The sequence below is a fragment of the Streptomyces sp. NPDC020983 genome (assembly GCF_044333485.1).
Taxonomy (GTDB): Bacteria; Actinomycetota; Actinomycetes; order Streptomycetales; family Streptomycetaceae; genus Actinacidiphila.
The window spans coordinates 1-57,649 of the sequence record NZ_JBIRRA010000014.1; the positions used below are offsets into that span (position 1 = coordinate 1).

A 57,649-nucleotide genomic window follows, 5' to 3' on the forward strand; every position below is an offset into this window, starting at 1 on the left:
TGAAGTCGGAGCTGCGCGGGCCCGGGCGGGTGGCGCTGCCGCTGGCCTTCGTCCGCGGGCGGGACGGCGGCTGGCACGCGAAGTGGCTGCACCTCTACCTGCGGGGCATGCCGGGCGGCAACCGGGTCGAGGCGCACTCGCTGACCGTCGCGGGGCTGCTGCGCAGTGTGGTGGAACGCGAGTACCTGACGGTGCGCCGGCTCGGCGAACAGATGGCCGGGCAGGGCACGGCCGTCACGCTGTGGGACGGCACGAACCTGCCGGACGGTCCCGTCACGTACATCGGCATGGAGCGGCCCGAGGGCCTGCACCCGGACTCGGTGGTCGTCACGCCGCAGAATCTGCGCGCGCTCATCCCCGGGTGAGTGCTAGCGTGCCCTGACGGCGAGGCCATGATCGGGCTTCCTTCTCCTTCACTCTCTGACGCTAGTCCCTTCGCTCTCCTCGCCGTCACGAGTGTTCTGCACGGCTCCCCGCGGCCGCGGGTGCCCGCGCGCGATGCCCCGCAGGGCGGCGCCAGGGCCGCGGGGAACCCTGCGGCCGGCGGGTCACGCGGGGCCGGGCAGCGCTCAGAACATGCTGAGGAGCTCGTCGACCGTCGGCGTCGCCGCGGGCGCCCCCCTGCCCGGAAGGGCCAGTTCGAACCAGACCGTCTTGCCGCGGTGGGTGCGGCGGGAGCCCCAGCTCTCGCTGAGCATCGTGACGAGCTGGAGGCCGCGGCCTCCCTCGTCGGTGTCGCGGGCCCGGCGCCGCCGGGGCTGGACGAGGGCGCTGTCCCAGACCTCGCACACGAGGGTCCGGTCGAGCAGCAGCCGCAGGCGGATGTCGCCGTAGCCGTGCCGGAGCGCGTTGGTGACGAGTTCGCTCACGAGGAGTTCGGTGGTGTCGACGAGGTCGCCGAGGTCCCAGGCGAGGAGCTGGTCGCGGGAGAGCTCGCGGGCGCGGGCCACGGACGTGGGCTGGGGTTTGAGGGACCAGTCGCCGACCTGCTCGGCGGGCAGGCCGCGGATGCGGGCCATGAGCAGGGCGATGTCGTCCTCGCCGTGGGCGGTGTCGAGGGTGGCCAGGACGTGGTCGCAGATGTCCTCCAGGGGCCGCTCGGGCCCGTCGAGGGAGTTGCGGAAGGCGTCGAGGCCGTCGTCCAGGGGGAGGTTGCGGGATTCGACGAGGCCGTCGGTGTAGAGGGCGAGGAGTGTGCCCTCGGCGAGTTCGACCTCGCTCTCCTCGAAGGGTTCGCCGCCGACGCCGAGCGGGACCCCGCGGGGCAGTTCGAGGAGCATGGGCTGCTCGCCGGGTTCGACGACGGCGGGCGGGAGGTGGCCGGCGTTGGCGATGGTGCAGCGCCGGGTGACCGCGTCGTAGACGACGTAGACGCAGGTGGCGAGGTAGACCTCGGCGAGGTCGGAGTCGCCGCGCTCCTTGGCGGCGGCCCGCCGGGTGCGGCCGGGGGTGGGCGCGCCGAGGCCGCGAACGACCTCGTCGAGCGCGCTGAGCACCTCGCCGGGTTCGAGGTCGAGCATGGCCAGGGTGCGTACGGCGGTGCGCAGTTCGCCCATGGCGACGGCGGCGCGCAGGCCGCGGCCCATGACGTCGCCGACGACGAGGGCGGTGCGGTGGCCGGGCAGCTCGATGACGTCGAACCAGTCGCCGCCGACCTCGGTCTCCATGCTGCCGGGCAGGTAGCGGCAGGCGATGTCGAGGCCGGCGGCCTCGGGGTCGTCGGGCGGCAGCAGGCTGCGCTGGAGGATGAGCGCACGCTCGTGCTCGCGCCGGTAGAGGCGGGCGTTGTCGATGAAGATGGCGGCGCGAGCGGCCAGTTCCTCGGCGAGCATGCGGTCGCGTTCGGCAAAGGGCTCACTGCCCTTGGCACGGGAGAACTGGACGAGCCCGAGCACGGTGTCGCGGGCGACCATCGGGACGACGAGGGTGGACTGGACGAGGGTGCCGCCCAGGTCCTGCCCGCCGTCGCCGTCGAGGACCTGCGGCTGGGCGGTGCGCAGCGCGCGGGCGCTGGGGGAGCTGAAGCGGTAGCGGTGGACGGCTCCGACGGAGACGGGCCCGTTCTCGGCGGACCCGTCGGCGGCGGTGACGTCGTCGCCGGCCATGGCGACGGGCGCGTCGGACACGGAGCTGGCGAAGGCGACCCGGCGCAGCTCGCCGCTGCCGTCCGTGGCGCCGCCCAAGTCCTCCGCGCCGGCCAGCAGTGCCTGGTAGAGGTCGACGGAGGCGATGTCGCAGAAGTGCGGCACGGCCACGCCGAGCAGCTCGCGGGCCGTGGTCTCCAGGTCGAGGGACGTTCCTATACGGGAGCCGGCCTCGTTGAGCAGTGCCAGGTTGCGCCGGGCGTGGGCGGCTTCGCGCTCGGCCCGCTGGCGCCCGGTGACGTCCATGGCGAGGCCCGCGACGCCGATCGCGCGGCCGCTGGCGCTGTGCAGCCGGTAGAGCGACATGGACCAGCGGCGGCGTCCCGGGTCGCCGGGCACGGTGCCGACGAGCGGCATGTCGAGGACGGGCTCGCCGGTCTCCACCACCTGGCGCAGCGCGGCGGTGAGCCGGTCGGCCTCGACGCGGGAGAGGAAGTCGTGCGGGCCGCGGCCGCGGTGCTCCTCGGCGGGGCGGCCGAAGACGGTCGCGAAGCGGTCGTTGACGCGGATCAGCCGCAGCCGGGTGTCGAAGAGCACGAAGCCCATCGGGGACTGCCCGAAGACGGCCTGCGAGGCGGCCAGGTCGGTCTCGATCTGCCGCAGTGTCGCGACGTCCACCGCGATGCACAGCGCGCCGCGGTCGGCGGGCATGACGTAGACCTCGGCGAGGCCCTCGGCACCGGAGCCGTCGGTGAAGGGCACCAGGCCCGTCCACTCGCGGCCGTTGAGGATCTCGCCGAGCCGCTCGTGGCCGGCCTGCTGGACGTGCGGCGGGGCGAAGGCGGCGATCGGGTCACGGCCGATCGCCTCGTCGGCGGAGACGCCGAAGAACTCGGCGGCGCGGTCGCTCCACTGCTCGATCCTGCCGTCCGGTCCGAGCGAGAACGACGCGACGCGTATGTAGTCGTAGAGGGAACCGGGCGGACTCGACTGCCAGACCGCGGTCGTCGCCGCGTCCGCGTCGTCCGCCCGGGGCGGAACCGCCCCTGCTGGCATGTCGCTCACTCGCCCGACCCCTCCAGCTCAGCACACATGGACCGGTTGGAGCTGAGTATTCAGCATGCGGACCGTCCAGCACACGGTCTTGTCGATCACAGCATCATCTCGGCTCCCGGGGTACGGGGGCCCTCCCCTGACCACCGCGGCCACGCCTTTCGCTCTCGTCTCTTCGGAATACCCGGCACGCGCCGGGTGAACCCTTCCGGTGATCGCGGACGGGTGGGCGCACGGCGCACGCCGGGAGCGTTCCCGCGCCTCCCGCACGCCCATGACCTGCGGCGGCCGCGGGCGCGGTCCCCGCTGACCGCCCCACCCGTCACGGTAGTGCAAGTTCGAACCATACGGTCTTGCCCAGCGGCCCGTGCCGGGTGCCCCACCGGCGCGACGCCCCTGCCACCAGCTGCAGACCCCGCCCGCCCTCGTCCTCCGCGGTGGCGACCCGCTCGCGCGGCGGGTCCGGCAGCGGGTCGGAGACCTCGACCAGCAGCGAGCCGCCGCGCACCATCCGCACCCCGATGGGCCCGTGCGCGTACCGCAGCGAGTTGGTGACCAGCTCGCTGACCAGCAGCACGGTCACGTCCACGAGTTCCGGAAGGTCCCACTCGGCGAGCGTGTCGCGCACCCGGCGGCGGGCCAGCCGTACGGCGCTGGCCTCGGCGGGGAAGGACCACGCGACGGTGGAGCCGCCGGGGAGGGTGCCGAGGCGGGCCATCAGCAGCGCCACGTCGTCCGGCTCGCGGCCGGGCTCCATGGTGGCCAGCAGGTCGTCGCAGGCGTCCTCCAGCGACTCCAGCGGGCGGCTCAGGGTGGCACGCAGCCGCTCCAGACCGGTGCTGATGTCGTGCCGGCGCGACTCGATGAGGCCGTCGGTGTAGAGCACCAGCACCGTGCCGTCGGGGACGTCCAGCTCGGTCGTCTCGAAGCCTCCCCCGCCGATGCCCAGCGGCAGCCCGGGCGGCAGGTCCAACAACCGCGCCGTGCGCGCGCCGCCGTCACCGGGCTCGATGACGACCGGCGGCGGATGACCGGCCTGGGCTATGGCGCAGCGCCGGGTGGAGGGGTCGTAGACCGCGTAGACGGCCGTGGCCATCCAGCCCTCGGCGGGGCTCTGCGCCAGGTCCTCGCCCAGCTCGCCGACCCGGCGCAGCAGCTCGTCCGGCTTCATGTCCAGCGCCGCCAGGGTGCGTACGGCGGTGCGCAGCCGGCCCATGGTGGCGGCGGCGCTCAGACCGTGGCCCATGACGTCGCCGACGACGAAGGCGACCCGCCCGCCGGCCAGCGGCAGCACGTCGAACCAGTCGCCGCCGACCTCGGCGACGCTGCTGCCCGGCACGTAGCGGTAGGCCACGTCGACGCCCGGCGCGGCGGGCGTGGAGCGCGGCAGCAGAGAGCGCTGGAGCATCAGCGCGCCCTCGCGCTCGCGCACATACAGCCGCGCGTTGTCCAGCGCCGCGCCCGCCCGGTCGGCCAGCTCCATGCCGAGCGCGACGTCCTCCTGGTCGAAGCCCTCCCGGCCCTCCGCACGGCTGACGATCAGCAGCCCCAGCACGACGCCGTGCGCGCGCAGCGGCAGCACCAGCAGCGAACGGATGCCCACGGCGAAGACGGCCCGCACCTTCGGGTCGTCGGGGAAGGTCATGTTGGCCAGCTCGTCGCTGGACGACAGCAGCTTGGGCCGGCCGGTCGCGAGCACCTGCCCGAAGGGCGACTTGCGGTCGAAGGACATCGCCTGGCCGGGCCGGATCATCCGCACCACGTCCGCGTTCCAGCTGACCGCCCCGACCCCGGTCTGCCGCATCGGGGTGTTGTCCGCGTACGTCGCCGAGGGCAGTTCGCCGCCCTCGGCGAGCTGCGAGTGCAGCACCACACCGGAGTAGTCGCAGAAGTCCGGTACGAGCGCGGCGGCCAGCTCCTCGGCGTTGCGCCGCACGTCCAGCTGCCCGGCGATCCGCGACCCGACGTCGTTGAGCAGCGTCAGCCGCCGTCGTGCGCGCTCCGCCCTGGCGGCGGCCTCAACCCGCTCGGTGACGTCGATGACGGTCGCGCTGATCCCCAGCACCCGCCCGGCCCGGTCCACCAGCCGGTGGTACGACACCGAGCGGTGGCCCGTCCCGACCGGCGCGGGCGACACCAGGTCGATCACCGGACGTCCGGTGACCAGCACGTCGCGCTGCAGCGCGGTCAGGGACTCGGCCGTGGGCTTGTCCGGCATCACCTCGGCGACCGTACGCCCGATGTGCGCGGCGGCCGGCACGCCGTTCATCCCGGCCAGCGCGTCGTTGACGCGGACGTAGCGCAGCTCCCTGTCGAAGATCGCCACGCCCAGCGGGGACGAGTCGAAGAGCGAGTCCAGCGCCGCCAGGTCGTGCTCCAGCGTGCTCAGCCGGCTCGTCTCCACCAGCGAGGCCAGCACGAACGGCCGCCCGTCCCCGTCCACCAGCAGCGAGGCCCGCGCCTCCACCTGCACGGTGTGCCCGTCACGGTGCCGCAGCGCGAGGATGCCCTCCCAGCGCCCCTCCCGCAGCAGCTCCCCGAGCAGCCGCTCGGCCTCCGCCGCGGTCTGCACCCGCGGAGTGACCGGCTCACCCTCCGGCGTGTGCCCGCCCGGCCCGAACAGACCGCCGACCCGCCGCCCCACAATGTGCTCGCCGGCCCAGCCCAGCACCTCCTCGGCCAGCGGGCTCCACAGCAGCACCCGGCCGGTGGTGTCGAGCATGACGACGGCCACCCGCAGCGTGTCCAGCAGCGTGCCCCTCCCGGGCATGCCGCCCGCGCCGGGCGGGGGCGCGTGCGCGCGGTCCGGCGGGGCGGGAGTGTCACCGCCGCTGCTCATGGCTTCATTCCGCCACACACTCGCGCCCCGCGCTCCCTGGCGGGGGCCTTACGGGCGCGGCCCACCCACCTCCTTCTCGAACCAGTGGTGCGCGTACGGCTCGTCGTTGAAGGCCGGCACCTCGCGGAAACCGCTCGCGTGGTAAAGGCCGATCGCCGCCTCCAGCACCCTGTTCGTGTCCAGCCGCAGCGTGCCGTACCCCGCCCGGACCGCCCGCTCCTCCAGCTCCGCGAGGAACCGCCGCCCCAGCCCCAGCCGGCGCGCCCGCGGCGCCACCCACATCCGCTTGACCTCTGCGGGAGCCCCCGCAGGCAGCTTCAGCCCCGCGCACCCCACCGGCTCCCCGTACAGCCGCGCCACCAGGAACACCCCCGCGGGCGGCCGCAACCCGCCCGCGTCGGGCAGCAGACTCAGCCCGGGGTCGAACCCCGTCTCGAAACTGGCCCCCAGCTCCCCGAAATACTCCGTCAGGCACGCGCGCGCATCCGGATGCTCCGGATCCACCTCGTCCAGCGTCACCAGCCCCGCCGTCAGCAGCCGGTCCACCTCGGCCATCGCCGCCACCAGCCGCTCCCGCTGCCCCGCGTTCAGCGGCGCCAGCAGACTCCCGGCCAGCTCGTCGCTGCGCCCGTCCAGCGACGCCCGCTCCGCGACCCCCGCCGCCGTGAGCCGCACCGTCCGCGCCCTCCGGTCACCCGGCCGCGGCTCCACCGCCACCAGCCCGGCCGCCTCCAGGCTGCGCAGCAGCCGGCTCAAATACCCCGAATCCAGCCCCAGCCGCTCCCGCAGCCCCCGCACGTCCCGGCCCTCCGGGCCGATCTCCCACAGCACCCGCGACTCCCCGAAGGGCCGATCCCGCCCCAGATAGCGCTCATTGAGCACCCCCACCCGTGCGGTGACCGTCCGGCTGAACCGCCGCACCTGACGTATCTGCTCGCTCTCCATTCTCTGACCTTAGTCAGACACCCCCCACCTCTGCGAGCCCACCCCGCGCATTACCCGCTTGCGGCGGGGCTTGCCGCTCCCCCTCCGCGGGGTGCCCGCGCCTGCCGGCGCCACCCCGGGCGGTGCCCGTTTACGGGGGGCTTGCGGCTGCCCCGCCGGGGGGCCCGCGCCTGGCGGCGCCGCGCTCGGACGGTGCCCACTCACGGTGGTGCTTGCGGCTGCCCGCCGCGGTGGTGCCCGCGCCTGGCGGCGCGCCGCTCCGGGCGGTGGCCGCCCGGGGTGCGTGGGCGGCTGACCGGCCGCCGGGGGTGCCCGCGCCTGGCGGCGCCGCGCTCGGGCGGTGCCCGGTTGCCGTGCGTTGGCGGCTTGCCCGCCGCCGGGGTTTCCCGCGCCTGGCGGCGCGGGGTGTTCCCACCCCCACCACCCGTGCAGATACGACGTCGGCTGACGGTCCACCTGTGGGGCGCATTCGCCGTCGGGGGCGAACCGCAGTCCCCGAACCACATTCACCCCCACCGGCAGGCAGCCGCCACACCGGCCCGGGAGGGGGACGATCCGGGGGTGCCCCCGCAGGAATGCGCACCCACTCCCTCACCGGACAAGGGAGAGGTCAGACGCGCATTCCGAGGAGGTACCCCCGGAGTGGCACCCGACCCCACCCCCGCACAGACAGCGCGATGCCCCGCCGGATGACCCCAGGGGCGCGAGGAACTGCGCGACCAGCCCCCACCGGCAGAAGATCGCGCGGCACACCGCAACAGGCACCCCGCAGCGCAAATGCGGCGCGGGGAACGGCGCGCTCAGCCCCCGCCGGGCGAACGGCGAACCGCCCGCCGCAAGGGGCACCCCCTCAGGGGCGCGGGGAACGGCGCGAGCAACCCCCCACCCACCGCGAGGCGAACCGCACACCGCAGCGGCACCCCCGAAACCCCCTGGCCGCGCCCTCAGACCTGGGCCACCCGCGGAGCGATCCGCTCGACCACATAGCGCCGCCGCCTGTCACCGGCACCGTGCTCGCGGCCGCAGCCGTCCAGGAGGTCGCCGATGCGCTCCGCCTCGGCCCGCGTGGCGTAACGGCCCACGCGGTAGCGGTTCGTCCCGTCGTCCTGGCGTATGAGCGCCCATACGAGGTCGGACGTCATATCCCTCAGACTCCCTTTTCCCTTGTCCCGATCCACTCCACCGGCCCGGCCGGTCCGCCCCCGGCCTCCCGGGCCTCCCGGGCCTCCCGGGCCTCCCGGGCCGACCCGGCCTCCCGCACCGGCCCGGCGGCTCCGGCGGCCCCGGCCTCCCGCACCGGCCCGGCGGCTCCGGCGGCCCCGGACACCCCACCGGCCCCGCCGGACACGACGGCCCCCGCCGTCTCCATCGCACCGACGTGCGCGATATTCGCCCGGTCCGCCTCGTCCCGCTCCGCCGCCGCGGCCACCGCGTCCGCCGCGAACCACGCGTCGAGGATCTCGACGAGCAGCCCCCCGGACAGCGTGCGCAGGCCCAGCGCCAGCGCATTCGCGTCGCCCCACACGCGTGCGCCGTGCGCGGCGTACGCGTCGGCGCACAGGGCGGCGCGTACGCCGGGGACCTTGTTGGCCGCGATGGACGCGCCCGCGCCCGTCCAGCAGCAGACGACCGCTTGCTCGGCGGCGCCGCGTGCGACGGCGCGCGCCGCCGCCTCGGCGCTCCAGGCCCAGTCGGCGCGGTCGCCTTCGCGCAGGGCACCGTGGAGTTCGACGTCGTGCCCGCGGCGGCGCAGTTCGTCGACGAGCAGCCGGGCGGGCGGCTCATCCATGTCCGAGGAAACGGCGATGCGCATATGCCCGACCCTACGCCCGAGGTTCACAGCGCGGGTACGGAATGACACGAAGAGGTACCGATCCGGCCAGCCGTTCGAGAAGCGGCGGACGGCGAACGCGCCCGCCCCCCGGCGCCCGGCCGCAGGTGGCGGCCGGTGCCGGGGGCGGGCGCGGGGTGCGGGTCAGCGCACGGGCAGGTGGTAGACCGCCCGGTATTTTTCGGCGGGGATGACGACGTCGGCGGTCTCGACGGGCCGCCCGGAGGCGAAGTACGTCCGCCGGATCTCGATCACCACGTGACCCGGCACCCCGCCGAGGGCGGCGGTCTCCGCGGCGAGGCCGGGCCGGGCGCCGACCTCCTCGGCCATGTGGTCGACGACGAGGTCGATGGCCGCCATGCGGGCCACCACGCCCTGCCCGCCGAGCGGGCCCTCCTCCGGGAGGAGCACCGGCGTGCGCCCGGTGAGGGCGAGCGGCTCCCAGGAGGTGGACAGCAGGGTGGGCTCACCCTCGGTACGGAAGACGTACTGCGTGCGCATGACGCGCTCGCCGGGCTCGATGCGCAGCCGTTCGGCGACGTCCAGGCTCGCGCCCTCCTGCACGCTGCGTGACTCCCAGCTGCCCTTGCAGCCCTCGTCCGCCTGCTCCTGCCGGTAGGACGTGGACGGCCCGGCCGGGCGGTAGCCGCTGCGGATGATGCGCCGCGGCCGGGGGCGCTCGCGGACGTAGGTGCCGGATCCGGAGCGGCCCTCGACGAAGCCCTCGGCCATCAGCACCTTGCGCGCTTCGAGCGCGACGGTGTCGGAGACCCCGTATTCGGTGCGGATTCTGGCCTGCGAGGGGAGCCGGGCATGCGGCGGAAGCGTGCCGTCGAGGATCTTGCGGCGCAGGTCGTCGGCGACGCGCAGGTATGCGGGCTGCTCACCGAATGCCACGGCTGCCCCTCCCAGGGGGTTGACTGTCCGCGACAGCTTGGCAACCCTCGGTACCCGTCCGCAACCTCTAGCCCGAGCTTCACTCTCCGCGCATCGGTCACGCTCCGCAAACGAGCCGGGCGCGCGCCCCGCGCACACCCGGCTCGCCGGAGGAACACACCGAAACCGGTCAGACGCCCACGCCGCTGCGGTCGTCGCCGCTGTCCTGGTCGTCGTCACCGGAGGTGCCGCCGCCGCTGAGCTGCTTCACCGTGCCCGCCTGCCTGCCGTTCGGGAAGCCGAAGAAGCAGATCACCTGGCGCTTGTTCTGCGCCCAGCTCGAAGCCGGCGGGATGTAGTAGAAGATGCCCGTCCCGGCCTTGGGCCGCCGGCCGTCGAGGTAGGTGCGGGCGTACTTCAGGCACGTCGTCTGCGCGTCCGCGCTCACCTTGGCGACGCCCGGGTACGGGTCGTCCTCGGCGGACTGGATCTGGTAGACGTTGTACGCCTCGGCGTCGTGCTCCTCCGCGCAGTCGACGACGTCGACGCCCGTGGTGACCTTGCTGTCGTCCGGGGTCTTGCCGAACTCCGACAGCTTCTCGTTGACGGTGTTGAAGCACTGCCCGGACTTGAGGTCCATGACCTGCGTGTTGCCGTCGTCGAACTTGCCCATCGCGCCCAGCGTGATGAGCACGGCGAACAGCGCCGCCCACGCGCCACCGATCACGATGCCCGAGATCGCCATGCCCCGGCCGCGCTCGGCCCGCTGCTTGACCTGCTTCAGGCCGACCAGGCCGAAGATGACGCCGAGGAAGAAGGTGCAGGGGATGATGCCGGTGACCAGGGCGGCGATGGAGATGCCGTTGCTGCGCCGCTCCTGGCCGTACCAGCCGGGCTGGCCGGGGTAGGGCGGCGGCATCGCGGGCCCGGGGTAGCCGTAGCCGGACGGCGACTGGGGGCCGGGGTAGCCGTACGACGGCTGGCCGGCGGAGGTCGCGTACGGGTTGCCGCCCGGGACACCCGGCGCCGCGTACGGGTCGGCGGGGGCGGCGTACGGGTCGGCGGGGGCCGCGTAGGAGTAGTCGGCGGGCGCCGCGTACGGGTTCTGCGGCGGCTGGCCGGAGCCGGGCGGCTGCTGGAACTGCTGACCGGGCATCGCGGCCTGCGTGGGCTGCTGGGCCTGTCCGGCGTAGGGGTTGTGCGGCGGCGGCTGGCCCGGGGCACCCGGGTACGGCGGCGGGCCGGGCGGCTGCGCGTCGTCGGGCGACGGCGGAGGCGGAGGCGGCGGGGGTATGTCCACGCGGGGAGTTTACGGGCCGCGTCCGCCGCGGGTGCGGGTACCACCGGGAGGCATGCGTTCCGTTCGCGGGGGCCCGGCGTCCGCGGAGCTTCCGCGGCGGAGAGCGCTCCACCCCTTGACGCTAATGGTCCAGACCAATAACTTCGCGCCATGCGTCGACGAACTCTCGGCCGGATGGCCGCCACGGCCGCCACCCTCTCACTGGTCGCCGTCCTGCCCGCCGTCACCGGCGGCAGCACCGCGCAGGCCCACCCCGGGCACCCCTCCCCCAACCCGACCTACAAAAGCGTCGGTTACTTCACCCAGTGGGGCATCTACGGACGCAACTACCAGGTGAAGAACGTCCAGACCTCCGGCGCCGCCGCCCAGCTCACGCACCTCAACTACGCGTTCGCCAACATCGGTGCCGACGGCAGGTGCTTCGAGGCCAACATCGCGGGCGAGGGCGACGCCTGGGCCGACTACCAGCACCCGGTCGACGCCGCGACCTCCGTCGACGGCACCGCCGACACCGCCGACCAGCCGCTGGCCGGCAACTTCAACCAGCTGCGCGAGCTCAAGGCCAGGAACCCGAAGTTGAAGGTGCTGATCTCGATCGGGGGCTGGAGCTGGTCGACGCACTTCTCGGACGCGGCCCGTACCGCCGCTTCCCGCAAGGCACTTGTCGCCTCCTGCCTGGACATCTTCATCAAGGGCAACCTCCCGCTGCTCGACGGCAGGGGCGGCCCCGGCTCGGCGGCCGGGCTCTTCGACGGCGTCGACATCGACTGGGAGTGGCCGGGCTCCTCCGGTGACACCGGCACCGTCTACCGGCCCGAGGACAGGAAGGACTTCACCGCTCTCGCCGCCGAGTTCCGCCGGCAGCTCGACGCCTACGGCCGCACCACGCACCGGCACTACGACCTGAGCGCCTTCCTGCCGGCCGCGCCCGCGAAGATCGACGCCGGCTTCGAGGCGGGGAAGATCTTCCAGTACCTCGACTTCGGCACCGTCCAGGGCTACGACTTCCACGGCCCCTACGAGGCCACCACCAACCAGCAGTCCGCGCTGCGTGCCCCGCTCGACTCGCCCGTGCCGAACGACTTCAGCGACACCCAGGCGGTCGGCGACTGGCTCAGGCGCGGCGCCCCCGCACGGCAGCTGGTGCTCGGGGTGCCCTTCTACGGCCAGGGCTGGACCGGCGTCCCCGACGGCGGCACCGCGGGCCTCTTCCAGCCCTCCACGGGACCCGCGCCCGCCACGTGGCAGGCCGGCAACGAGGACTACCACGCCCTCAAGGCCCTTGCCGGCTCCGGGACCTACACCGTCCACCGGGACACCCGCAACGGCTTCGCCTGGCTCTACGACGGCACCAACTTCTGGACCTACGACGACCCGCAGGTGATCGCCGCCAAGACGGCGTACATCCGCGGGGCGCACCTGGGCGGCGCCATGATGTGGTCGCTCGACGGTGACACCTCCACCGGTGAGCTGGTCTCCGCGGTCCACCGCGGGCTCACCCGCCGCTGAGCCCCGCGGCCGGGGCCCCGCCTCCACGGGGGGAGGCGGGGCCCCGGCGCCGCGGTCACGGGCGCGCCGGGGCCGCCCGGTCCTCGAAGGCGGTGGCGCGGGCGCGCTCCTCCCAGGCCTCGATGTCGCCGCGGACCTGGTCGAGGTGGCCGAGCACCGCGTCGACGCCGTCCTCGCCGAGCGGCAGCCGCAGCGGGGTGACGTCGGCGTCGAGGGCGGCCAGGATGAGCGCGGCGGCCCTGGCCGGGTCGCCGGGCTGGATCCCGTCGCTGGCCGCGGCGCCGGCACGGGTCCCGCCCACGGTGGGCTCGTAGTCGGCGATGGCGGGGCTCGCCGTGAGGTTGGCCATGAGCGAGGTGCGGAAGGCGCCGGGCTCGACGATGAGGGTCCTGATGCCCAGCGGGTTCACCTCGGCCGCGAGCGCCTCGGTCATGCCCTCCAGGGCGAACTTGGTGCCGCTGTAGGCGGAGAAGCCCGCGAAGGACATCTGCCCGCCCATGCTGCTCATCTGCACGATCGCCCCCGAGCGCCGCTCGCGCATCGACGGCAGCACCGCCCGTACCAGCGCGGCCGGTCCGAAGACGTGCACCTCGAACAGCTCGCGCAGCTCGGCGTCGCCGGTCTCCTCGAAGGCGCCCACGTGCCCGCGGCCCGCGTTGTTGACCAGCACGTCGATCCTGCCGTGCCGGGCGAGGACGTCCGCGACGGCCGCGTCCGCCGCGGCCAGGTCCGTGACGTCCAGCGCCAGCGGCTCCACCTGGTCGGGGTGGGCCGCCACCAGGTCCTCCAGCGTGCCGGTCCGCCGGGCCGCCGCCACCACGACGTCCCCCGCGGCCACCGCGGCCTCGGTGATCGCCCGGCCGAAGCCGCTGTTCGCACCCGTGACCAGCCAGACCTTGTTCATCGCCGACTCCCTGCCGTGTCCGTCGCGGTGGCGTTCGCCCCGCTGCGAACAAGACTGGCGGCGGCGCCCCTTGCCCGTCCAAGACCCCTCGTGATAGCCGATGGTTATGGACGTTCACGGGCGCGACCTGCGGTATTTCGCCGCGGTCGCCGAGGAGTTGCATTTCACGCGGGCCGCCGAGCGGCTGTTCGTCTCGCAGCCCGCCCTCAGCAAGCAGATACGCGCCCTGGAACGGCAGTTGGGCGCGCAGCTGTTCACCCGCGACCGGCAGGGCGTCGCCCTCACGCCGGTCGGCACCGCTCTGCTGCCGCACGCGCGCCGGGTGCTGGCGGAGTGGGACGCCGCCAGGACGGCCGTGGACGCCGCCAAGGCCGCGCAGCGGGCGACGCTCGTGGTCGGCATGAGCACCAGTCCCGGCCGCGGCGGGCTGCTGCCGGCCGTCCGCTCGCGCTTCACCGCGGCCCACCCCGAGGCCGAGCTGCGGCTGCGCCAGGTCGGCTGGCAGGACCCCACCGCCGGGCTCGCCGACGGCGGCAGCGACATGGCGTACGTCTGGCTGCCGCTGCCCGACCAGCACCGCTACGACGTACTCGTGGTCGCCGAGGAGCCGCGCCTGGTGGCCTTCCCCGACGGCCACCGGCTCGCGGCGGGCAGCGGCCCCGTCGACTTCGCCGACCTGCTGGACGAGCCCTTCCTCGCCCTCCCGGAAGCCGCGGGCCCGCTGCGCGACTACTGGCTCGCCGCCGACGAGCGCGGCGGCCGGAGCCTGCGGATCGGCGCGGAGGTCGCGAGCACCGAGGAGACGTACGAGGCCCTGGTCGCCGGCCTCGGCGTGGTCCTGGTCGCCTCCGGCAACGCCCCGCTCGTCTCCCTCGGCGGCGTCACCACCCGCCCCATCCGCGGCCTCTCCCCCAGCCGCTTCGCCCTCGCCTGGCCGCGCACCTCCGCGGCCCCGCTGACCCTGGCCTACGCGGCGGCCTGCCGGGCGGCCCGCCCGGCGTAGCGCACGGCCGGGGCCGCGCCGTGCCGTGGCCTCCCGTCCGCCCGGCGGGGAATCCGCGCCGCCCTCGCCCGCGTCCCCCGGGCACGGTGGGTGCGCGGCGCGGGCGGGGCGGCGGGGGCCCCGGGTCAGGGGCGGGCGGTGGCTGCGGAGAGGGTGACGACCCGGTCGAAACGGGTGTCGAGGTCGTCGTCGCCGTGGTGGACGACGAGCAGGCCGCGGCCGGCGGTGCGGGCCTCGATCGCGGCGAGGACGAGGTCGCGGCCCTCCCTGTCGAGGTTGGAGAAGGGCTCGTCGACGAGGTAGACGTCGGCGTCCTCGGTGAGCAGCGCGGCCACGCCCGCCCGCTGCCGCTGGCCGGAGGACAGGTCGGTGGGGAGCTGGTCGGCGAGGCCGGTCAGGTGGAGGGCGGCGCGCAGCTCCTCGTCGGGGACCAGCTCGCGTACCGGCAGCGGCGGGAGGTTGACCGGCGCGGTGAGGCCGGCGACGCGCGGGGGCAGGGTGACCACACCGGCGTCGGGGGCGAGGGTGCCGGAGATGATGTGCAGCAGGGTCGTCTTGCCGCAGCCGTTGGGGCCGCGCAGCAGCACGTGTTCGCCGGGACGCAGCTCGAAGTCCTCGATCGCGACGGTGGTGCCCGCCTGCCGGGCGGCCTCGCCGTCCTCGCCCGGGCCCTCGTCCGTGCCGTAGCGGACGCGGGCGCCGTGCACGACGACCATGGGGCCCTCGTCGTGGTAGGGCGCGGGGCTGGAGGCGCGCAGCGCGTCGATGCGTTTGAGGACGGCGGTGTTGCGCCGCACCTGCGGGATCATGTTGATGAGGTCGAAGATGCCGGTGACCGCGCGCCACAGGGAGTTGACGAAGGCGAGGAAGCTGCCGAAGGTCATCCGCCCGGCGAAGACGAAGTACGCGCCGACGACCATGGAGGCGGTGTCGGAGAGGTTCATCACCAGGTCGCTGAGGGTGTTCTGCTTCTGCGTGAGCCGGTAGTTGACGAAGGTGACGTCCAGGTAGCCGTCGAGCGCGCGGCGGTTGGCGGCGCGGGTGCCCGGGCGCAGGGTGCGCATCCCGCGCAGGGCGTGGAAGGCCTCCAGGGTGCGGGTGAGGGTGTTGATGTAGCGGGCCTCGCCCTCCCGTTCGGGGTCGGTGTTGTCCTCGATGCGCTTGGCGATGCGGTTGCTGGCGAGCACCAGCGGCGGCACGATCACCAGCAGGATGAGGCTGGCCTGCCAGGACAGGTAGAGCAGCACGCCGACGAACACCAGGGAGGCGAGGGTCTGCTTGGCGATCCGCACGCACACGTCGATGGCGGGCAGCACGCCGTCCTTGACGTCGCTGTGCACCCGGCTGACGAAGGAGGCGTTGCCGGCCTCCGACAGCCGCCGCCCGTCCTGGTCGAGGGTGCGGTCCAGCAGCTCCATCTCCAGCTGGAGCACGAAGGTGTTCTCGCAGCGCTTGCGCCAGCGGGCGATCCAGTAGCCGCCGATGTTCAGCGTCAGGCCCAGCAGCAGGTAGAACAGGCCGAGCGTGATGAACTTCGCGAAGTGCCCGGCGAGGATGGCCTGGTCGAACAGCGCCTTGAGCAGCAGCGGGTGGACGAGGGCCTCGACACCGCTGGCGAGGGCTTCCAGGGCCAGGATCGTCGCGAAGCGGGCGCGGTGGCCGATCAGCGTGCGCCACAGCTCCGTCACGGTGCCACCTCGCCTGCCGCCCGGGGCGCCGTCCCGCCGGCCGCGTCGCGCGGGGGGTCCAGCTCGTCGAGCAGGAAGTCGACGGGGCCGCCGTGGGTGAAGCGGTGCAGGACGCGCAGGACGCCGGCCGCGCCGGTGAGGTAGTCGCACGAGCAGCGCAGCAGTCCCTCGCCCGCGACCGCGAGCAGCGTCTCGCCCTCCCGGCGGGGCAGCCCGAATTTTTCGGCGGGCTCGAAGACGAAGACCTGCCGCACGAAGTCAATCTGCCTCAGGGCGAGTTGGCGGTACGCCGGGTCGCCGGTGCGCTCGGCCGCGTCGAGCATGGCGTCGGCCACACCGGTCAGGCCGAACGCGTAGCCGGGCAGGACGGACTGGCAGCCGTCGATGGCGCGGGCGATCTCACGGGCCTCGTCGGTCCAGCCGTAGCGCAGCAGCACCTGGAGCACCCCGGCGGAGCCGACCTCGACGTACGGCTCCATCGTGCCCTCGTGGCGGAACATCACGAGCCCGTCCTCCAGCGGCTCGGTGTGCGCCATCTCCCAGGCCAGTGCGCGCCGCCCGAGCTCGGCGTACTGCGGGTCGCCCGTGGCCTGGGTCACGCGGAGCAGGAAGAGCGCGACACCCGCCTGCCCGAAGCCGAGGCCGGTGAAGGGCTTGCCGGGAGAGAAGTCGTTGAGCCAGTAGGCGTGTTCGCCCTCGTGGTGGGCGAGTGCGGCGAGCCGCCGGGCGCAGGCGAGGGCGGCCTCCAGGTCGCGCTCGTCGCCGTGCGCCAGGTGGAAGCGCAGGTTGGTCATGCCCAGGCCGGCGAGGCCGTAGTAGAAGGTGTGGTCGGGGACGCCGAGGCCGCGTTCGTTGGCGGTCGCCAGCAGCCGGCGGGCCCGGTCGTGCAGGCCCAGCTCGTCGGCGGCCCAGGCGATGCCCGCCAGGCCGTTCATGAGGCCGTCGGCGTATTCGGTGACGTCGATCGCGTCGATCCGGCTGCCCAACCAGTCAATCCACTCCGGGCGGAGGGCGACGCCGGAGGACTTCAGCGCCCGCAGGACACCGGCTGCGCCGACGCCGAGGCCGAGCGGGTTGGTGATGTGGGCGAACGGGTCGACGGGGAAGAGCGTGTCGCGCTCCGGGTCGGCGACGGCGGTGACGAAGGCCGCGACGCCCGCCTCCGTCGCGGCGAGGCCGAGGGTGCCCTCGTCCAGCACCGGCGGCGGGGCGTCGACGACGGAGGCGACCAGCTCCTCCTCGCCGTCGAGGAACTCCAGCACCTCGTCGAGTGTCACGCGCCCGTCGGCGATGTCCATGAGGAGTGTGTGGACGCTCGCGGGCCAGCCGAGCCGCTCGGTGAAGATCCGGAAGAGGCCGAGCACGTCCTCGCGCAGGTAGGACATGGCCGCGATGGGGAAGATGAAGTACGCCATGGTCGTCGCGAGGCCGTAGAGGTCGTCGGCGTACTGCGAGGCGTTGAAGCGCCGCCGCGAGTGGCTGAAGCCGGGGGTGAACAGCTCGACGGGCTCGGCGAGATGGGCCTCGGCCTCCGCCGCCTCGGCCAGCCGGCAGGACTCCATGTCGATCACGGTGACGGTGAAGGTGTCGGTGTCGACCAGCAGGTTGGCGGCGCTGAGGTCGCCCAGGATCACCTGGCGGCTGTGCGCGTCGCGCACCGCCCGGGTCAGCCCGCGGAAGACCGAGAGGTAGATCCGCAGGAAGTCGCGTGCGCGCTCGGTCGAACGCCCGGGCCGGGCCAGCGGGTTGCGCTCCAGCAGCACCGAGCGGATGTCCTTGCCGTCGATGAACTCCTCGGCGATGAAGTGGTGTTCCCAGTGCTGGAAGGTGGTGATCGGCGTCGGGAAGGAGTCCAGGTCGCCGAGCCGTGTCAGGAACGTCCACTCGCGCGCGCTGATGTCCAGGGCGTCGTGGTCCAGGCGCGGGTTGATGTTGGTGTGCGGCCGGGCCTCCTTGACCACCACGATCCTGTTGCCGCGCGCGGTGTCCTCGGCCTTGTAGACCCCGCCGGTGTTGGAGAACTGGATGGCCTCGGTCACCCGGAAGCGGCCGCCGAGCAGTCCGCCGTCCTCCTCGTCGCCCCCGTAGTCCCCCGGCTTCCAGTCGGTGAACGGCCATGGCTGCCACGGCGGTTGGGCGTAGCCGATCTGCCGCTCGTCGGGCACCGGCCCGTCCGGGCCGACGATGTGCGGGACGGGCCGCCCCATCACGTCGACGGTGTGCGTGGAGAGGAACTGCCCGTAGCGGAAGTAGAGCGCCTTGCTGTCCTTGTAGCGCATGTCGGACAGGATGTACGCGCCCTCGACGCCCTCCAGCAGCACCGCGAGCTCGGCCAGGCAGGAGCGGAAGACGTCCTCGTCGGCCGGGTAGACGGTGATCAGCTTGCCCGCGCTGCCGCGCGACATGGCCTTGGAGTTGAGCATCTCGAAGATGTTCATGTCCAGGGCGACCTTGAAGTCGATGCCGCGCGCGGTGAGATGGCCGATCACGTCCTTCGCCACCCGGCGCACCGTCCGCAGGCTCGCCGACACGTGGATCTTCCAGCCCTGCGCCGGCAGCTGCTCGTCGTGGCGGTACATCCACCAGATGCCGCTGCGGCGGAAACCGGCCCGCACCCCGGGCTCGACCGACGCGATGAAGTTGTCCTCGCGCGGCTCGTAGTAGACGTCGAGCGGGTCGAAGAACAGTGTGTCGTTCCAGGCGAAGAGGAAGCGGTTGACCCATCGTTCGTCGCGCATGTCTGCCTCTTGGTGTGGTCGTCCGGCCACCGCGGCGGTGCTGCGGCCGGTGCGGGCGCGGGTCGGTGCGGGCGCACGGATGCCGTGCGGGGGCCGGAACACCCCCGCACGGCGCGACCGTCAGGCGGCCGGGCGGGCCGGCTGCTTCTTGCAGCAGTCGCTGCCGCTGCTGGTGAGGCTGATGACCGCCACCGCCGTCTCCGCGGCGATCGGCGTCATCGTCTGCAGCTTGAGGATGCTCACGGCCGTCAACTCCTTCCGTTGGCCCACGCGCCTGGGGCGGTGGGCGTGGACTGACTGGCGCAGCAGTTGTGGGCACTGCTGGTCGTGCTCGTCACGGCCACCGCGCTCGCGGCGGCCACGGGCTCCGGCGTCCGGAGCCCCGAAACGGTCACGGGGCTGCCCGGAACCGGTGCCCCGGCCGGGCCGTCAGGCGCCGACGGGCTTCTGGGCCGACTTGCAGCAGTCGCTGCTGGAGCTCGTCGTGCTCAGCACGGCGACCGCGCTCTCGGTGGCGATCGGCTCCATCGTCTGAAGCTTCAGGATGCTCATGGGTTCGTCCCTTCGTTGTGGACGGGGCGGGTGGCGTCGTCCGCCTCCGCCGCCGCGGGGGTGTCGTGTTCCGGACCGCGAGGCTCAGGAGCCGTCGTCCGGCGGGTCGGTGCAGCAGTCGACCCAGCTGCTGGTCTGGCTGACGACCGGCCGCAGGCTCTCCTGCACGACCGGCCGCAACCGCTGGAGCTGGAGGATGCTCACGGCATCACCTTCCGGTGGACGGCCGGAGGGTTGTCAGACCTGCGGCTTCTTGGGGCTGGTGGTGCAGCAGCCGCTGCCGGAGCTGGTGGTGCTGAGGACCGCGACCGCGCTCTCGACGGCGACGGGCTCGAGCTTCTGCAGGTTGAGGACGCTCATGGCGTTGTCTCCTTTGATTCCCGTGGTTCCCGGTGTCTCCCGGGCCGCCCCGCCACCTGGACCGTGCCGCGGCCGGCGGCCGGCCGCGTTGTCCGCCGGGCCGGCTCCGTGCCCTGCGGCCGGAAGCAACGGTCATCCGTGACACCTCCCTGCCTGGATCGGGAGCGCGGGGCGCGCTCGGGGTGGTGGGACACGCGTGTGCCGAACGGCGGATCCAGCCAACCGCGCGCCCCGGCGCCCGCACATCCGTAGCCGGCCCCCATAATTCGCGGGCGGCATCCCCCAGTTGGGCCACCGGGCACGGCGGCCGAAAGGGCGCGCCGGGCACCCGGCGTGGTTGACGCTCCCCGCACGATGCGTCATGGTGGTGCGCGAGCTGAGGCGGATGACGACCCCCGCGTCATTCACCTCAGCTCATGAGCGCTCATGGGCCGCTGCCGCCACCGGCCCGCCGCCCCGCCCTGCCCGCCGGCCGCACCACAGGCTCCGGGCGGCGCGTACCGCCCCGCGCCGCCGGGCCCGACGCCGTACGGCCGCAAGCGGTGGGGGGACGGGCCCGGGGCGCCGCGTGCCGTACCCGCACCGCCCGTACCGCCTGTCCTGCCAGCCTGCCGGCCGCGCAGTCCTGCCCGCCGCGCGAGCGCTCCGCCCGCCGCGTGGACGCACTGCCCGCCGCGCCAGCCGCGTCCCGGGAGAGCCGATGAGCATGCCGTACGCCAGCAGCAGCCGCGCCATGGGCCGCCGGTGAGGCCGTTACCGCCGCAGACCGCGGCGCTGCGGTCCGCCGAACTCGTCGGCCGGGAAGCCGAGATGGACCGGGTCGCCGCCGTCCTCGCGGCCGCGCGGGCCGGGCACGGCGGCGCCCTCGTCGTGACGGGCGAACCGGGCGCCGGGAAGACCCGGCTCGCCGCCGAGGCCCTCGCCGCCGCCACCGCCGCAGGACTGGCCACCGCCCGCGGCGGCGTCAGCGCCGTCTCCCCGCCGGTCCCCTACCGCCCCGTCATCGAGGCCCTCCTCTGTCTCACCCGCACCACCGCGCTCCCCGCACCCGCCGCCCTGGGCCCGTACGCCCGGGTGCTGGCCGCCCTGCTGCCGTCCCTGGACCTGAGGGAGGAGCCCCCGCGGGACCAGGAGTGGGACGCGCTGCCGGGCGCCGGGCCGCGCGCGGTACCGGGCGCGGTACCGATGGCCGTCCCCCGCGTGGGACCCGCGCCCAGACCCCGGGCCGCCGGGCCCGAAACCGGCGAGGAACTCGAACTGGACAGCCCCGGCGGGCCGTTGCTCGCCGGCGAGGCCCTCCTGCGGGTGCTCGCCGAGGCCGGGCGGCGGCGCGGCTGCCTGCTCGTACTGGACGACCTGCACGACGCCGACCTGCGCACCCTCGCCGTCGTCGAGTACCTGCTCGACAACCTCGCCGGCCAGCCCGTCGCCCTCCTGCTCACCACCGGGCTGCTCACCGGCCCCGCCGCCGACCTGGCCGCGCGCGCCTGCCAGCGCGGCACCGCCTCCTGCGTCGACCTCGCCCCGCTGGCCGCCCCGGACGTACGGCGGCTGGTCGCCGCGGAGTCCGGCGTCGCACCCGCCGAGGTGGAGGCCGCACTGCTCGACCGCGCCCTCACCGCGGGATCCGGAAACCCGTTCATCGTCCGGGAACTGACCCGAGAGGCCGTCTCCCCCGCCACCCGCGGGCGATGTACGGGGGCGGTACCGCCCGCCGTCGCCCGCAGCGTCACCCGCCGGATCGACCGCCTGCCCCCCGGCGGCCGCGAGGTCCTGGGCCTCGCCTCACTGTTCGGCCACCGCTTCCCGCTGCCGGTGCTGCGCCGCACCGCCGGCCGCGGCGGCTGCGACGTCGCCGCAGTGCTACGCGCGGCGACCTCCAGCTACCTGCTGGAACCCGACCCGGAACGGCCCGACTGGTACACCTTCCGGCACCCGCTCGCCGCCCACGCCGTACGCGACGCCCTCGCGCCCGCCGAACGCACCGGCTACGCGCGGCAGGCCGCCGCCGCACTCGCCGAGCTCCACCCCGGCCTGCCCGGTGAATGGTGCGCACGGGCCGCCGAACTGTGCGCCCACGCCGGCGACACCACCGAAGCCGTACGGCTGTCCTGCGAGGCCGGACGGCGGGCGCTCGCCGAAGGCACGGTGGAACGGGCCGTCGACCTGCTCCTTGCCGCCCACCGGCCCCCGGGCTCCGGCACCCCACCCACCGCCCTGCGGGTCACCGTCCTCCACCTGCTCCTCTACGCCGCCGGATGCGCGGCCCGCTTCGACCTGCTGCCCGAACTCACCACCGCAATCGCCGCGCTGGACCGCCCGGCCGTGCCCCCCGGACGCCGGGCGGTCCTCCACGCCGCCCTCGCCGAACTCGCCGCGCTCGCCGGGCACCCCGCCGAAGCCCTGCACCACCTCGACGCCGCCCGGCACCTGCTGGGCGACACCCCCGCCGCCCGCGACGCCGCCGCGGTGGAGGCCTCCGCCGCCCGCGTCGAGCCGCACCGGCTCGCACCCGACCGGATCCGCACCGCCGAACAGGCCGCCCTGCGCGCCCTGGAGGCCGCCCGCACCGCCGGGGCGCCCGAAGCAGAGTGCCGCGCCCTCGTCCAGCTCGGCCGGCTCACCTCCCGCACCGGCGACCCCGCCGCCACCGGCCACCTGCTCACCGCCTGCACGCTGGCCCGCCGGCACCACCTGCCCGCCGAACGCGTCACCGCCGAACTCGCCCTCGCCCTCGACGCCGCACGGCACGACGGCGACTGGGCCGCGGTCGAGACCGCCCGCCGCGAAGCCCTCCGCATCGGCGTGCAACCACCCGCCCACGAAGCCGGTTTCGCCCTCGCCCTCGAAGAGATCCGGCGCGGCGACCTCACCTCCGCCGGCGACCGCATCAGCTCCGCCGCCGGCGACCGCCTCGGCCGCGCCCTCCCCCTGCTCCACCTCGCCGACGCCATCCGCCACGCCCACCGGGCGCGGCGCCCCGCCATGACCGAGGCCCTCGACCGCCTCGCCCCCCTCATGGCCGAGTCACCCGGCGTCCGCGCCCTGTCCCACGGCCTCGCCCGCGCCCACTGCTCCCTCCTCGAAGAGGAACACGACACCGCCGAACTCGAACTCGCCCAGGCCATCGCCTACGACACCGAGAACCCGGCGGCCCTCGACATCGGACGGCACGGCCTCGCCCTCCTCCTCGCCGCCCTCGCCGGACGCGTCGGCCTCCGGCACTGCGCCCGGTCCGCCTCCCTCGCCGCCACCGGCGACCGCTGGCACCGCCCCTTCGCCGCCCTCGCCCACGCCGTCCTCCTCGGCCGCGAGGGCCACCGTGCCGAGGCCGAGGCCGCCACCCGCACCGCCCTCACCGCCGCCGCCCCCTACCCCCAGGCCCGCCACCTCGGCCTGCGCCTCGTCGCCCCCGCCGCCCACGACGACGGCTGGGGCGACCCCGTCGGCTGGCTCCGCGACGCCGAGGAGCACTTCCACGCCGCCGGCATCCCCGCCGTCGCCGCCGCCTGCCGCGGCCTCCTGCGCGGCATGGGCGCGCCCGTACGACAGCGGCGCACCGGCATCGAGGGCGTCCCCACCGCCCTCCGCCGCCGCGGCGTCACGGTGCGCGAATTCGAGGTCGCGCGGCTCCTCGCCGCACGCATCGGCAACAAGGACATCGCCGGGCGGCTCCACATCTCCCCCCGCACCGTCGAGAAGCACGTCGCGAGCCTCCTCCGCAAGACCGGACACCCCGACCGCGCCGCCTTCGCCTCCGCGGCGGACTTCCCCCCGTAGCCCGCCGCTCCCTCCCCCCGGGGGGTGCGTTCGCGGCTCCCCCGCCGGGACCGCACCCGGACGGTGCCCACACCCCGCCGGGACCGCGCCCGGACGGTGCCCACGCCCCGCCGGGACCGCGCCCGGACGGTGCCCATTGCGGTGGGGCTTGCAACTGCCCCGCCGCGGGGGACGCCTCGGGCGGTGCCCGCCCGGGGGCCGTGGGCGGCTTACCCGCCGCCGGGGGTGCCCGCGCCTGGCGGCGCGCCGCTTCGGGCGGTGCCCATTGCGTGGGGCTTGCGGCTGCCCCGCCGCGGGGGGACGCCTCGGGCGCGGCCCGCCCGGGGGCCGTGGGCGGCTTACCCGCCGTGGGGGTGCCCGCGCCTGGCGGCGCGGGGTGTTCCCACCCCCACCACCCGTGCAGATATGACGTCGGCTGACGGCCTTCTCGTGGGGGTGCGCCGCCGTCGGGGGCGAACCGCAGTCCCTCAAGGACTTCACCCCCACCGGCAGGCAGCCGCCCACGAGACACCGGGAGGGGGACGATCCGGGGGTGCCCCCGCAGGAATGCGCACCCCACCGCCCAACCAACACGTCATGACGCCAGACGCGCATTCCGAGGAGGTACCCCCGGAGTGGCACCCGACCCCACCCCCGCACAGGACGCGCCATGCCCCGCCGGGCAACCCGGGGGCGCGAGGAACTGCGCGACCAGCCCCCACCGACAGAAGATCGCGCGGCACACCCCAACAGGCACCCCGCAGCGCAAATGCGGCGCGGGGAACGGCGCGACCAACCCCCACCGGCGGAACCGCGAACCGCCCACCGCAAGCCGCATCCCCTCAGGGGCGGGGGGGAACGGCGCGAGCAACCCCCCACCCACCGCAAGCGCAGCGCAAAAGCCCCGCCGGGCACTACCGCGACCCCCCCCCACCGGCGGAAGGCCCCGCGTCACCGGCCCGGCGGAGCCACGAACGCGTGCGTCACCTCCAGCAGCCACGCCGTCTCCGCGTCCAGCGTGCCCGCCACCGGCCAGGTGGGACGCACGGCCTCCGCCTCCGGCCGCCGGCCGGCCCGGCGGTTGGCGAGGGCCGCGGCGATGGCGGCCGCCTCCCGCGCGGCGGCCATCGCGGGCCCGCCCTCCAGCCCCGGCGTACCCCCCGGCTCGAAGTACGGCCGCAACGCCAGATGCGCGTCCCGGATCTCGATCACCCTCCGGTACAGCGCGAAGGTCGCCCGCCGCGCAGGCGCCCGCCGCGCAGGTGCCCGCCGCACAGGTGCCCGCCGCGCGGTCACCCGGCGGACGGGCAGCCACCACCGGGCGCCCCACCGGGCGCCCCCTTGGCCGCCCTGGAGGGCGATCTCCGGCAGCTCCGCGCACAGCGCGGACCAGAGCGGCTCCAGCGCCCGGTAGGACCGCCGCGCCCGCCACCACCGCAGCGGCCCCCCGAGGAGTACGGGCCAGCGCGTCGCGGACGCGCCGCCGGCCGCCAGGACGGCGACGGCCACCGACAGCGACGTGGACGGCAGGTCCTCCCCGACCCCCTGGTGCCCCGTCCGCAGCACCTGCGTGATGTCGTGCGCGGACCAGCCGGTCCAGACGATGCCCATGCCCGCGGAGAGGGCCATGAGGAGCAGCCCGGTGCGCAGCACCCCGTTGGCCTCCCGCCGGATGTGCCCGGCGAGGGCGCCGACGAGCATGGCGAGGCACCCGATGCCGTAGACGGCGAAGAGCAGCTCGTATCCGGCGAAGAGCAGCCGGCGGCCGTCCCCGACGGTCACCGCGTCCGGGCTGACGGTCACGAACGACGCGGCGAACATCCACGCGGAGGCGGCCTGCACGAGCACTCCGGCGGCGATGTGCCGGTGGACGGGCCCGCGGTCGTCCGTGGAGCTGCGCAGTGTGAGGGCGATGAGCGCGATGCACGTGAACGCGCCCATCTTGAGCGCGTGGACGAGCGCGACGATCGGCGCCCGCGCCGCGAACAGCCGCCCCCACGCGTCGATGCTGCTGGGGGCGTTGAGGACGAGGGAGCTGCCGACGCACAGGGAGAAGGCGTAGATGTAGCGCTGCGTCGCGTCGCCGCCGGCCGCGGAGAAGCGGTAGCCGGCGAAGACGAGGAAGACGGCGGCCGCGGCGTACGCGGTGAGGTCGGTGACGTCGGGGACGTGGCTCATCCGGCGCCGCCCATCGGCCCGTTGCCTGCCGACCGTTCCGAACTCCCGGGCTGCTCCGGGTGGTCGGCGCCCCCGGACCGGACCGGACCGGACCACTCGGATTCCGGCCGCTCGGATTCCGGCCGTTCGGACCCCGGCCGCTCGGACCCCGGCCGCTCGCTGCGGTCGAAGAGCGCCTCCAGGCTGCGCGCCCGCGCGGCGAACGGCGGCGGCGACCAGTGGGAGACCCGGGAGAGGATGAGCGAGGCGACGATCTCGGCCTCGCGCTCCTGCGGTTCGGTGTAGATCGTGCGGCCGAGCACCCGCTCGACGAGCGCGGGCGACAGCCCCGGCATCAGGGTGCGGGCGGCGGCGTCGAGGGTGGCGCCCCCGCTGCCGTCCTGGTGGCCGCACAGCAGGTGCGCGGCTTCGTGCAGGAGGATGTGCTGCTGGTGCAGCGGCGAGGTGTCGGCCGCGTAGAGGATGTAGTCGGCGTGCGCGGTGGTGAGCAGCAGTCCGCAGGGGAGGTTGGGCCGCCCGGTGACGGGGACCAGCTCGATCGGCCGCCCGCGGCAGTCGGCCAGCGTGTCGACGAAGTCCGCGATGTCGAACGGGTCGGCCAGGTTCAGGGCTGCCACGAGGCGCCGGCACCGGTGCCATAACCCCCGTCGGCTCCGGCATAAGCCCCGCTGGCTCCGGTCACGCGCCACCTGGAGGCACCCCACTTCCCGAATCTCCCCGGTGTCCCCGGGCCGCCCCGGGCGGGTCAGCCCGGAGTGCTCGGCGGATCGCTCCCCTGCTCCCGACGGGCAAGTACGTCGATAATGTCACTGATCGTACCCACCGCTTCGGGTGACAGGTTGACGGCCCGCAGCGCGATGTTCCGTACACCGGCGTCCCGCAGGGCCGTCAGCAGCTCCAACTCCTTGGTGATGGCGGCGCCTTGGGCGTCGTCGAAAAAATACGCAACCGGAACCTGGAAGAACTGCGCCAGGACCTCCAGATGGCGCTTGGTCGGGTTGTCCCGGCGCCCGGTGCGCAACTGCCACAGGTAGGTGGCCGAGAAGCTCTCGCCGGTGGCCTCGCGGCAGGCCTTGGCGACCTCCTCGTGGCTGTACTGCTCGCGGTTGGGGCGGCGGACGGCACGGAAGAGGGCGTCGATCTTCGCGGCGAGCGTCTGCGGCTGCCCCGGCGCCGGGGACTGTGCCTGCTGCTGCGGCTGCCCCTGTGCGTGAGCCTGCGCCTGCGGGGCCGTCTTCGGGGCGGTCTGCGACTGCGGCTCGGGTACCGTCGGATCCGATTCGGCCATGTCGCACCTTTCGTCGACACCAGGTTGCGCCCTGCGCCCCGCGGCAGCCAGATGTACGCACGCCACATGTGCCCCGCCCCGCGGCGCGGGTCATACTAGCCGCCGCCCCGCGCCCGGCCCGGTGGCGGAATGGTGAAGACGCCGCCCGGCACCGCTTCCCGGCGTCAGGTCCAGACGCCGGCGCGGGCGGCGGTGGCGGCGGCGCGGGCGGCGTGCCCGGCGTCGCGGTCCGTGGGCGCGCGACCGGTGTTGAGCAGGGCGTAGTAGAGGGGCGCGGACACGGCGGCCACGACGGCGTGCGCGTCGGTGCCGTCCGGGACCTCGCCGCGGGTGACGGCGTCGCGCACACAGCCCGCCCACTCCTCGATGCGCACGGCGTAGAAGCGGTGCAGCGCCTCCGCGGCCTGCTCGTTGCAGAGCGAGGCGGCGATGAGGGCGCGGAAGAGGGGCCCCTGGCGCGGGTCGGCGAGCGTCGTGACGACGAGCCGGGCGTTGGCGAGCAGGTCGTCCTCCAGCAGGCCGGTGTCGCTGCGCGGCGAGGACTGCTCGGCCATGTCGCCGAGCAGGTCGGCGGCGAGGGCGCCGGGGGTGCCCCAGCGCCGGTAGACGGTTGTCTTGCCGACCTCGGCGCGGCGGGCGACCTCGCCGAGGTCGAGGGCCTCGAAGCCGGATTCGGCGAGGACGTCGCCGGCGGCGCGCAGCACGGCGGCGCGGACGCGGGCGGTACGGCCGCCGGGCCGCAGCGTGCCGGGGGCGGCGGCGTCCGGGGCGGTGGGGGTGGCAGCGCCTGGCGTGCCGGACATGGGGGCCTCCTTCGTACGGCCTGGGCCGCCCGGGGGCTGTTCGGGGCGACTGACACCATCCTATCGGAACCACAGTTCCCTTACGGGTCGCGCAGTGCTACCGTCATGGACGTAACGGAACGACAGACCCGTTAAGCGCCTCGGGCGGTACACCGGCGTACCCCCGCACGGCCCGCACACCCCTGTCACCCCGCGACCCGCCCTCCCGAAGGGACTCCCCGCCATGTCCACCACCGGCTTCCGCGGCCGCACCGCCGCCCCGCAGATCCCCGCTCCCGCGTCCCCGGCCGCGCCGCCCGACCGCCTCACCCGCCGTCTCAAGCTCGTGCTCGCGGTGCTGCTGACGGCGCAGTTCACGCTCGCCGTGGACTTCTCGATCCTCAACGTCGCACTGCCCGACATCGGCGAGGGCCTCGGCTTCGCGCTGCCCGACCTGCAGTGGATCGCGACCGCGTTCGCGCTCGCCGCGGCCGGCTTCACCCTCTTCTTCGGCCGCATCGGCGACCTCGTCGGCCGCAAGCGCGTCTTCGTCGGCAGCGTCGCGCTGCTGGGCCTGGCCTCCCTCGCCGGCGGGCTGGCGACGTCGCCCGCGGTGCTGCTGGCCGCGCGCGTCGCACAGGGCCTCGCGACGGCCGCCGCGACTCCCGCGGGCCTGGCGCTGCTGACCACGGCCTTCCCCGAGGGCCCGCTGCGGCGCAAGGCGCTGGGCGTCAACGGGGCGCTGATGTCGGCCGGTTTCACCGCCGGTGCGATCCTCGGCGGGGTCCTCACCGACCTGCTGTCGTGGCGGTGGGCCTTCTTCGTCAACGTGCCCGTCGCGCTCGCGGTCGTCGCGATCGCCCCGGCCGTGATCAGCGAGTCCCGCCCGGCCGTACGCCCCCGGCTCGACCTCCCCGGCGCGCTCACCGTCACCGGCGCCCTGCTCTCCCTGGTGTACGCCCTGACCTACGCCGGATCGCACGGCTGGACGGCGGCCCCCGCCCTCGTCGGATTCGCCGCGGCCGCGGCGTTGCTGGCGGCGTTCGGGCTCGTCGAGCGGCGGGTCGCGGAGCCGCTGGTGCCGCTGGGCGTCCTGCGCCTGCGCTCGGTGGCGTGGGGCAACGTGATCGGCCTGCTGGCCTTCGTCACCGAGACCTCGCTCGTCTACCTGCTGACGCTCTACCTCCAGAAGACCCTCGGCTTCTCCCCGCTCGCCGCGGGCGCGTCCTTCGGCGTGCTGGGCCTCGGTACGGTCGCCGGCGGCCTGCTGGCCCCCCGGGTGATCGCGGCGACCTCCACCCTGACCGCCCTGACCGCCGGGGCGCTCGTCCAGGCCGCCTTCACCGCGTCGCTGCTCTTCCTCGGCGGCACCACGGGCCCGGCCCTGGCCCTGCTCCTCCCGGCGACCTTCTTCGGCGGCGTGGGCAACATGCTCGTCATCGTCGCCTTCATGATCACCGCCACCTCCGGCCTCCCCGACTCCGCCCAGGGCCTGGCCACCGGCCTGGCGTCGATGAGCCAGCAGGTCGGCATCACCCTCGGCACCCCCCTGATGTCCACCGTCGTCACCGCCACCACCCCCGCCCTGGCCACACCCGCCGCCCTGCACCACGGCGTGACGGCAGCCATCGCGGCCAACACCGCCCTCGTCCTCGTGACCGCGGCCGTCCCGCTCCTCTTCCTGCGCTCCCGCCGCGGTGCGAAGCGCGCATGATCCGTGAAGCCGTGAGAGCAGCCGCCACCGGCACGGGCGGCTGCTCTCTCGGCGTCACGGGCCCGGCGCACGCCGCCGCCTGCGCGGGCGGGCGGTGGTGGCGCCCGGCGGGCCCGCCCCGCCAGGGACGGACGCGGGGCGGCCACCCCGTCACGACCTTCCGCCGTGGCGACGGCGCTCCACGCGAACGGGGCGATCACCTGCGGCCCCGGCACCGGGCGGCCACGGCGGACCAGCGGCGGGCGGCGGTCAGCGGCGGGCGGCGGTCAGCACCGGGCGGCAGACCACCTGCGGCCCCGACGCCGGGCGGCGGTCAGCACCGGGCGGCGGTCAGCGGCGGAGGAGGATGCCCTCCTCCACCGCCGCGAGGACGTCCTTCAGCAGCGCGTTGAGCCGGCCGGCCTGCTCCTCCGGGATACGCGCGACGACCCGGGCGTGCGCGGCGGTCACCGCGCGGACCGCCGCCTCGGCCGCGGCGACCCCCTCCGGGGTGAGCCGCACCCAGGAGCTGCGGCCGTCGTCGAGGGCGGCCTCACGGGTGACCAGGCCCGCGGCCACGAGGCGCTTGAGCAGGTTGCTGGTCCCGCCGGAGGACAGCAGCAGGGCGTGCGTCAGGTCCGTGGGCTTGAGCCGGTAGGGCTCGCCCGTGCGCCGCAGTACGGCGAGGACGCCGTACTCGGCCTGCGTGAGCCCCAGCTTCTCCAGGGCGCGCGCCGCGACCTCGTCGAAGGCCGCGGTGAGCAGGGCGCTGCGTTTGGCCAGTTCGAGCGGCAGCCCGGCAACCCCGGGCAGCTGGACGTGCCAGGCCGTGACGATGTCGTCGACGTGGTCCGGCTCCGCCGCCATGACCGCGCCCTCCCTTCGCCGTCCGCGCGCCGCCTGCCCGCCGAGCGTAGCCCACGGGGCAGCCGCCCCGGCGGTCGTGCGCCCGCGGTTGCCCGCGCCCGGGAGCCGGCGTAGGGTCATGCTCGACAGAAAGCTTTTCCAAAAGCTTTCTGATTAACCACTACCGGCACGACACCCTCGGGGAGCGGACCATGCAGGCTCAGATCGCGGTGGCCTACCACAGCGGGTACGGCCACACGGCCAGGCAGGCGGCGGCCGTGGCCGCCGGCGCGGCGGAGGTCGCGGACACCGCCGTACGGCTCGTCCCGGTCGCGGAACCGGACGACGAGCTGTGGCGGGCACTGGCCGCCGCGGACGCGATCGTCTTCGGCACCCCGACTTACATGAGCGGGTCCAGCGCGGTCTTCCGCGCCTTCACCGAGGCCACGACCGGCGTGTGGGGCGACGGCATGCAGTGGAAGGACAAGATCGCCGCGGGCTTCACCAACAGCGGCACCATGTCCGGCGACAAGCTCCACACCCTCGTCGACCTCGCCCTCTTCGCCGCCCAGCACGGCATGATCTGGGTCGGCCTGGCGGAGTACGGCGGCTGGAACACCACGGCCGGCAGCAGCGAGGACCTCAACCGCCTCGGCAGCTGGCTCGGCGCGATGTCCCAGTCCAACAACGACGAGCCCCCCGACCTGGCCCCCTCCGCCTCCGACCTGCGCACCGCCGCCGCCCTCGGCCACCGCGTGGCCACCGTCACCCACCGCCACCTGCGCGGCGCCGCCGCCCTCACCCCCGCCCGCTCCTGACCCGGCGGGCGCTCACCCGGCGCCCGTGCGGCTCCCGTCCGCCACCCCGAGGCGCGCCTGCTCCTCCTCGACGATCCGGCGCGCCAGCTCGGTGTCCGACACGTCGACCGCGTCCGGGGTGGCCTCGGCCACGGCACTGCGCCGGGCGTAGGCGTCGAACAGCCGCGCCTTGTCCTCCAGCATCCTGACCATGCGCTCGTCCACTCCCCCGGTGGCGAGCAGACGGTGCACGCGCACCCGCCGGACCTGGCCCATCCGGTGCGCCCGGGCCACCGCCTGGTGCTCGGTGGTCGGCTTGACCTGGGGTTCGCAGATGACGACGACGGAGGCCGCCTGCATGTTGAGGCCGATGCCCGCGGCCTGGATCTGCGCCAGGAGGACGGCGGGCCCGGCGACCGCTGCGAAGTCGTCGACGATCTGCTGCCGCCGCCCGGCGGGGACACCGCCGGTGAGCGGCCCGAACACCGGGGCGCTCCGGCCGCCCGGCGGGGCGAGCTCCGCCGCCACCACGCCCAGGACGTCCTTGAAGTGGGAGAAGACCACCGTCTTCAGCCCGTTCTCGGCGGCCTCCTGGACGATCTCCCTGAGCCGTTCCAGCTTGGCCGACGCCCCGGGACGCATGTACGCGGCCCTGCGCATCGCCATGAAGTTGCCGGCGCGCACGGCCTCCCGGTAGGCGTCCTCGTCCGAGGCGCTCAGCTCCTCCCACTCGTCGGTGTGCTGGACGCTCGGGAGTTCCGTCAGCACGTCCTCCTGGTTGCGCCGCAGGTAGACCGGGGCGACGGCCCTGCGGAAGGCGACCGATCCGGCCGGCGCGCCGCTCTCGCCGAGGGACTCCGCGACACCGGCGTCCAGCATCGCCACGAGGTTGCGGAATTCCGCGACCCTGTTCTCCATCGGCGTTCCGGTCATGAAGAGGACGCGCTCGCAGCGCTGCGCCCACAGTGCGACCGCCTGGGACCGCTTGGCCTCCGGGTTCTTCACGAAATGCGCCTCGTCGACCACGAGCAGACCCAGCTGCCCGCCGTCCGGCGCGGGGAAGCCGCGGAGGGCGTCGAAGGTGGTCACCCCGATCCCGCCCCGCTCCTTCCAGTCGGCGAAGGCGCCGCTGCGGTCCGGGCCGTGGAGCACCGCTGCCCGCAGGGCGCTGCGGGACTCGATCTCCCGCACCCAGTTCACCAGGACGCTCGACGGGCAGACGATCAGGAAGTGGCTGCGCCCCTCGGCGGCCAGGTGCGCCAGGACGGCGATCGCCTGGACGGTCTTGCCGAGTCCCATCTCGTCGCCGAGCACCACCCGGCGCTGCGCCAGGACGAACCGGGCGCCGAACGCCTGGTAGCCGCGCAGCGAGACCCGCCGGTGCGTGCCGTCGAGGTGCTGGGCCCGTACGCGTTCGGCGATCCCGTCCGGCAGGAAGCCCTCGGCGCGGGCGGTGTCGGGCAGCCGCCCGGAGATCTCGGCGAGCAGGCTGTAGTACTCGGCTGAGCGCAGCTCGAAGTCCACCCAGGCGGCGACACCGGGCGAGGGGCCCCTGAGCAGGTCCACCGACGCCTGGGCGAACAGCCCCGGCAGGCCCGCCCGTTCCGCGTCGCCGGCCAGCGACCGGATCTCTTCGACCGCGGCCCGCGCGCGGGCCCTCCTCTCCCGGCCCGCCAGCAGCATCCGGACCCGTCCGGCGGCGGGCCCGGCATCCGCCAGCAGCGGCCCGAGCCGTTCCGCCAGGGCCGCGGCCTCCTCGACCGCGCGCCGGGCGTCCGGGCCGGCCTCGACCAGCACGTGCAGCGCCACGACGAGCGCCGTGGTGGCCGGGTCCGGCCGGTCCACGTCGATGTGCACGGCCACCGTCTCGTGAACGGCGTCGGAGAGCCGGCGCGCGGCGGCGAGCATCTGGTCGGCCGTACGCTGCCCGACCCCGGGAATCTGCCGCAGCCGGTACGCACCCGCGTCGAGGACGCTGCCCACCGTGCGCAGCCCGCTCTTCTCGACGCTCCCGAGCCGCAGCCGCCCTTCGGTGACGTCCTGGAGCCGCGCGACGGGTATGGCGTCCAGCTCCCGCCGTACCGCGGCCTCGTGGAGGGGTTCCAGCGCCGCCCGCACGCCCTCGACCGCGTTGCGGTGGTCACCGGCCACCGCGCGCGCCGACTCGTGGAGCCGCGCTCCTCCGGCCATCACGTCCCGCTCGCCGCGTCCCACGTCCCCCGCCCCTCTCCGCCCGCCCGCCCTCATCCTTCCACCGGCGGGGCCGGAGCCCCGCGGAGCCGGCGGACAGGGGTGGGGCGTGGCGGTCGCGGAGGCTCCGCGGGTCAGGCCGAGGGCCTCCTGACCAGCTGCTCGCTCAGCTCCCACAGCCGCCGGGCGGACGCGGGGTCGACGGAGTGCGGGACGACGTCGACCGGGACCTCGGCGTCGGGGTCGGTGAGGTCGACGGGCCTCGGGTCCTCGTCCAGCGGGGAGATGTCGCTGTTGTTGAGGTACACGCCACCGATGCCGTCGAGCAGCGGGCTGGTGGCCGCGAACACGATGGTCGCGGCGCCCTGTTCCGGCGTCTTCTTCCCACGGTCCGGGTCGATGACCGGCGCACCGGAGGCGTCGATGAGGCCCATGGCCCGCTGTGCCTCCTCGCCGACCGCCCTGTTGAAGGCGGTGGCGGGCACGATGCCCGGGTGCGGGGCGTAGGCGCGGATCCCGTCGGCGGCCCAGCGGCGGTCCAGCTCGACCGTGAACAGCACGTTGGCGGTCTTCGACTGGGGATAGGCGAGGGCGGGGTCGTACCGGCCGGTGGTGAAGTGCGGGTCGTCCCACAGGATGTCGGACATCCGCTGGGCGCCCGACGTGGTGGTGACGACCCGGGCGCCGCCGGCCGCGCGCAGCGCGGGGTGGAGGCGCAGCGTCAGCTGGAAGTGGCCGAGGTGGTTGGCCGCGAACTGCGCCTCGTAGCCGCGCGCGTCGTGGACGATCCCGGCCGAGCCCGGGAAGCCCGCGTTGTTGATCAGGATGTGGAGCGGCCGGCCGGAGTCGAGGTAGCCGTCGGCGAAGGCGTCGATCGACGCCGGGTCGAGCAGGTCCAGCCGGCGGACCTCGACGTCGCCGATCCCGGCGACCGCCCGCTCGGCACGGCCGGTGTCGCGGGAGCCGACGGTGACGGAGGCGCCGGCCCCGGCCAGCGCGCGGGTGGCCACGAGGCCGAGCCCGGAGTGGCCGCCGGTGACGATCACGTTCCTGCCGGTGAGGTCGATGCCCGCGATGACGTCGTCGGCGGTCGAGGAGGGGGTGAACCCGGAGCCGAGGGGGTGCTGGTCGTGCGTGGCGAGTCGTGTCATGCCTCCAGAGTGCTGCGCGGCCCGCGGATGATGAATAATTGCCGATCCGTGTTTTCTTCGCGAGAGTACGGGGATGGACAGGGACCAGCTCTCCGAGGTGTTCGACCTCGTCGAGGTACGCGGTGTGCTCTCCGGTGGGTTCTCGGCCCGCGGCCCGTGGGTCTCGCGCGGGGCGCTCGGGACGCCGCTGAAGTTCTTCGCCGTGGTGAGCGGCCGCGCCCGGCTGCGCACGGACGGCATCGGGTCGCCGGTGGAGCTCGCGCCGGGTGACGTCGCCCTGCTGAACCACCGCTCGTGGCTGGAGCTCGAAGGCGGCACCGGCGACGGGCCGCGCCGCGAGATCCTGCCCGAGGAGAACGCCCCCTCGACCGATCTCCTCGGTGTCGACGTCGACACCGAGGACGTGGTGGTCGGCGGCCGGGTCGACCTCAACCCGACCGGCCGGGCACTGCTGGAGCACGCGCTCCCGCCGGTCGGGCACGTCCGGGCGGCGGCGGCGGGCTCGGACGGTCTGCGCGCCACCGTCCACCGGCTGTTCGACGAGGTGCGCACACGCCGGATCGGCGCGGAGTTCGCGATCCGCCAGCACGTGCAGCTCCTGGTGCTGGAGATGGTGCGCGCCTACGCCCACCAGGCCGAACTGCCGCCCGGCTGGCTGCGGCTGCTGACCGACGAGCGCCTGCGCCCGGCGATCGGGCTCATGCACGCGGAGCCGGGGAGGCCCTGGGGCCTGGAGGAGCTGGCCCGCGCCGCGGCGATGTCGCGCACCTCCTTCGCCGAGCGCTTCCGGACCGTGGCCGGCGTCCCGCCCCTGGCGTACCTCGGCCGCTGGCGGATGCTGCTCGCGCAGCAGGCCCTGCGCGACGGGGACGTCCGCGTCGGCGCCCTCGCCGCGGAACTGGGCTACACCTCCGAAAGCGCGTTCAGCACCGCGTTCAAACGCGAGGTCGGGGTGTCGCCCCTGCGGTACCGGCAGCGCGTACGTACGCAAGGGCTCGGGGCCGTGGCCCAGCGCGCCGGCGCGTAGGAGGACCTCGCACCGCCCCGGAAACGGCCTGCCCCGCACGACGGACGGCCGCGCCCCGGCGCCGGCGGACCGCCGTGCGCCGGGGCCGGGGCCGCGCCGGCCGGTCCGCCGGTCCGCCGGTCCGGCGCCCGGCCGTCAGTCCAGCCGGATGACGCCCGCCTGGATCGGGGCGTCCTCGGCGTAGGGAGCGCCGGTCACCACGAAGACGAGGCCCGGCCGGCCCCACGGCCCCGGGCCGGACAGGGGGATGGTGAACCGGCTGTAGCCCCTGGGCATCGCGGACGACACCCGCGTCCACGCGGCGGGATCGCCGAGGGCCCGGTTGACGAAGAAGTCCGCGTCGCTGTTGGCGCTGAGGACGATGGTGCCCATCGGGCCGCCGGAGTCCGACCACGCCACGGTCGGGGCGGCCGACGGGGCGTACCCGTCCTGGTCGAGGAGTTCCAGCGCCGGGGCCGGGCCGAACGCCTCCGGGTCGCGGGCGAGCTTGTAGCGCACCGGGTAGTACGTGTCCGAGACCCCGTACTCGTACGTCATGATCCACAGGCTGTCGTGCACCTGGGCGACGGTGATCATGCCCGGCCGCCGGCTGTACTCCTCGCCCACCGCGTCGTCGACGACCGGACCCCAGTGCCGCAGGTCCCTGCTGGTCTGGTGCGCCAGCTTCTGCCCGTAGGCCGGGTCCCGCTGGTCGGAGTAGTAGCAGACGAGCCGGTCACGGTGCAGCAGCAGGAACGGCTCCCACACCGGCGTGTTGCCGTTCTCCGGGTTGGGCGGGCCGCCCACGGCCACCGTGCTCAGGAGCGTCCAGGTCAGGCCGCGGTCGACGCTCGCGTACAGCACGATCCGCGTGCTCGTGGAGTCCAGGGAGTTGGCCGCGCACAGCACCGCGCCCTTCGGCAGGCCGGCGAAGGCGCGCGGCAGCTCGTACAGGAACGGCTGCAGCCAGATCTTCCCCGGGTCGCCGCCGGCGGGGACGCTGCTCCACGGACGCCACGTACGGCCGCCGTCGTCGCTGCGGAAGATCTGGAACCCACCGGGCGAGCTGAACTGCTGGAAGGTCGCCAGCAGGGTCTGCGATCCCCCCGGCCGGTCCGCGCCGAGCCGTACGGCCCGGGCGTACGACGCGCCTGACCCCGGGTCGGTCACCGTGACGGGCCCGAACGTGTCCTTCGCCGGCGGCCTGCCGGGCCCCGCCGGGGCCGCTGCCGCCGACGCCGTGTTCCCCAGCGAGAGCGCCGCCACCGCGGCACCGCCCGTGCCGAGCAACGCCCTGCGTGTCAGACGGGCCGCCTGCCCGGTCCCGCCGTCCGCCTGCCGTCCATCGGTGGATGCGATCCACCGCGAATCACGACCATTACGCATGGTTCACCTTCGCTCGAGTTAGATCGGCGGGCGGGACGTTACGCGCAACGTTGATGCGGGGTCAACGGTCCTGCACGCCGAACGCGCTCCTTCTGGCGAAATTTGAAAAAACGAGCATGCATGAAGGCGTCAGAATCTTTTGTTGCGCTGATCTTTGCGATGATCTCCGGCCCGCGCGGCACCTCCGCGGCGTGCCCTGGGCGGCCTTCCGGCCGGCACGCGCTGAACTACCCTTCTCCCCGTGAACCAGCCCGCAGGTGTGCCGTCTCCGCCGTCGCCGCTCGGCGTGCGCGACCTCAACCGGCTGCGGGTGATCGAGTCGATCTACCTCCATCCGGGCTGCAGCCGGACCGACATCACCCGGCGCACCGGTCTTTCGCGCGGCACCGTGTCGAGCGTCGCCGAGGAACTCGAGCGCGCCGAACTGATCCGCGAGCACGAGGCCCCCGGCGAGGAGCAGCGCCACCGCGGCACCGGACGGCGGCCCACGCTCCTCTCGCTCGTGCCGGGCGCGGCGTTCGCGATCGGCATCGACATCGGCCGCGAGCACGTCCGCGTGATCATCTGCGACCTCGCCGGCGAGCCCGTCGCCGAGCACTGGTCCCCCGCACAGGTCGACGAGGCGCCGTCCGCGACGCTCGACCTCGCCCACGACCTGGTGCAGCGGGCGCTGCGGGACGCGGCGGTCACACCGGACCGGGTGCTCGGCGCCGGCGTCGGGCTGGCCGCGCCGATCGATCCGGGTACCGGTGAGGTCGGGACGGACGGCATCCTCCCGGGCTGGCAGGGAGTCGTCCCGGCGGCCGAGATGCGCCGACGGCTCGGCGTCTCGGTACAGCTGGCCAACGACGCCGACGCCGGGGCTCTCGGCGAGAACGTCTTCGGCGCCGGTCAGGGCATCGACGACATGATCTACGTCCGGCTCTCGGCCGGCGTCGGCGCGGGGCTCATCCTCGCCGGCCGGCCCTACCGCGGCGCCCGCGGCACCGCCGGGGAGATCGGCCACGTCTGCGTCAGACCCGACGGTGTGATCTGCCCGTGCGGCAACCGGGGGTGCCTGGAGACGGTCGCGAGTCCCGTGTCGGTGGCGCGGCAGCTGGAGCACGTCATCGACCGGCCGGCCGCCGACCGGTTGCCCGCCCTGCTCGCAGCGGGCGACCGGCGGGTACGGCGGGCGGTCGCCGACGCCGGTGAGGCCGTCGGGTTCGCCCTGTCCGCGGTCGTGAACGTCCTCAATCCCGAACTGGTCGTCGTCGGCGGTGAGCTGGCCGCGGCGGGCGAGGTGCTGCTCGAGCCGATCCGCGCCACCATCCACCGGCACAGCCTGACCGGTGCCGCCACCGCGGCGAAGGTCATCACCGGTGTGCTCGGCGACCGCGCGGAGGTCCTCGGCGCCGCGGCGCTGATCCTGGCCCGGTCACCCGCCGCGCTCGCCGAGCGCATGCGCACGTCCGCGTAGCGCAGCCCGCCCGCGCCCCCACGGGCGGGCCACCGGCGTCGGGCGCTCGTCCGCACCCGCGGCGCGACCGGCCGGGACGCGTCCCGGCCCCCGGCTACGGGCGGGACGCGCCGGTGGGGCCGGTGGCGGCCCAGGCAGCGTCGATCATGCCGAAGATCTCGTCCAGCGCGGCGTCCGGGTCGGGCGCCTCGCGCGCCAGCGCGTAGGCGTCGATCACGAACCTCGCGACGGTCCGGCTCGCCGTCGCGGTCCGTGACAGCGCGGGATCGGCGGCGATGGCCGCCGCCAGCGACTCCGCGTGGCGCAGCCTCATCGACTCCTCGTACTCCCGCAGGGCGGGGGTCTCGTGGATCATCCGCCAGGTGGGCGTGGCGGCCTCCCCCGTGCAGTGGCGGACGAGGGACCGGATCTCGCGGTGCAGTGCGGGGACGAGCGGCTCGTGCGGCTCCCGGTCGGTGACCGCCCTCGTGAGGCGCTGCTCGAAGTCGTCGTCCCGCTCGAACACCAGCGCCTCCTTGGAGGCGAAGTGCGAGAAGAGCGTGGTGACGGCCACGTCGGCCTCGGCGGCCACTTCACGGATCCCCACCGCCTCGTACCCGCGCTCCAGGAAGAGCCGGAGAGCGGCATCGGCGATCTTCTGGCGGGTCGCGGCCTTCTTGCGCTCACGGCGGGTGGGCGGCGGCACGGTCATGCACTGACCCTAGCAGATACGTATCCGTAGCGACTACGAAAAGCTAACCGTTAGTGTTACGGTCGCCGCATGAAGAAAGTGAGCTTCGCCGAATTCGGCGGCCCGGACGTCCTGCACCTCGTGGAGGCCGAGGAGCCCCGTCCCGGCCCCGGCCGCATACGCATCGCCGTCCGGGCAGCGGGCGTGAACCCGGTCGACTGGCGGATCCGTGAGGGCCAGAAACTGGGCGCCCACCCCGTGGAGCTGCCCTCCGGGGTCGGGCAGGACGCCGCCGGGGTGGTGGACCAGGTCGGCGAGGGCGTCGAAGGGGTCGAGGCCGGGGACCACGTCTTCGGCGAAGGCTCCAGCACCTACGCCGAGTTCGCCGTGCTGTCGGCGTGGGCCCGCATGCCCGGAGGCGTGACCTTCCAGGAGGCGGCCGGGTACCCCTCCGTGGTGGAGACCGCGCTGCGCGTCCTGCGCGAGGTGGGCGTGCGGCCCGGGCAGACGCTGCTCGTCAGCGGCGCGTCCGGAGGAGTCGGCTCGGCGGTGCTGCAGATCGCCCGCGAGCGCGGCATCACGGTGATCGGCACGGCGGGTGGCGCCAACCAGGACTACCTGCGCAGCCTGGGCGCCCTCGCCACGACCTACGGCGAGGGCTGGGCCGGGCGGGTGCGGCGACTCGGCCGTGTGGACGCGGCCCTGGACGTGGCCGGCTCGGGCGTGATCCGCGAGCTCGTCGAGCTGACGGGGGACCCGCGCAAGGTCGTCTCCATCGCCGATCTCGGTGCGCCGCGGTTCGGTGTCCGTTTCTCCGGCGTGGCCGGGAGCATGCCGGAAGCACTCGCCACCGCGGCCGACCTCGTCTCGCGGGGAAAGCTCCGCATCCCGGTCGAGAAGGAGTACACGCTCGCCGAGGCCGCGGCGGCGCACGCCGACAGCCGGGCGGGCCACACACGCGGGCGCCGCGTCATCGTCGTGCGAGGCCCGGCCTCGGATGCGGGCGCGGACACCGCCGCCCGTTGACCCTGCCGGCTTCCGGGCCGGGGATCCCCCCGGCCCGCACGACCGCAGGACGGAGGGAGGGCCGCCCCGCCGGGTGGGCGGGGCGGCGGGGGTGCGTGCCGACGCGTGCCGGCAGCCCGCTGCCGGGCCGGGGCACGGCGGTGCGGCCGGCCGCGCCGCGCGTCACCCTCCAGCCGTCGCCGGAGGCCGCGCGGGCCCTTCCCCGGCCTCGGGATCGTCGCCGGGATAGGGGTAGAAGGCGGTGCCGAGCTTCGGCAGCCAGCCCACCGTCGCCACCGGCGACGCGCCGTCCCCCGGGTGCTGCGGCAGGAGACCGGCGTTGACCACCGGCCCCCAGCCCACCGTCAGGAAGCTCATCGCAGCGCCTCCTCGGCCACCAGCGGGTCGTTCGACAGCTCCGGGGGCGTGGACGGCTCGACCGAACGCAGCATGCGCGGCGCCACCTCGGGCGGGCCGGCCACCGGGTCCGGCGGCGCGGCGTTGTGGTACTGCGGGAAGTGCTCCTGGTAGTCGATCGCGGCCTGCACGATCTCCGGCTCGCTGAACCGCGGGCCCCAGAACTGCGCGGCGATCGGCAGTCCGGCGGTGCTGTCGTAGCCGACCGGGAAGGAGACCATCGGCCAGGCGAGGGCGTTGGGCAGCTGGTAATAGGCCCGGTAGACCGGGAAGCCGCCGCCGGCCCGCAGGCCGATCCGGGCACCGAGCGAGAACACCAGCATGAAGTCCACGCCCGCCTCGTCCAGCGCCGCCTGGTAGTTGGCCTGGAGCCGGCGGCGCCGCTTCTCGCCCTCGACGCGCACCGACGCCGGGATCATCCCGCCGAGGCGGGTGGCCGACTCGAAGGACGGCGACGTCTCGCCGGGAGCCCTGCGTCCGTACTGCGCGAGCAGCGCGGCGGCCTGGTCGGCCGGGCGTGTGGCGGCGAAGTCCCTGACCGCGTCCCAGTAGCGGATCTCGTAGCGGTTGGGGCTGAGCACGGCCGAGGACGGGGAGACGTTGGTGCCGTCGACGGTCGCCAGCACGTCGCTGCTGGCGAAGTACGGGTCGCCGGCCGGGTCGGTCACGTCCAGGCCGGGGAATTCCTCGACCGTGGCGCCCAGCGACGTCAGCTGCTGCCTGAGCCGGTTGAAGGCGGCCAGGTGGTCGGCGTCGTAGGTGTCCTGCGGCGGGGTGCCCACCTGGATCCCGCTGCTGGTGCGCATCCAGTCGGTCTGCGGGATGCCGATCGTGACGCCGGCCAGCGGGCGGCGGCCCTTGCGGGCGGTCAGCGGCATCGCGGGGAAGGGCTCGGGCGCCGACAGCGTCAGCGGGTCGTTCGCCGGGTCGGGGCCGAGGACGACCGACAGCACGAGCGAGGCGTCGCGCACCGAGCGGCAGATGGGGCCGAGAACGTCGTAGCCGGGAGAGAGCGGCATCAGGCCGGCGACCGAACTGGTGCCCAGCGACGGCTTGATGCCGCTCGCGCCGTTGGCCGCCGACGGCATCACGATGGAGCCGCCGGTCTCCTCGCCGATGCACGCGGCCGCGAGCCGGGCGACCGCCGCGACGCCCGAGCCCTGGCTCGAACCGCCGGGCACGTAGTCCTTGTTCCACGCGTTGCCGGCGAACGTGCCGGTGATGGACCCGGAGAAGGCCGAGCAGACGGTGTGGCCGAGGATCACGGCGCCCGCCTCACGCAGCCGGTGCACCACGGTGGCGTCCCGCAGCGCGGTGTTGCCGTCGAAGGCGTGGCTGCCGTCCTTGGCGTCGAGGCCCTTGACGGCCACGGAGTCCTTGACGCCGAACGGTATGCCCAGCAGCGGCGGCAGTTCCTCGCGGGTGTGCCGGGCACGGGCGAACCGCGCGTCGGCGGCGGCCGCGGCGGCGAGCGCGCCGGCCCGGTCGATCCGGACGAAGGCGTTGTAGAGGCCGTTGTCGCCGTAGGTCTCGAAGGGACCGTTGAAACGGTCGATACGGTCCAGGTACGCCTTGGTCACCTGGGTGGCGGTGACCTTGCCGGCCCGCAGCAGCGAGGCGAGTTCGACCACTTCGTAGTCGACGAGCCGGGGGCGCTTCGTGATGCCGGAGACGGGCGGGAGGGCGGCGACGAGCCGGGCGGCCGGCGACGGGGCGCCGGTGGTGCCGGGGGCCGCCGAGGCCGGGGTGGCGGCGGCCGCGGAGACCGCGACGGCACCCGTCACGGCGGCGGCCCCGCCGAGTACGGCGCGCCGGCTCATACCGCCCGCGGGGGCGGACACGGCGACGGAGGAATCCGTGGTGCGCGGGTTCCGGGTGGGCGTGGAACGTTCTGCCGTCATGTACAGCTTTCCTGTCCTCTGCGGTGGAGAAAGAAAGGACCGGCGCGAATTTCTCGCGTCTCACGGGAAGACTCTAGGTTCACGGACACCGCACGCGGAACCCGTTTGACCTGGTGTTTCGTGCACCGTGAATGCAGTTGCGCGGTTTATTTCCCGCACGTCTCGGGAGCGTGAATACCAGCTCCGCCGGAAACGTACGGGAACCGGGCGCAAACGGCCGCAGGGATGCCGCTGATCAGCTGACCGGCCACCGGTCGAGAGGTTGGTGAAACCGAAATTAAACCTGACGGTTCGACGGCTGTCGCGTATCGGGAGGCATGGCAGTGGCCGCTGTGACGCGTGTTCTGGAGGAGGCCGCCCCGGAGCCGCGGCAGGACGGGGCCGCCCCGGGTGAACGCGGCTCCGCGCCCGGGCGGCCCCTCCGGGGCCGGTCCGCCCGTGCCACGGGTGAGGCCCGCGACCCCTTTCGGGATCGCGGGCCTCGTCGTCCCGCCGCCGGGCACGGCCGCCCTCTGTCCGGGGCGGGGCTGCCGGTGGGCCGGGTTCAGCCGGCCGCGCAGGTGAGCACGGGGACGGCGTTGGCTCCTGTGTAGCCGGCCTGGAAGCCGAAGGAGGCGCTGCCGCCGGCGGGCAGGGAGCCGTTCCAGCCCATGTTCGACGCGCGCACCGAGGCGCCCGTCTGGGTGGTCGCCGCGTTCCAGGAGTTGGTCAGCTTCTGGTTGCCCGCGTACGTCCAGGTGACCTTCCAGCCGGTGAGCGCCCTGGCTCCCGCCGTGACGGTGATGTCGGCGGTGAAGCCGCTGCCCCAGTCGCTGGTGGTGCGGTACGTCGCGGTGCAGGCACCGGCACCGCCGCCGGCCGTGGTGGTGACGGTGACGGCCGCGGAGGCAGCGGAGACGTTGCCGGCCGCGTCCCTCGCCCTGACGGTGTAGGTGTAGGCGGTGCCGGCGGTCAGGCCGGTGTCGGTGTAGGAGGGAGTGGCCGAGGAGCCGGTCTTCGTCCCGTCGCGGTAGACGTCGTAACCGGTGACGCCGACGTCGTCGGTGGCGGCCTTCCAGGTCAGGGCGACGCTGTCGGCGCCCGGTGTGCCGGTCAGACCGGCCGGCGCGCTCGGCGCCGTCGTGTCGCCTCCCGTACCGCCGGTGTGCTTGAAGTCGCCGAGCTCGTCCAGGGTGACGACGTACGGGTCGCCGTAGACGCGCTTGAGGAAGTCGAGCGAGTTGGCGGCCGTGTCCTGCTCCGAGCCGGCCCAGGTGACGAAGTACGACCAGTCGGCCCGGTAGGCGCGCAGCAGGTCGGGGTCGGGGACGGTGCCGACCTCGGACAGGGCGGCGACCTTGGTGTCGCCGGTGAGGGACAGCTCCTTGTCGTAGGTCAGCGCGACCGGCCCGTGGTCGCCGGCCGTGGGGTAGGAGTCGGCGGTGACCATGTCGACCACGTCGTCACCGGGGTACCAGGCGGGGTCGACCGAATTCCACTCCCAGATCAGGTTGTGGATGCCGTCGACGTCGGTGAGCCGCTCGTGCATCAGCCGGTAGAGCGCCTTGGCCGGTTCGGGCCCCTTGGCGCCCCACCAGAACCAGCCGCCCTCGGCTTCGTGCAGCGGCCGCCAGAGCACCGGCACCCCGGCGTCCTGGAGGCGCCTGAGCTGCACGGCGATGGCATCGATGTCGCGCAGCAGCAGCTTGTAGTCGGCGGAGGACGGGTCCGCCAGCGCCGCGGCCACGTCGAAGGTGGTGGAGTCGGTGTAGAAGCCGCGCCACCACTCCTTGCCGGGCTGGTCGATCAGGTCGGTGGGGGCGTTCCAGTGCCAGACGAAGGCGGTGATGCCGCCGCGTTTGTCCCACGCGAGGGCGTTGTCGGTGTCCGTTCCCACCGTGCCGCGCTCGACCCGGCTGGGGGAGTAGTCCATCATGTCCAGGCCCTCGATCGCCGGGGCCTTGCCGACGTTGGTCTCCACCCACTGCTCGTGCGCGGCGTCCTGCTGGCCGCTGAGGATGTCCTTGCCGTAGTTCGCCGTCAGGTACGTCATCAGCGACCTGGCTTCCGGGGTGGCCCGCGGGTCCGTCAGGTCGCCGGTGACCGCGTGCGGGGGCCGGGGCGGTGCCGGGGTGAGGGAGATCGAGTCGATCAGGTACCAGCCCCAGTCGTTGCTGACGGTCACGGTGTTGGTGCCGGCCTTCAGCAGCACGTTCCCGGCGGCGGCGTCCTTCCAGGTGGTGGTGGCCGGGAGCGAGACCTCGCCGACACCGCTGCCGTTGACCAGCAGGTTCGCCTTCTTGTCGCCGTAGGGGCCGTTGTAGTGGAGGGACAGGCTGTACAGGCCGCCGGGGCTGTCGGGAACGGTGACCGTCAGGCTGTCGCCCGACTGGTCGAAGCCTTCGACGTAGCCGGCGCCCTGGTAGCCGGAGACGGACGTGCCGACGGTCACGCCGTTCAGCGTGCCGTCCTCCGCCTGGTACACCTGGGCCGCCGGGGCGTCGGCGGCTTGCGCGCCGCCCGGGGCGAGTGCCACGGCCGCCGGTACGGCGAGCAGCCCGGCGACCGCCAGCCGCAGGAGTCTGCGGCGACGCGAAACGTGGGGGGACAAGAGATCTCCTCGTGTGGTGGGGGGAGGGAGGGAGAACACGGTGGGAGCGCTCCCATAGAGCCAGAGGAAAAGGGTCCCGTCAATGGGCCGGTCGCAGGTTTCGGCGGTCGCTCCCGGACCGCCTCACGTCACCTGCGCCGGACCGGAGGAGAGCCCTCGAAAGGCGGCTGACCGGGCGGATCCGCCCGGTACGGGCCGTCCGCGCCGAACGGTTCCCGCCCGTGGACGGGCAGCCGCCGCGCCCCGCTCCCCCGCCGTCCGGAGGCCGGGCCCGTGTTGGAACGTCGCAACTCCCCGGCACGGGATGCGGCGTCGCGACGGCGCGGGCGGGGGCACCATACTGTGGCCGTGGCCAGGAACGGGACGGGCGGGATCGGCGGTCCGGACGGTCCCCGTGGAACGATCCGGGCAGTGGCCCGGCAGGCGGGCGTGTCGGTCTCGACCGTCAGCAACGTGCTCAACAACCCCGCTGTCGTCGCCGCCGAGACCCGCGGCAAGGTCGAGGCGGCCATGGCCGCGACCGGCTACGTGCGCAACGCGCAGGCCCGGCAGCTGCGGGGCGTGCCGAGCGCGATCGTCGGGGTGGTCATCCTCGACCTGGCCAACCCCTTCTACGGCGAGCTCGCCAGGGGTGTCGAGGACGCACTCGACCACTCGGGCTGCCGGCTGCTGATGGCCAGCACCGACGCGTCACCCGACAAGGAGCGGCGCCAGCTGCGCACCATGGAGGAACAGGGGGTACGCGGCGTCCTGCTCACCCCGGTGGCCACGACGGGCGGGCGGCTGCGCGAGATGGCCCGGCACGGAACGCGGGTGGTTCTCGTCGACCACCCGGGCGGGCCGGGAATGTGCTCGGTGGCCACGGACAACGTGACGGGGGCCAGGCTGGCCGTGGATCACCTGCTGGCCCTGGGGCACCGGCGGATCGCGTTCCTCAAGGGGTCGTCGAAGGTCCGGGCCGTCGGCGACCGCCGGCTCGGCGTCGTCCAGTCCCTGACCGCGGCGGGGCTCGACCCGGCCGAGGCCCTGCTCGAAGTGCGGCTGCCCGCGTCCGGCGGCGCGGACGCCGCGGACGCGGCCGTGGGGACCGTACTCGGCCACCGCGACCCGCCGACGGCCGTCTTCTGCCTCAACGACATCGCCGCCCTGGGGGCCGTCCGCGGCCTGCGCCGCCGGGGCGTCCGGGTGCCGGCGGACATGTCCGTGGTCGGTTACGACGACGTGCACTTCGCCGATCTGCTCGATCCGGGGCTGACCACCGTGCACCAGCCCTCCTACGACCTCGGCAGGGCGGCGGCCGGCCTGCTGCTCGACGAGTCCCGCGCTTCCCACGTCCACCGGCAGGTCGTCTTCCGGCCCTCGCTGGTCGTACGGGGGTCGACCGCACCCCCGCCCGGGCGGGGGTGAGCAGGACCCCCTGCGCCGTGGAGCCCGCGCGCGCCGGCACCGCTCCCGGGCCCCGGCCCGGTCGCCACGGCCTGCGGTGTCATCGGGGTGTGCGGAGGGCCAGGAGGGCGATGTCGTCGTGGCCGGGCGGGTGGACGCGGTCCAGGAGCTGGTCGGGGAGGGAGCTCAGGGGGCGGCGGGCGAGCGCGGCGGCGTGCTGGCGCAGGCGGTTGAGCCCCTCGTCCAGGGTCTGGCCGGGGGCTTCGATCAGTCCGTCGGTGTAGAGCAGGAGGGTGGATTCCGGCGGCAGGACGATGGTGGCGTCGGGGCGGGAGGTGTGCTGCAGGCCGGTGCCCAGCAGGAGGCCGTGGCCGGCGGTGAGGTAGTCGGCCATCCCGTCACGGGTGATCAGCAGGGGCGGGGGGTGGCCGGCGTTGGTCCAGGTCAGCTGCCAGGCGCCGACGGCGGTCCGGGTCAGGCGGGCGAAGACCAGGGTGGCCGTTTCGACGTCGGTGAGCGGGTGGATCGCCTCGTCGAGCCGTTCCACGATCCGGCTGGGCTCGCGTTCCTGCTCCGACCAGGCGTAGGCGCGCAGGACGTTGCGCAGTTGGGCCATGCCCGCGGCAGCCTGCAGATCGTGGCCGACCACGTCACCGACGGCCAGGGCGATGGCGCCGTCGGGCAGGGTGAAGGCGTCGTACCAGTCGCCGCCGACCTGTGAGGCGTCGGGTGCGGGCAGGTAGCGCACGGCCGTCTGCAGACCCGGCACACGCGGCATCTGGGGCAGCAGGTGGTTCTGCATCGTCTCCGCCACCGCACGCTGGCGCTGGTAGAGACGGGCGTTGTCCAGGGCGAGGGCGGCGCGGCGGGCGATGTCCTCGAACAGCGGCAGGTCCTGGACGGTGAAGTCGCCCGGCGTACCGGCCCGGCCCAGCGTGAGGGCGCCCAGCACGTCGCGGGCACCGCGCAGCGGCACGATGGCCGCGGAGTGGATGCCGGTGGCCTCGAAGAGCCGCCGCTGCTCCACGGCGATACCCGAGTCCGGGGCCTGCCGGTAGGTCTGCGGGCCCGCCAGGGTGGAGGCGACACCGCGCAGCGCCCGCGACAGCGGCATCGGGGACTCCTCCGGGACCGGCGGCATCGGGCCCTCCAGCTCCTCCTCGTGCAGCAGGGCGCCGTCGGCGGCCTGCACCACCGCGGTGCGCCACACCTCGTCGCGGTCGATGATCAGATCGACCACCACCCAGTCCGCCAGCCGGGGCAGCACCAGCTCCACCAGCCGCCGCACCGCCTCCCCCACATCGAGGGTGGACGTCAGCCGGCTCGTGGTCTCGGCCAGCAGCGCCAGCCGCTCGACCTCCGACAGCGGCAACGCCGGCCCGTCCGGGGCCTGCCCCCCGGACCCGTCGCTCCCACAGGCCCCGTCGCGCCCGGAAGGGTAGAAGACCACCAGCGTGCCCGCCTGCGGCTCCCCGATGTCGTACGGAGTGATCACCCACGCCACCGGCAGCACCGAACCGTCCGCGAGCGCGAAGTGCTCCTGCTCGCCCTGGCCCGGTCGCCCGTCGTGGAACGCCTGCCGCATCCGGCACTGCGACGCCTGCAACCGCTCCCCCCGCGGTCCGCGGTGCAGCAGATCGTGCGCGTCGTGCCCCAGCAGGTCCTGTGCCGTCCCGCCCAGCAGGCGCTGCGCGGAAGTGTTCACCGCGACGATGCAGCCTGCCTGGTCCACCGCGTACGCACCGGTCCCGATCGCCTCCAGTCCCTCGGCGATCCGGTCGTGCGACACACTCCCGGCCCGCCCGTCACGCTCCCTGGGCTCCCACTCCGTCACCTGCCACACCTCCTCCGGCCGAACCTCCACCCTCCACTGTCTCCCGGCGCCCGGCACCCGGCACGCCGCCGCCGTGACCCGCGTGCCCGCACGTCCCGGCGCGGGGCACGCTCGGCCGCACCGCCGCCGGACACGTCGCTCGCCCTCCAGCCGTCCGTCAGGCGAAGCGGGACAGGCCCGCGGCGACGGCGCGGCCGGCGCGGCGGGGAAGCTTCCGCGCGGCCTCCGCCATGTCCGCGGCCTGCACCGCGTGGAGGAGGCCGTAGCCGAAGGTGTCCGTCCCTGTGCCGTGTGCCTCGCCGGCCAGGGAGACCAGGGCGCCGCGGGCGACGGCGGCGTCCTGGTGGTCCCCGAGCACCTGCTGGAGCTCCTTGGTGCGTTTGCGCAGCCGCCGGGCCCGCTTGCCGCCGTAGGGCAGCGCGACCTCCGCGGTGTGCCGCGCCCGGCGGGCGGCCTTCCGCACCTGGTGCAGGGCCACTTCGCGCTCCCGCCCGTCACCGGCCCGCTCCGCCGCGGCCAGGCGGCGGGTGAGACGCCGGCGGTCGGCCTCGGCCGCCTTGCGCAGCTGCTTCCCGGCGGGCCGCCGCGCCCTGCGGCGCAGCGGAGGATCGGCGAGCAGGCCGTCGAGGTCGTCGAGCAGGGCGAAATAGCGGGGCGAGCCGAGAGCCGCGACGGCCCTCCCCCACGCCGCGGCGTGCCTGGCACCCTCCTGCTCCCGCAGCCGGCCGGCCAGCCCGCGGATGGCGGCGCGTACGGCCGGGTCCGGGTCCAGCCGCCTCAGCCGGGCCGCCTGCGCGGGAAGCCGCCGGGCCAGCACCTCGTGGTCACGGGCGTCCGCCAGCACCCCGGTCAGCCAGTGCAGCTCGCGGGCGACGCGGTCGGTGCGCGAGCGGTCCAGCACGCGCCGATGGGCGCGCAGCACGCTGCGTAGGCGGCGGGCCGCGGACCGCATCTGGTGCAGGGCGTCGGGGGCGTCGGTACGCGTTCCCGCGTCGGACCGCAGGAGGGCGTCGACCTGGGAGCCGAGCCGGTTCATGACCGCCTCCCCCACCGAGCCCGCCCGGATGCGCCGGGCCGCGCGGCCGGGACCGGGACGTGCAGCCGCCAGCTCGTCGGCCAGCGCGCGGTCAAGCTTGCGGGGAGTGGCCGCGGGATGCCAGCCGGCGGCGCCGAGGCGCTCGGCGGCGGCGTCCAGCAGGCCGGGGGCTCCGTCGGCGAGCTCGACCTCGATCTCCGACCACTGCGTGATGCGGGTGACGCCGCCCTTGCCGCCCTTGCCGCCGTCCTTGCCGCCGGCCGTCGGCTCGCCCCGCCCACGGTCCGGCGCGGGGGTGAGTGTCTGCGCGGCCACCGTGTCCTGCGCGACCTCGGCCAGGCAGCGCTCGCGCTTGTCCAGCAGCAGGTGCCGCCGCCGGTGGGTGCGCAGGTGCGCGACGGGCACCAGCGCCCGGCCGCGGGCGTAGGCCGCGGTCCGGTTGAGCAGTTCGCCGGGCACCGCCCGGCCCTTGCCCGCCTTCAGCGGCGCGTGCACCTCGACGCGCGCGGGGCCGCCGGTCGGGAGCTTCAGGTGCCAGCCCGCGTCGTGTCCGCCGCTGCGGCGGCGCAGGGTGATGCCGCGGGTGAGCAGACGCAGGTCCGGGGTGTCGTAGTAGATGGCGTCGAGTTCCTCCGGCGGCTCCTCCCGCACCCGGTCGACCACGGCGAGCAGCCGCAGTTCCTGCGGGTCGAAGAGCCCGGTTCCCTCGAACGTGGCTTCTCGTTCGCTTCGGGCAGCAGACATGGGAATCGCCTGCCCAGCGCGGTGGGGGGCAATCCCCGTGGAGGGCCCGCCGGGCCCGCGGCGGTGCCCGGTGACCGGGGCGGCGGACGCCCGCCGGGCAGGCCGCCGCCCCGCCCACGCCCGCTCGCCCCGCCGGGTGCGGCCACCGGGCGTCCGCCCCGCCCGCGCCCGCTCGCCCCGCCGGGTGCGGCCACCGGGCGTCCGCGCCGTCCCCCTGTCGCGGCCGGTCCTCCGGCAGCGGTGCGGGACGCGTCCCGGCAGATCTCCGTGCACCGGTTCCCCGCACCTCGCCGCAGCGGGCCCCCGGCCGCCCGCCCGGCGGCCTCCCCCCGTGGGCAGGAGGCGGCCGGTCCGCGCAGCCGGGGTGCGGTCGCGGTGGAGTGCCCGGGACGGGGCGGGGCGGGGCGGGTGGCCGGGGCCCGCGGCGGCAGCGGTCCGGGGCGGAGCCGCCTCATCGCCGTCCCCTCGCGCGGGACTTGTCCCGAACGGGGCCACACCGCCGTGGACCAGCGGCAGTTGGGCACCGGCGCGCGGTTCGCGGCCGTATCGCCGACGACGCATATGTGTCGTCCGGAGCTGAAGGGGCAGCCGCCCTGAGGTACTGATCCAACGACAGGGAGGAGTTCGGACATGTCCACCGTCGAGGAATCGGTCGAGGTTCACGTCCCGGTCCGCACCGCGTACAACCAGTGGACGCAGTTCGAGGAGTTCCCGCAGTTCATGGACGGCGTCAAGCGCATCGAGCAGCGCACGCCCACCCTCACCCACTGGGTGACCGAGGTCAGCGGTGCCAAGCGGGAGTTCGACGCGGAGATCACCGAGCAGATACCCGACGAGCGGGTCGCCTGGACGACCGTCGCGGGCGAGGCCCGGCAGGCCGGTGTCGTCACCTTCCACCGGCTCGACGACACCCACACCAAGGTCATGCTGCAGCTCGAACACGACCCGCACGGCATCACCGACAAGGTCGGGGACAAGCTCGGCTTCGTCCGCCGGCAGGCCAAGGGCGACCTCGAACGGTTCAAGAAGTACATCGAGTCGCGGGGCCTGGAATCCGGGGCGTGGCGGGGACAGGTCTGAGACCGCCCGCCCGGCCACCCGGCCGAGGTGCCGCGGCCCGCTGAGGGCCGCGGCACCTCGGCCTGCCGCGTCCTCCCCCTCCGCAGCACATGCTCCGGTGGCTGCAGGAGCCCCGCGGCTCCCGGCACCGCACCCCCGGCCCCGCCGCTCCCGCTGTACGTCCGAGCCGTCACCCCACGCGGCTGACGCTCCGTCCGGCGGCGGCGGCGGAGCGGGCGAACAGCCGGGCGTCGGTGACGGCCGCACCCCCTGGGTCGTTGTTGAAGTACGTGTAGACGTCGGTTCCGTCATCGGGCCACGCCTCCCGTACGCGCTCGGCCCAGGAGCGCAGCGCCGTGCGGCCGTAGTGGGGCGCCGGCTCGGCGCGGCCGCCGTGCAGGCGCACGTATCCCCAGTCGGCGGTGCGCCACAGCGGCGTCACCGGGCGCGAGCCGCGGTCCGCCCAGCACAGGGCGCTGCCGTGGCGTTCCAGCACCGCCCGCAGTTCCCGCCCGGCCTGCCACCACGAGGGGTGCCGCAGTTCGACGGCGACCCGGACCGAGCGCGGGAAGCAGCGCAGGCAGGCGTCGAGCGCGTCCGGGTCGGCACGCAGGTTCGGCGGCAGCTGGACCAGGACGGGACCGAGCCGGTCGCCCAGGGCGGCGGCCCGTTCCATCAGCCGGTGCACCGGCTCCTCGGGCTCGCGCAGCCGTTTGATGTGCGTGAGGTAGCGGCTGGCCTTGACCGCCATGACGAACCCGTCCGGCGTGCGGCGCCGCCACGCGGCGAACGTGTCGGCGGTGGGCAGCCGGTAGAAGGCGTTGTTGTTCTCCACGGTGGCGAACCGGCCGGCGTACTCCTCCAGCCACAGCCGCTGCGGCACCTGTGGTGGGTAGAGCACGCCGCGCCAGTCCCGGTACTGCCACCCCGACGTTCCGACGAGCAGGGGCATGCGGCGATACGTGCCCGGTGGGCGCCGCCGCGTAACCGGACGGGCACCCGTCCGGCACAGCGGGCCTCCGCACAGCGGCCACGGCGCTCCCCCAGCGGCCCGCCGGCGATTCCGTTACCCGTGAACGGCATCGGCGGCCCGGGCACCCGCCGGGCGACGGCCTGCGAACTCCTCGACGGAGTCGACGCACACGGCCGGGCGGGAAGGCCGACGCGCCGCGTACCGGGCCGCGGCCGCATCGAAGGACAGGGCGCGCGGGCCGGCGGTCACCGCCTCCCCCGGCGAGGACGGGTTCGGCACCGAAGGCGGCCGGGACCGGCCGCCCGGCCGCCCGGCGCAGGCGTGCCGTGTCACCAGGGGATCAGGGCAAGGGCTTCCACCTGGACCATCAGTTCCGGCCGGTAGAGGGCGGACACCTGTACCGCGGTACTGGCCGGCGGATTCGCGGTGTCGACGTACGCGTCGCGGACGCGCCACACCTCCGGCAGGATGGCGATGTCGGTGACGTAGACGGTGAACCTGGAGACCTCGGCGAACGTCGCGCCACCTGCCGCCAGGCAGCGGCGCAGGTTCTCGAAGACCTGACGGGCCTGGGCGGCGGCGTCGCCCTTCCCGACCACGTTCCCGTCACCGTCCAGAGCGACCTGCCCGGAGACGGCGACCAGTTGGCCTTCGCCCACCACCACGTGGCTGTACCCGTCCCCCGGAGCCAGCCCGTCCGCCGGAACGTGCTCGAGCCACGGCTCATCCGACTCATCCGGCACAGGTGACCTCCTTGCGGACAGGTGACGAAGCGACGCTATACGACGTCAACTCCCGTCGGCCACTGCGTCTTTACGTCATCGGTCCGGCCTGGCCGGACGCGGGGGCGGCGTGCCGTCGCCCGCCGCGCCGCACCGTGCCGTCGGGGGCAGTCAGAGCTTGCGGTCGTCCTGCGGCTCGACGTAGGGCTCCTCGTCGGGCGGGTGACCCCCCTCGCGGGCCCGGGCACGCTCGGCCTCCGCGCTGAATTCCAGGCCCAGGAGCAGGGCGATGTTGGAGATCCACAGCCAGACGAGGAAGATGACGATCCCGGCGAAAGTGCCGTAGGTCTTGTTGTAGCTGGAGAAGTTGGCGACGTAGACGGCGAAGAGGGCGGACGCGGCGATCCAGATGGCGACGCTCAGCAGGCTGCCGCGGGTAACCCAGGCGAACTTGTGCCGGACGTTCGGCGCGGCCCAGTGCAGCACGGCGACGACCAGCGCGAACAGGAGCGCCATGACGGGCCACTTGGCGTAGTTCCACACCGTCACCGCCGTGTCGCCGACGCCGAGGACGCTGCCGGTTCTGCGGGCCAGGTTGCCGGTGAACACGATGCCCACCGAGATCGCCGCGAGCACGACGACCACGAAGACCGTGAGCGCGAGGCGGAGGGGCAGCGTCTTCCACGCAGGGCGCCCCTCGCCGATGTCGTACACCGTGTTGCCGGCCCGCATGAAGGCCGCCACGTATCCGGACGCCGACCACAGGGCCACCACGATGCCGATGACCAGCGGGATCAGGGCCTTGTTCCCTCCGGCCTGCGCCTGGGAGACGATGCCGGTCAGGGTGGAGCGGACGGCGCCGGGCGCCAGGCCGGCGATGTTGTCGGTCAGTGATGCGGCGGTGGACTTGCTCAGGAGCCCCACGATCGAGACGAGGGCGAGCAGCGCGGGGAAGATCGCCAGGATGGCGTAGTACGTGAGCGCCGCCGCCAGGTCGGACAGGTTGTCCGCCCTGTACTCCTTGACGGTGCGCTTCAGGATGTCCTTGTTCGCCCCGCCGGGCAGGTCCGACGGCCTCTCCGGCGCCCTCCCTCCCGTCTCGGGCCGACTCCCGGCCCCCTCCGCGGGGCTCGCTCCGGTGCGCTGCGGCTCATCTTCTTCCACGGCGGGATCCCAGGACAGGCGAAAGCCGGACGTTTCCACTCATTCCGCCATTATCGTCCCGTCAGCACGGCCACCGCGAGCACCGCCTCCCGACGACACGGCGGAACGACCACTCCAGCGGATCGCGGGCGGTCCAGGAATGTCCGCGTGACGTCACGACGCCCTCCGGCGCCACTGGTGCCGAACCGCACTCCTGCGTCCCCTGATGCTCCTGAGGTGAACTCCGGGTGGCGTCTTCGCGTACGGGAGCGGGTGGCGCCCGGGAGGCGCGGGCGAAAGCGCCGGGAGACGGCTCAACCACGTCATCCGCGGGCTGATTGTGTGGTTGGATGCGCGGGCCGCACCTGTGCGCCGCGGTCCTCCGTGTGAGAGGGCCGCCAGGGACGACGGGCGGCTCGGGGGAAGGCGATCGCGCGGGGAGCGCGCTCGCGGAACTTCTTGGGTGGGACTTCGGAGGGGGTTTCGTCGTGGGTGCTGACAGGCACAGCGGCAGACGCGGAAGAACGCGAAGGCGCGGGCTGGTGCTCGCGGTGACCGGTGCGCTGACGGCAGGTCTGATCGGGGCCGGAGTCTCGCAGGCGCAGGCCGACGAGACGACCGGGTCGGTGGACGCGTCACGGACCGGCTGGGACCAGGGGGAGGCGAACCTCAGCGCGTCGGACGTGCGGTCGTCCTCCTTCGGCCAGTTGTGGAAGGCGCCGGCCCAGCTCGACGGGCAGGTGTACGCGCAGCCGCTCGTGGTCGGCGGCGCGGTGGTGGCGGTCACCGAGAACAACAACGTCTACGGCCTGGACCGGGCCACCGGCGCGGTCCTGTGGAAGCGCAGCTTCGGTCCCGCCTGGCCGGCGACGACGCTCAGCTGCGGCGACCTCGCGCCGAACATCGGCAGCACGGCCACGCCGGTGTACGACCCGGCGACCGGCGCGGTGTACCTGACGACGAAGGTCGACGACGGTCCGGACGCGCTGAGCCCGCACTGGTACATGCACGCGGTCGACCCGGTCAGCGGCGCGGAGAAGCCCGGCTTCCCCGTGACGATCCAGGGCACCGCGAGCAACGACCCGGGCCAGTCGTTCCTGCCCGCGTACGAGATGCAGCGGCCCGGGCTGGTGCTGGTCGACGGCGTCGTCTACGCCGGCTTCGGCGGGCACTGCGACCGCAAGCCCTACCGTGGCTACGTCGTCGGCGTCAGCACCACGACACCGTCGGTGACGACGATCTGGGCGACGGAGACCGGCGCGAGCAACAGCGGCGCCGGCATCTGGCAGTCCGGCGGCGGACTCGTCTCGGACGGTCCCGGCCGGATCTTCGTGGCCACCGGCAACGGCGTCAGCCCGGCGCCCGGCCCCGGCACCTCGCCGCCCGGCACCCTCGCCGAGTCGGTGGTCCGGCTCCAGGTGCAGGCCGACAAGAGCCTGAAGGCGGTGGACTTCTTCAGCCCGTCCAACGCGCCGACGCTCGACCAGATGGACACCGACCTGGCATCCGGCGGGCCCGCGGGACTGCCGGACAGCTTCGGCACCTCCTCGCACCCGCACCTGATGGTGCAGCAGGGCAAGGACGGCCGGGTGTTCCTGCTGGACCGCGACCACCTCGGCGGCCGCTCGCAGGGCACCGGCGGGACGGACGCGGTGGTCGGCACCACCGGGCCGCTCAAGGGCCAGTGGGGCCACCCCGCGGTCTGGGGCGGTGACGGCGGCTACGTCTACGTCGTCGGCAACGGCGGAGCGCTGACGGCGCTGCACCGCGGCGTCACCGGCAAGGGCGACCCGGCGCTCAGCGTCGCCGGCGCCAGCCAGGACACGTTCCCCTACACCAGCGGCTCGCCGGTGGTGACGTCCGACGGGACACGGTCGGGCAGCGCCCTGGTGTGGGTGGTCTGGTCCGGCGGGGCGACGGGCGTCAACGCCCAGCTGCGCGCCTACAACCCCGTCCCGGACGCGAACGGCGTCCTGCAGCTCGTGTGGTCCGCGCCGATCGGCACCGCGCCGAAGTTCGTCGTCCCGGCGACCGACGGCGGGCAGGTCTTCGTCGGCACGCGCGACGGCAGGGTCTACGCGTACGGCAACCCGGTCGGGAGCCCGCTCAAGGGCGGCCCGGTCGAGTTCGGGAACGTCCCGGTCGGCGGCACCCGGACCACCGACGTCGTGCTGACGGAGAACCAGAGCCCGTCCAGGCCCCTGGGGGTCACGGGCGTGAGCGTCGCGGGCCCGTTCACCGCCGACACCTCGGCGCTGCCGTCCTCGATCCCGGCCGGCGGGCAGCTGACGGTACCCGTCACGTTCAAGCCGGCCACGGTCCTGGGCGCGAGCGGCACACTCACCGTGACCACCGACGCGGGCACGTTCGCACTGAGCCTGCACGGCGTGGGGACGAAGGCCGGGCTGGCCGCCTTCCCGGGCACCGTGGCGTTCGACAACCAGCCGACCGGGATGACCGCCACCGCCAACGTCCAGCTCACCAACACCGGCACCACGCCGGAGACCATCTCCTCCGTCACTCCGCCCACCGGGCCGTTCAGCGCCGACAACCTGCCGAGCGCCGACGCGGCGAACCCGACGGTCGTCCCGGCCCAGGGCTCGATCGTGCTGCAGGTCGCCTACACGCCGACGGCCACCGGCACGCACACGTCGTCGATCACGCTGACCAGCACCAGCGGCACGCTGACCATCCCGGTCAAGGGCACCGCGATCAGCGGCAAGGGGCACCTGGAGCTCACTCCCCCGACGATGGCGTTCGGCGGCCTCGTGCCCGGTACGACGCTCGACAAGACGTTCACCCTCACCAACACCGGGAACGTGCCGGTCACGATCACCAAGGCGAAGGCCCCGGCCGGCGCCTTCAGCGCCGCTGACCCGCTCCCCGAGGGCCTGGTCCTGGGACCCGAGCAGAGCGTGCGGCAGACCGTGACCTTCGCGCCGACCGCCGTCGGCGACCAGACGGCGAGCTACGAGGTGACCGGCGACGCCGGGCAGGGCGAGATGCTGGAGACGCTCACCGGCTCCGGCGTGCCGCCGGCCTCCGCGCGCGGCATGCTGATGGCGCGCGACACCGCCGGAACGCTCTGGGAGTACCCGGGCACGGGGACGGCGTCGGTGCCGTTCGGGCCGCGGGCGTCCATCGGGACCGGCTGGAACGCCTACAGCCAGATCACCAGCGTGAGCCGTGAGATGGCGAACGGCACCGGAACGCTCGTCGGCCGCGACTCCACGGGCACCCTGTGGATGTACCAGGGCACCGGCAAGGTGGCGGCGCCCTTCGCGGCGCGGACGAAGGTCGGGACCGGCTGGAACGCCTACAGCGCGCTGACCGGCACGGGCGACGTCACCAGGGACGGCAGGGCCGATCTCGTGGCCCGGGACACCACGGGCAAGCTCTGGCTGTACCAGGGCACCGGCACCGCCACCGCACCGTTCGCCACCCGCACCCTCGTCGGAAGCGGCTGGAACACCTACAGCAGCCTCGTCGGAGCCGGTGACGTCACGGGCGACGGCAGGGCCGATCTCGTGGCCCGGGACACCACGGGCAAGCTCTGGCTGTACCAGGGCACCGGCACCGCCACCGCACCGTTCGCCACCCGCACCCTCGTCGGAAGCGGCTGGAACATCTACACCAGCCTCGCCGCCCCCGGCGACGTGACCGGTGACGGCAGGCCCGACCTCGTGGGCCGCGACTCCACGGGCCAGCTGTGGCTGTACAAGGCGACCGGCACCACCGCGTCGCCGTACGCGCAGCGCACCCTCGTCGGACCGGGCTGGAACGTGTACAGCATGCTCGTCTGACCGTCCGGCACCGACCGGCGAGCGGGGGGGGGGCCCCCCCCCCGGGGGGGGCCCCCCGGGGGGGGGCCCCCCCCCCCCGGCCCCCCCCCGGCGCCCCCCCGGGGGGGCCGCGCCCCCCCCCGCCCCCCCCGGGGGCCGGGGAGAGCGGG

41 protein-coding genes and 2 pseudogenes are annotated in these 57,649 nt (G+C 74.6%); 12 read left to right on the top strand and 31 right to left on the bottom strand.

Annotated features, from left to right (window positions below; all coding sequences use genetic code 11):
- Positions 1–365 (top strand): annotated as a pseudogene (locus ACH4SE_RS27650) (hypothetical protein); the annotation flags it as partial.
- Positions 366–569: 204 nt separating this feature from the next.
- On the opposite strand, the gene ACH4SE_RS27655 reads toward ACH4SE_RS27650, so the two are convergent.
- The 7 genes and pseudogenes from ACH4SE_RS27655 to ACH4SE_RS27685 all read right to left on the bottom strand — a co-directional run bounded on the left by ACH4SE_RS27655 (position 570) and on the right by ACH4SE_RS27685 (position 10,928).
- Positions 570–3,140, bottom strand: coding sequence for a SpoIIE family protein phosphatase (locus ACH4SE_RS27655; protein WP_398546371.1), 2,571 nt, complete (start codon positions 3,138–3,140; stop codon positions 570–572).
- 319 nt (positions 3,141–3,459) lie between these two features.
- Positions 3,460–5,976: a SpoIIE family protein phosphatase gene (locus tag ACH4SE_RS27660; RefSeq protein ID WP_398546205.1), complete on the bottom strand. Its 2,517-nt coding sequence runs from the start codon at positions 5,974–5,976 to the stop codon at positions 3,460–3,462.
- A gap of 48 nt (positions 5,977–6,024) precedes the next feature.
- On the bottom strand, positions 6,025–6,921 hold the full coding sequence (locus ACH4SE_RS27665) for a GNAT family N-acetyltransferase (RefSeq protein ID WP_398546206.1): 897 nt from the start codon (positions 6,919–6,921) through the stop codon (positions 6,025–6,027).
- Positions 6,922–7,865: 944 nt separating this feature from the next.
- Entirely contained in the window at positions 7,866–8,072 is a 207-nt protein-coding gene (locus ACH4SE_RS27670; protein ID WP_398546372.1) for an SPOR domain-containing protein, read from the bottom strand.
- Positions 8,073–8,278: 206 nt separating this feature from the next.
- Positions 8,279–8,734, bottom strand: a pseudogene (locus ACH4SE_RS27675) (RpiB/LacA/LacB family sugar-phosphate isomerase); the annotation flags it as partial.
- Positions 8,735–8,896: 162 nt separating this feature from the next.
- Entirely contained in the window at positions 8,897–9,649 is a 753-nt protein-coding gene (locus ACH4SE_RS27680) for a GntR family transcriptional regulator (protein WP_398546207.1), read from the bottom strand.
- Positions 9,650–9,818: 169 nt separating this feature from the next.
- Positions 9,819–10,928, bottom strand: coding sequence for a DUF4190 domain-containing protein (locus ACH4SE_RS27685; protein WP_398546208.1), 1,110 nt, complete (start codon positions 10,926–10,928; stop codon positions 9,819–9,821).
- A gap of 150 nt (positions 10,929–11,078) precedes the next feature.
- On the opposite strand from ACH4SE_RS27685, the gene ACH4SE_RS27690 reads away from it, so the two are divergent.
- On the top strand, positions 11,079–12,437 hold the full coding sequence (locus ACH4SE_RS27690) for a glycoside hydrolase family 18 protein (RefSeq protein ID WP_398546209.1): 1,359 nt from the start codon (positions 11,079–11,081) through the stop codon (positions 12,435–12,437).
- Positions 12,438–12,492: 55 nt separating this feature from the next.
- Here ACH4SE_RS27690 and ACH4SE_RS27695 read toward each other — a convergent pair whose 3' ends face one another.
- Complete coding sequence (locus tag ACH4SE_RS27695) at positions 12,493–13,341, bottom strand: oxidoreductase (protein ID WP_398546210.1); 849 nt, start codon at positions 13,339–13,341, stop codon at positions 12,493–12,495.
- A 100-nt stretch (positions 13,342–13,441) separates the two neighbouring features.
- Here ACH4SE_RS27695 and ACH4SE_RS27700 point away from each other — a divergent pair, with 100 nt between their 5' ends.
- Positions 13,442–14,344: a LysR family transcriptional regulator gene (locus ACH4SE_RS27700; protein ID WP_398546211.1), complete on the top strand. Its 903-nt coding sequence runs from the start codon at positions 13,442–13,444 to the stop codon at positions 14,342–14,344.
- A 125-nt stretch (positions 14,345–14,469) separates the two neighbouring features.
- On the opposite strand, the gene ACH4SE_RS27705 is transcribed toward ACH4SE_RS27700, so the two are convergent.
- From ACH4SE_RS27705 to ACH4SE_RS27730, 6 genes are all read right to left on the bottom strand, one after another.
- Positions 14,470–16,032, bottom strand: coding sequence for an ATP-binding cassette domain-containing protein (locus ACH4SE_RS27705; RefSeq protein ID WP_398546212.1), 1,563 nt, complete (start codon positions 16,030–16,032; stop codon positions 14,470–14,472).
- Positions 16,029–18,770 (bottom strand): class III lanthionine synthetase LanKC, encoded by a 2,742-nt coding sequence (gene lanKC, locus ACH4SE_RS27710; RefSeq protein WP_398546213.1) that lies wholly within the window; start codon positions 18,768–18,770, stop codon positions 16,029–16,031. The genes ACH4SE_RS27705 and lanKC overlap by 4 nt, the downstream gene beginning before the upstream one ends.
- 120 nt (positions 18,771–18,890) lie before the next feature.
- On the bottom strand, positions 18,891–19,013 hold the full coding sequence (locus ACH4SE_RS27715) for a class III lanthipeptide (protein WP_398546214.1): 123 nt from the start codon (positions 19,011–19,013) through the stop codon (positions 18,891–18,893).
- 186 nt (positions 19,014–19,199) lie between these two features.
- Entirely contained in the window at positions 19,200–19,322 is a 123-nt protein-coding gene (locus ACH4SE_RS27720; protein ID WP_398546215.1) for a class III lanthipeptide, read from the bottom strand.
- Positions 19,323–19,406: 84 nt separating this feature from the next.
- Positions 19,407–19,526 (bottom strand): class III lanthipeptide, encoded by a 120-nt coding sequence (locus ACH4SE_RS27725; RefSeq protein WP_398546216.1) that lies wholly within the window; start codon positions 19,524–19,526, stop codon positions 19,407–19,409.
- A 33-nt stretch (positions 19,527–19,559) separates the two neighbouring features.
- On the bottom strand, positions 19,560–19,682 hold the full coding sequence (locus ACH4SE_RS27730; protein WP_398546217.1) for a class III lanthipeptide: 123 nt from the start codon (positions 19,680–19,682) through the stop codon (positions 19,560–19,562).
- Between the two features lie 744 nt (positions 19,683–20,426).
- On the opposite strand from ACH4SE_RS27730, the gene ACH4SE_RS27735 reads away from it, so the two are divergent.
- The gene (locus tag ACH4SE_RS27735) at positions 20,427–23,462 is read left to right on the top strand and encodes an AAA family ATPase (RefSeq protein ID WP_398546218.1); all 3,036 of its coding nucleotides are present in this window, start codon (positions 20,427–20,429) and stop codon (positions 23,460–23,462) included.
- Between the two features lie 930 nt (positions 23,463–24,392).
- On the opposite strand, the gene ACH4SE_RS27740 is transcribed toward ACH4SE_RS27735, so the two are convergent.
- The 4 genes from ACH4SE_RS27740 to ACH4SE_RS27755 all read right to left on the bottom strand — a co-directional run bounded on the left by ACH4SE_RS27740 (position 24,393) and on the right by ACH4SE_RS27755 (position 27,710).
- The gene (locus ACH4SE_RS27740) at positions 24,393–25,619 is read right to left on the bottom strand and encodes an MAB_1171c family putative transporter (protein ID WP_398546219.1); all 1,227 of its coding nucleotides are present in this window, start codon (positions 25,617–25,619) and stop codon (positions 24,393–24,395) included.
- Positions 25,616–26,236, bottom strand: a complete 621-nt coding sequence (locus ACH4SE_RS27745; RefSeq protein ID WP_398546220.1) for a ParH-like protein — start codon at positions 26,234–26,236, stop codon at positions 25,616–25,618. Before ACH4SE_RS27745 ends, ACH4SE_RS27740 begins: the two co-directional genes overlap by 4 nt.
- Positions 26,237–26,364: 128 nt before the next feature.
- A complete protein-coding gene (locus tag ACH4SE_RS27750; protein WP_398546221.1) occupies positions 26,365–26,907 on the bottom strand; it encodes an XRE family transcriptional regulator in 543 nt (180 codons plus the stop codon).
- Between the two features lie 164 nt (positions 26,908–27,071).
- Positions 27,072–27,710: a TetR/AcrR family transcriptional regulator gene (locus tag ACH4SE_RS27755; RefSeq protein ID WP_398546222.1), complete on the bottom strand. Its 639-nt coding sequence runs from the start codon at positions 27,708–27,710 to the stop codon at positions 27,072–27,074.
- 223 nt (positions 27,711–27,933) lie between these two features.
- Between ACH4SE_RS27755 and ACH4SE_RS27760 the strand changes: the two genes are divergently transcribed.
- Positions 27,934–29,403 carry an MFS transporter gene (locus ACH4SE_RS27760; protein WP_398546223.1) on the top strand — a complete coding sequence of 490 codons (1,470 nt, stop codon included), beginning with the start codon at positions 27,934–27,936 and terminating at the stop codon, positions 29,401–29,403.
- Between the two features lie 330 nt (positions 29,404–29,733).
- Here the strand turns inward: ACH4SE_RS27760 and ACH4SE_RS27765 are convergent, their stop codons facing one another.
- Positions 29,734–30,249 (bottom strand): MarR family winged helix-turn-helix transcriptional regulator, encoded by a 516-nt coding sequence (locus tag ACH4SE_RS27765; RefSeq protein ID WP_398546224.1) that lies wholly within the window; start codon positions 30,247–30,249, stop codon positions 29,734–29,736.
- Positions 30,250–30,440: 191 nt separating this feature from the next.
- Here ACH4SE_RS27765 and ACH4SE_RS27770 point away from each other — a divergent pair, with 191 nt between their 5' ends.
- Positions 30,441–31,046 (top strand): flavodoxin family protein, encoded by a 606-nt coding sequence (locus ACH4SE_RS27770; RefSeq protein ID WP_398546225.1) that lies wholly within the window; start codon positions 30,441–30,443, stop codon positions 31,044–31,046.
- A 12-nt stretch (positions 31,047–31,058) separates the two neighbouring features.
- Here the strand turns inward: ACH4SE_RS27770 and ACH4SE_RS27775 are convergent, their stop codons facing one another.
- A complete protein-coding gene (locus ACH4SE_RS27775) occupies positions 31,059–33,272 on the bottom strand; it encodes a DEAD/DEAH box helicase (RefSeq protein WP_398546226.1) in 2,214 nt (737 codons plus the stop codon).
- A 77-nt stretch (positions 33,273–33,349) separates the two neighbouring features.
- Entirely contained in the window at positions 33,350–34,366 is a 1,017-nt protein-coding gene (locus ACH4SE_RS27780) for an SDR family NAD(P)-dependent oxidoreductase (RefSeq protein WP_398546227.1), read from the bottom strand.
- A 73-nt stretch (positions 34,367–34,439) separates the two neighbouring features.
- On the opposite strand from ACH4SE_RS27780, the gene ACH4SE_RS27785 reads away from it, so the two are divergent.
- On the top strand, positions 34,440–35,393 hold the full coding sequence (locus ACH4SE_RS27785; RefSeq protein ID WP_398546228.1) for an AraC family transcriptional regulator: 954 nt from the start codon (positions 34,440–34,442) through the stop codon (positions 35,391–35,393).
- 135 nt (positions 35,394–35,528) lie between these two features.
- Here the strand turns inward: ACH4SE_RS27785 and ACH4SE_RS27790 are convergent, their stop codons facing one another.
- Positions 35,529–36,662, bottom strand: coding sequence for a sialidase family protein (locus ACH4SE_RS27790; protein ID WP_398546229.1), 1,134 nt, complete (start codon positions 36,660–36,662; stop codon positions 35,529–35,531).
- Positions 36,663–36,999: 337 nt separating this feature from the next.
- Here ACH4SE_RS27790 and ACH4SE_RS27795 point away from each other — a divergent pair, with 337 nt between their 5' ends.
- Entirely contained in the window at positions 37,000–38,217 is a 1,218-nt protein-coding gene (locus tag ACH4SE_RS27795; RefSeq protein WP_398546230.1) for an ROK family transcriptional regulator, read from the top strand.
- A gap of 94 nt (positions 38,218–38,311) precedes the next feature.
- On the opposite strand, the gene ACH4SE_RS27800 is transcribed toward ACH4SE_RS27795, so the two are convergent.
- Entirely contained in the window at positions 38,312–38,908 is a 597-nt protein-coding gene (locus ACH4SE_RS27800) for a TetR/AcrR family transcriptional regulator (RefSeq protein WP_398546231.1), read from the bottom strand.
- Positions 38,909–38,977: 69 nt separating this feature from the next.
- On the opposite strand from ACH4SE_RS27800, the gene ACH4SE_RS27805 reads away from it, so the two are divergent.
- A complete protein-coding gene (locus tag ACH4SE_RS27805) occupies positions 38,978–39,913 on the top strand; it encodes an NADP-dependent oxidoreductase (protein ID WP_398546232.1) in 936 nt (311 codons plus the stop codon).
- A gap of 162 nt (positions 39,914–40,075) precedes the next feature.
- On the opposite strand, the gene ACH4SE_RS27810 is transcribed toward ACH4SE_RS27805, so the two are convergent.
- The 3 genes from ACH4SE_RS27810 to ACH4SE_RS27820 form a co-directional block, all read right to left on the bottom strand.
- Positions 40,076–40,270: a hypothetical protein gene (locus ACH4SE_RS27810; protein ID WP_398546233.1), complete on the bottom strand. Its 195-nt coding sequence runs from the start codon at positions 40,268–40,270 to the stop codon at positions 40,076–40,078.
- Positions 40,267–42,210 carry an amidase gene (locus ACH4SE_RS27815; RefSeq protein ID WP_398546234.1) on the bottom strand — a complete coding sequence of 648 codons (1,944 nt, stop codon included), beginning with the start codon at positions 42,208–42,210 and terminating at the stop codon, positions 40,267–40,269. Before ACH4SE_RS27815 ends, ACH4SE_RS27810 begins: the two co-directional genes overlap by 4 nt.
- Before the next feature lie 544 nt (positions 42,211–42,754).
- Entirely contained in the window at positions 42,755–44,800 is a 2,046-nt protein-coding gene (locus ACH4SE_RS27820) for a glycosyl hydrolase (RefSeq protein ID WP_398546235.1), read from the bottom strand.
- Positions 44,801–45,148: 348 nt separating this feature from the next.
- Here ACH4SE_RS27820 and ACH4SE_RS27825 point away from each other — a divergent pair, with 348 nt between their 5' ends.
- Positions 45,149–46,207, top strand: a complete 1,059-nt coding sequence (locus ACH4SE_RS27825; protein ID WP_398546236.1) for a LacI family DNA-binding transcriptional regulator — start codon at positions 45,149–45,151, stop codon at positions 46,205–46,207.
- Positions 46,208–46,286: 79 nt separating this feature from the next.
- Here the strand turns inward: ACH4SE_RS27825 and ACH4SE_RS27830 are convergent, their stop codons facing one another.
- The gene (locus ACH4SE_RS27830) at positions 46,287–48,020 is read right to left on the bottom strand and encodes a SpoIIE family protein phosphatase (protein WP_398546237.1); all 1,734 of its coding nucleotides are present in this window, start codon (positions 48,018–48,020) and stop codon (positions 46,287–46,289) included.
- Between the two features lie 157 nt (positions 48,021–48,177).
- Positions 48,178–49,800, bottom strand: a complete 1,623-nt coding sequence (locus tag ACH4SE_RS27835; protein ID WP_398546238.1) for a CHAD domain-containing protein — start codon at positions 49,798–49,800, stop codon at positions 48,178–48,180.
- A 630-nt stretch (positions 49,801–50,430) separates the two neighbouring features.
- Here ACH4SE_RS27835 and ACH4SE_RS27840 point away from each other — a divergent pair.
- The gene (locus ACH4SE_RS27840) at positions 50,431–50,880 is read left to right on the top strand and encodes an SRPBCC family protein (protein ID WP_398546239.1); all 450 of its coding nucleotides are present in this window, start codon (positions 50,431–50,433) and stop codon (positions 50,878–50,880) included.
- 169 nt (positions 50,881–51,049) lie between these two features.
- Here the strand turns inward: ACH4SE_RS27840 and ACH4SE_RS27845 are convergent, their stop codons facing one another.
- The 3 genes from ACH4SE_RS27845 to ACH4SE_RS27855 form a co-directional block, all read right to left on the bottom strand.
- On the bottom strand, positions 51,050–51,811 hold the full coding sequence (locus ACH4SE_RS27845; protein ID WP_398546240.1) for a DUF72 domain-containing protein: 762 nt from the start codon (positions 51,809–51,811) through the stop codon (positions 51,050–51,052).
- Between the two features lie 350 nt (positions 51,812–52,161).
- Complete coding sequence (locus ACH4SE_RS27850) at positions 52,162–52,575, bottom strand: RidA family protein (protein WP_398546241.1); 414 nt, start codon at positions 52,573–52,575, stop codon at positions 52,162–52,164.
- Positions 52,576–52,725: 150 nt separating this feature from the next.
- Positions 52,726–53,718 carry a YihY/virulence factor BrkB family protein gene (locus tag ACH4SE_RS27855; protein ID WP_398546242.1) on the bottom strand — a complete coding sequence of 331 codons (993 nt, stop codon included), beginning with the start codon at positions 53,716–53,718 and terminating at the stop codon, positions 52,726–52,728.
- 521 nt (positions 53,719–54,239) lie between these two features.
- Between ACH4SE_RS27855 and ACH4SE_RS27860 the strand changes: the two genes are divergently transcribed.
- Positions 54,240–57,500, top strand: coding sequence for a choice-of-anchor D domain-containing protein (locus ACH4SE_RS27860; protein WP_398546243.1), 3,261 nt, complete (start codon positions 54,240–54,242; stop codon positions 57,498–57,500).
- Positions 57,501–57,649: the final 149 nt, after the last annotated feature.

What these genes read in the sequence shown, in the direction of transcription:
- ACH4SE_RS27655 (WP_398546371.1), bottom strand. Translation starts at nt 3,140, where the DNA reads ATGCCAGCAGGGGCGGTTCCGCCCCGGGCGGACGACGCGGACGCGGCG.
- ACH4SE_RS27660 (WP_398546205.1), bottom strand. Translation starts at nt 5,976, where the DNA reads ATGAGCAGCGGCGGTGACACTCCCGCCCCGCCGGACCGCGCGCACGCG.
- ACH4SE_RS27665 (WP_398546206.1), bottom strand. Translation starts at nt 6,921, where the DNA reads ATGGAGAGCGAGCAGATACGTCAGGTGCGGCGGTTCAGCCGGACGGTC.
- ACH4SE_RS27690 (WP_398546209.1), top strand. Translation starts at nt 11,079, where the DNA reads ATGCGTCGACGAACTCTCGGCCGGATGGCCGCCACGGCCGCCACCCTC.
- ACH4SE_RS27695 (WP_398546210.1), bottom strand. Translation starts at nt 13,341, where the DNA reads ATGAACAAGGTCTGGCTGGTCACGGGTGCGAACAGCGGCTTCGGCCGG.
- ACH4SE_RS27700 (WP_398546211.1), top strand. Translation starts at nt 13,442, where the DNA reads ATGGTTATGGACGTTCACGGGCGCGACCTGCGGTATTTCGCCGCGGTC.
- lanKC (WP_398546213.1), bottom strand. Translation starts at nt 18,770, where the DNA reads ATGCGCGACGAACGATGGGTCAACCGCTTCCTCTTCGCCTGGAACGAC.
- ACH4SE_RS27720 (WP_398546215.1), bottom strand. Translation starts at nt 19,322, where the DNA reads ATGAGCATCCTGAAGCTTCAGACGATGGAGCCGATCGCCACCGAGAGC.
- ACH4SE_RS27730 (WP_398546217.1), bottom strand. Translation starts at nt 19,682, where the DNA reads ATGAGCGTCCTCAACCTGCAGAAGCTCGAGCCCGTCGCCGTCGAGAGC.
- ACH4SE_RS27740 (WP_398546219.1), bottom strand. Translation starts at nt 25,619, where the DNA reads ATGAGCCACGTCCCCGACGTCACCGACCTCACCGCGTACGCCGCGGCC.
- ACH4SE_RS27750 (WP_398546221.1), bottom strand. Translation starts at nt 26,907, where the DNA reads ATGGCCGAATCGGATCCGACGGTACCCGAGCCGCAGTCGCAGACCGCC.
- ACH4SE_RS27755 (WP_398546222.1), bottom strand. Translation starts at nt 27,710, where the DNA reads ATGTCCGGCACGCCAGGCGCTGCCACCCCCACCGCCCCGGACGCCGCC.
- ACH4SE_RS27760 (WP_398546223.1), top strand. Translation starts at nt 27,934, where the DNA reads ATGTCCACCACCGGCTTCCGCGGCCGCACCGCCGCCCCGCAGATCCCC.
- ACH4SE_RS27765 (WP_398546224.1), bottom strand. Translation starts at nt 30,249, where the DNA reads ATGGCGGCGGAGCCGGACCACGTCGACGACATCGTCACGGCCTGGCAC.
- ACH4SE_RS27770 (WP_398546225.1), top strand. Translation starts at nt 30,441, where the DNA reads ATGCAGGCTCAGATCGCGGTGGCCTACCACAGCGGGTACGGCCACACG.
- ACH4SE_RS27775 (WP_398546226.1), bottom strand. Translation starts at nt 33,272, where the DNA reads ATGAGGGCGGGCGGGCGGAGAGGGGCGGGGGACGTGGGACGCGGCGAG.
- ACH4SE_RS27780 (WP_398546227.1), bottom strand. Translation starts at nt 34,366, where the DNA reads ATGACACGACTCGCCACGCACGACCAGCACCCCCTCGGCTCCGGGTTC.
- ACH4SE_RS27785 (WP_398546228.1), top strand. Translation starts at nt 34,440, where the DNA reads ATGGACAGGGACCAGCTCTCCGAGGTGTTCGACCTCGTCGAGGTACGC.
- ACH4SE_RS27800 (WP_398546231.1), bottom strand. Translation starts at nt 38,908, where the DNA reads ATGACCGTGCCGCCGCCCACCCGCCGTGAGCGCAAGAAGGCCGCGACC.
- ACH4SE_RS27805 (WP_398546232.1), top strand. Translation starts at nt 38,978, where the DNA reads ATGAAGAAAGTGAGCTTCGCCGAATTCGGCGGCCCGGACGTCCTGCAC.
- ACH4SE_RS27810 (WP_398546233.1), bottom strand. Translation starts at nt 40,270, where the DNA reads ATGAGCTTCCTGACGGTGGGCTGGGGGCCGGTGGTCAACGCCGGTCTC.
- ACH4SE_RS27815 (WP_398546234.1), bottom strand. Translation starts at nt 42,210, where the DNA reads ATGACGGCAGAACGTTCCACGCCCACCCGGAACCCGCGCACCACGGAT.
- ACH4SE_RS27835 (WP_398546238.1), bottom strand. Translation starts at nt 49,800, where the DNA reads ATGTCTGCTGCCCGAAGCGAACGAGAAGCCACGTTCGAGGGAACCGGG.
- ACH4SE_RS27840 (WP_398546239.1), top strand. Translation starts at nt 50,431, where the DNA reads ATGTCCACCGTCGAGGAATCGGTCGAGGTTCACGTCCCGGTCCGCACC.
- ACH4SE_RS27845 (WP_398546240.1), bottom strand. Translation starts at nt 51,811, where the DNA reads ATGCCCCTGCTCGTCGGAACGTCGGGGTGGCAGTACCGGGACTGGCGC.